At 71.5% G+C, this 57,012-nt stretch carries 51 protein-coding genes, 1 pseudogene and 2 riboswitches (2 of these 54 cut by a window edge); of the genes and pseudogenes, 24 read left to right on the plus strand and 28 right to left on the minus strand.

Features of this window, described 5'->3' with window-relative positions; all coding sequences use genetic code 11:
* Positions 1-1,365: the 3' portion of an AMP-dependent synthetase/ligase gene (locus ABZS71_RS08570; RefSeq protein WP_356208435.1), read on the plus strand. The gene continues 432 nt to the left of window position 1, outside the view; the window shows 1,365 of its 1,797 coding nt (coding positions 433-1,797); its start codon lies beyond the left edge, outside the window; the stop codon is at positions 1,363-1,365.
* A gap of 345 nt (positions 1,366-1,710) precedes the next feature.
* Here ABZS71_RS08570 and ABZS71_RS08575 read toward each other — a convergent pair whose 3' ends face one another.
* The 6 genes from ABZS71_RS08575 to ABZS71_RS08600 form a co-directional block, all read right to left on the minus strand.
* Complete coding sequence (locus ABZS71_RS08575; protein WP_355853731.1) at positions 1,711-2,853, minus strand: glycosyltransferase family 4 protein; 1,143 nt, start codon at positions 2,851-2,853, stop codon at positions 1,711-1,713.
* Between the two features lie 270 nt (positions 2,854-3,123).
* A complete protein-coding gene (locus tag ABZS71_RS08580) occupies positions 3,124-4,401 on the minus strand; it encodes a hypothetical protein (protein ID WP_356208436.1) in 1,278 nt (425 codons plus the stop codon).
* 31 nt (positions 4,402-4,432) lie between these two features.
* Positions 4,433-5,581, minus strand: a complete 1,149-nt coding sequence (locus ABZS71_RS08585; RefSeq protein WP_356208437.1) for a C40 family peptidase — start codon at positions 5,579-5,581, stop codon at positions 4,433-4,435.
* Positions 5,582-5,787: 206 nt separating this feature from the next.
* Complete coding sequence (locus ABZS71_RS08590) at positions 5,788-6,813, minus strand: NlpC/P60 family protein (protein WP_356208438.1); 1,026 nt, start codon at positions 6,811-6,813, stop codon at positions 5,788-5,790.
* A gap of 265 nt (positions 6,814-7,078) precedes the next feature.
* On the minus strand, positions 7,079-8,440 hold the full coding sequence (locus tag ABZS71_RS08595) for an NYN domain-containing protein (protein ID WP_356208439.1): 1,362 nt from the start codon (positions 8,438-8,440) through the stop codon (positions 7,079-7,081).
* A gap of 17 nt (positions 8,441-8,457) precedes the next feature.
* Complete coding sequence (locus tag ABZS71_RS08600) at positions 8,458-8,703, minus strand: hypothetical protein (protein WP_356208440.1); 246 nt, start codon at positions 8,701-8,703, stop codon at positions 8,458-8,460.
* Between the two features lie 129 nt (positions 8,704-8,832).
* Between ABZS71_RS08600 and ABZS71_RS08605 the strand changes: the two genes are divergently transcribed.
* Together ABZS71_RS08605 and ABZS71_RS08610 are read left to right on the plus strand one after the other, a co-directional pair.
* Positions 8,833-9,543, plus strand: coding sequence for a rhomboid family intramembrane serine protease (locus ABZS71_RS08605; protein ID WP_356208442.1), 711 nt, complete (start codon positions 8,833-8,835; stop codon positions 9,541-9,543).
* Positions 9,540-9,821, plus strand: a complete 282-nt coding sequence (locus ABZS71_RS08610) for an Lrp/AsnC ligand binding domain-containing protein (RefSeq protein WP_355853752.1) — start codon at positions 9,540-9,542, stop codon at positions 9,819-9,821. Before ABZS71_RS08605 ends, ABZS71_RS08610 begins: the two co-directional genes overlap by 4 nt.
* Positions 9,822-9,900: 79 nt before the next feature.
* On the opposite strand, the gene ABZS71_RS08615 is transcribed toward ABZS71_RS08610, so the two are convergent.
* The gene (locus tag ABZS71_RS08615; protein ID WP_356208444.1) at positions 9,901-11,271 is read right to left on the minus strand and encodes an aminotransferase class V-fold PLP-dependent enzyme; all 1,371 of its coding nucleotides are present in this window, start codon (positions 11,269-11,271) and stop codon (positions 9,901-9,903) included.
* A 157-nt stretch (positions 11,272-11,428) separates the two neighbouring features.
* A riboswitch (SAM riboswitch) is annotated at positions 11,429-11,546 on the minus strand.
* A 76-nt stretch (positions 11,547-11,622) separates the two neighbouring features.
* A riboswitch (TPP riboswitch) is annotated at positions 11,623-11,716 on the plus strand.
* Between ABZS71_RS08615 and ABZS71_RS08620 the strand changes: the two genes are divergently transcribed.
* Positions 11,708-13,090, plus strand: coding sequence for a cytosine permease (locus ABZS71_RS08620; protein WP_356208445.1), 1,383 nt, complete (start codon positions 11,708-11,710; stop codon positions 13,088-13,090). Its footprint overlaps the riboswitch before it by 9 nt.
* 83 nt (positions 13,091-13,173) lie before the next feature.
* Here ABZS71_RS08620 and trpD read toward each other — a convergent pair whose 3' ends face one another.
* From trpD to ABZS71_RS08645, 5 genes are all read right to left on the minus strand, one after another.
* Positions 13,174-14,247, minus strand: coding sequence for an anthranilate phosphoribosyltransferase (gene trpD, locus ABZS71_RS08625; RefSeq protein WP_356208446.1), 1,074 nt, complete (start codon positions 14,245-14,247; stop codon positions 13,174-13,176).
* Positions 14,248-14,433: 186 nt separating this feature from the next.
* Positions 14,434-16,071: a ubiquinol-cytochrome c reductase cytochrome b subunit gene (locus ABZS71_RS08630; protein ID WP_355853763.1), complete on the minus strand. Its 1,638-nt coding sequence runs from the start codon at positions 16,069-16,071 to the stop codon at positions 14,434-14,436.
* Positions 16,068-17,126 (minus strand): Rieske 2Fe-2S domain-containing protein, encoded by a 1,059-nt coding sequence (locus tag ABZS71_RS08635; protein ID WP_355853765.1) that lies wholly within the window; start codon positions 17,124-17,126, stop codon positions 16,068-16,070. Before ABZS71_RS08635 ends, ABZS71_RS08630 begins: the two co-directional genes overlap by 4 nt.
* Entirely contained in the window at positions 17,123-17,932 is an 810-nt protein-coding gene (locus ABZS71_RS08640; protein ID WP_355853767.1) for a c-type cytochrome, read from the minus strand. Before ABZS71_RS08640 ends, ABZS71_RS08635 begins: the two co-directional genes overlap by 4 nt.
* Before the next feature lie 69 nt (positions 17,933-18,001).
* Entirely contained in the window at positions 18,002-18,622 is a 621-nt protein-coding gene (locus ABZS71_RS08645; protein ID WP_355853769.1) for a heme-copper oxidase subunit III, read from the minus strand.
* 199 nt (positions 18,623-18,821) lie between these two features.
* Here ABZS71_RS08645 and ABZS71_RS08650 point away from each other — a divergent pair, with 199 nt between their 5' ends.
* Entirely contained in the window at positions 18,822-19,223 is a 402-nt protein-coding gene (locus ABZS71_RS08650) for a hypothetical protein (protein ID WP_355853772.1), read from the plus strand.
* A gap of 20 nt (positions 19,224-19,243) precedes the next feature.
* Here ABZS71_RS08650 and ABZS71_RS08655 read toward each other — a convergent pair whose 3' ends face one another.
* From ABZS71_RS08655 to coxB, 4 genes are all read right to left on the minus strand, one after another.
* The gene (locus ABZS71_RS08655; protein ID WP_355853775.1) at positions 19,244-20,494 is read right to left on the minus strand and encodes an Ig-like domain-containing protein; all 1,251 of its coding nucleotides are present in this window, start codon (positions 20,492-20,494) and stop codon (positions 19,244-19,246) included.
* Positions 20,495-20,631: 137 nt separating this feature from the next.
* Entirely contained in the window at positions 20,632-21,030 is a 399-nt protein-coding gene (locus ABZS71_RS08660) for a cytochrome c oxidase subunit 4 (protein WP_355853777.1), read from the minus strand.
* The gene (gene ctaD / locus ABZS71_RS08665) at positions 21,027-22,766 is read right to left on the minus strand and encodes a cytochrome c oxidase subunit I (RefSeq protein WP_356208449.1); all 1,740 of its coding nucleotides are present in this window, start codon (positions 22,764-22,766) and stop codon (positions 21,027-21,029) included. Before ctaD ends, ABZS71_RS08660 begins: the two co-directional genes overlap by 4 nt.
* Entirely contained in the window at positions 22,763-23,725 is a 963-nt protein-coding gene (gene coxB / locus ABZS71_RS08670) for a cytochrome c oxidase subunit II (protein WP_356208451.1), read from the minus strand. Before coxB ends, ctaD begins: the two co-directional genes overlap by 4 nt.
* 326 nt (positions 23,726-24,051) lie before the next feature.
* On the opposite strand from coxB, the gene ABZS71_RS08675 reads away from it, so the two are divergent.
* Positions 24,052-25,443, plus strand: a complete 1,392-nt coding sequence (locus ABZS71_RS08675; protein ID WP_356208452.1) for an aminotransferase class V-fold PLP-dependent enzyme — start codon at positions 24,052-24,054, stop codon at positions 25,441-25,443.
* 75 nt (positions 25,444-25,518) lie between these two features.
* On the opposite strand, the gene ABZS71_RS08680 is transcribed toward ABZS71_RS08675, so the two are convergent.
* Positions 25,519-26,493 (minus strand): carbohydrate kinase family protein, encoded by a 975-nt coding sequence (locus ABZS71_RS08680; protein ID WP_355853789.1) that lies wholly within the window; start codon positions 26,491-26,493, stop codon positions 25,519-25,521.
* 175 nt (positions 26,494-26,668) lie between these two features.
* On the opposite strand from ABZS71_RS08680, the gene ABZS71_RS08685 reads away from it, so the two are divergent.
* Complete coding sequence (locus ABZS71_RS08685; RefSeq protein ID WP_355853792.1) at positions 26,669-26,881, plus strand: hypothetical protein; 213 nt, start codon at positions 26,669-26,671, stop codon at positions 26,879-26,881.
* A 107-nt stretch (positions 26,882-26,988) separates the two neighbouring features.
* Positions 26,989-28,461, plus strand: a complete 1,473-nt coding sequence (locus ABZS71_RS08690; protein WP_356208454.1) for a hypothetical protein — start codon at positions 26,989-26,991, stop codon at positions 28,459-28,461.
* A gap of 62 nt (positions 28,462-28,523) precedes the next feature.
* Here the strand turns inward: ABZS71_RS08690 and ABZS71_RS08695 are convergent, their stop codons facing one another.
* Positions 28,524-28,877 (minus strand): iron-sulfur cluster assembly accessory protein, encoded by a 354-nt coding sequence (locus ABZS71_RS08695; RefSeq protein WP_355853798.1) that lies wholly within the window; start codon positions 28,875-28,877, stop codon positions 28,524-28,526.
* A gap of 235 nt (positions 28,878-29,112) precedes the next feature.
* Here ABZS71_RS08695 and nadA point away from each other — a divergent pair, with 235 nt between their 5' ends.
* Positions 29,113-30,291 carry a quinolinate synthase NadA gene (nadA, locus tag ABZS71_RS08700; RefSeq protein ID WP_355853801.1) on the plus strand — a complete coding sequence of 393 codons (1,179 nt, stop codon included), beginning with the start codon at positions 29,113-29,115 and terminating at the stop codon, positions 30,289-30,291.
* Positions 30,292-30,346: 55 nt separating this feature from the next.
* Here nadA and ABZS71_RS08705 read toward each other — a convergent pair whose 3' ends face one another.
* The 4 genes from ABZS71_RS08705 to ABZS71_RS08720 form a co-directional block, all read right to left on the minus strand.
* Complete coding sequence (locus ABZS71_RS08705) at positions 30,347-31,021, minus strand: response regulator transcription factor (RefSeq protein ID WP_356208456.1); 675 nt, start codon at positions 31,019-31,021, stop codon at positions 30,347-30,349.
* Positions 31,018-32,253 (minus strand): sensor histidine kinase, encoded by a 1,236-nt coding sequence (locus ABZS71_RS08710; protein ID WP_355853807.1) that lies wholly within the window; start codon positions 32,251-32,253, stop codon positions 31,018-31,020. Before ABZS71_RS08710 ends, ABZS71_RS08705 begins: the two co-directional genes overlap by 4 nt.
* 102 nt (positions 32,254-32,355) lie before the next feature.
* Positions 32,356-32,634 (minus strand): hypothetical protein, encoded by a 279-nt coding sequence (locus tag ABZS71_RS08715; protein ID WP_355853810.1) that lies wholly within the window; start codon positions 32,632-32,634, stop codon positions 32,356-32,358.
* Between the two features lie 42 nt (positions 32,635-32,676).
* Positions 32,677-33,450, minus strand: coding sequence for a PspA/IM30 family protein (locus ABZS71_RS08720; RefSeq protein ID WP_355853813.1), 774 nt, complete (start codon positions 33,448-33,450; stop codon positions 32,677-32,679).
* Positions 33,451-33,713: 263 nt separating this feature from the next.
* On the opposite strand from ABZS71_RS08720, the gene ABZS71_RS08725 reads away from it, so the two are divergent.
* The gene (locus tag ABZS71_RS08725; protein WP_355853816.1) at positions 33,714-34,310 is read left to right on the plus strand and encodes a DUF3043 domain-containing protein; all 597 of its coding nucleotides are present in this window, start codon (positions 33,714-33,716) and stop codon (positions 34,308-34,310) included.
* 59 nt (positions 34,311-34,369) lie between these two features.
* Here the strand turns inward: ABZS71_RS08725 and ABZS71_RS08730 are convergent, their stop codons facing one another.
* A complete protein-coding gene (locus tag ABZS71_RS08730) occupies positions 34,370-34,516 on the minus strand; it encodes a hypothetical protein (protein ID WP_355853845.1) in 147 nt (48 codons plus the stop codon).
* Between ABZS71_RS08730 and ABZS71_RS08735 the strand changes: the two are divergent.
* Positions 34,451-35,099: pseudogene (locus ABZS71_RS08735) on the plus strand (methyltransferase domain-containing protein). The gene ABZS71_RS08730 and the pseudogene ABZS71_RS08735 sit on opposite strands and share 66 nt — an antisense overlap.
* A gap of 37 nt (positions 35,100-35,136) precedes the next feature.
* Here ABZS71_RS08735 and ABZS71_RS08740 read toward each other — a convergent pair.
* On the minus strand, positions 35,137-35,340 hold the full coding sequence (locus ABZS71_RS08740) for a hypothetical protein (protein WP_355853819.1): 204 nt from the start codon (positions 35,338-35,340) through the stop codon (positions 35,137-35,139).
* Positions 35,341-35,459: 119 nt separating this feature from the next.
* Between ABZS71_RS08740 and ABZS71_RS08745 the strand changes: the two genes are divergently transcribed.
* The 3 genes from ABZS71_RS08745 to ABZS71_RS08755 all read left to right on the plus strand — a co-directional run bounded on the left by ABZS71_RS08745 (position 35,460) and on the right by ABZS71_RS08755 (position 39,715).
* The gene (locus tag ABZS71_RS08745; protein WP_355853822.1) at positions 35,460-36,659 is read left to right on the plus strand and encodes a bifunctional adenosylcobinamide kinase/adenosylcobinamide-phosphate guanylyltransferase; all 1,200 of its coding nucleotides are present in this window, start codon (positions 35,460-35,462) and stop codon (positions 36,657-36,659) included.
* A 131-nt stretch (positions 36,660-36,790) separates the two neighbouring features.
* Complete coding sequence (gene cobT / locus ABZS71_RS08750; RefSeq protein WP_355853825.1) at positions 36,791-37,840, plus strand: nicotinate-nucleotide--dimethylbenzimidazole phosphoribosyltransferase; 1,050 nt, start codon at positions 36,791-36,793, stop codon at positions 37,838-37,840.
* 72 nt (positions 37,841-37,912) lie between these two features.
* Positions 37,913-39,715, plus strand: a complete 1,803-nt coding sequence (locus tag ABZS71_RS08755) for a phosphatidylglycerol lysyltransferase domain-containing protein (protein ID WP_355853828.1) — start codon at positions 37,913-37,915, stop codon at positions 39,713-39,715.
* Between the two features lie 7 nt (positions 39,716-39,722).
* Here ABZS71_RS08755 and ABZS71_RS08760 read toward each other — a convergent pair whose 3' ends face one another.
* Complete coding sequence (locus ABZS71_RS08760; RefSeq protein WP_356208458.1) at positions 39,723-40,460, minus strand: hypothetical protein; 738 nt, start codon at positions 40,458-40,460, stop codon at positions 39,723-39,725.
* A gap of 33 nt (positions 40,461-40,493) precedes the next feature.
* Between ABZS71_RS08760 and ABZS71_RS08765 the strand changes: the two genes are divergently transcribed.
* From ABZS71_RS08765 to ABZS71_RS08795, 7 genes are all read left to right on the plus strand, one after another.
* Positions 40,494-41,348 (plus strand): adenosylcobinamide-GDP ribazoletransferase, encoded by an 855-nt coding sequence (locus ABZS71_RS08765; protein WP_356208460.1) that lies wholly within the window; start codon positions 40,494-40,496, stop codon positions 41,346-41,348.
* Between the two features lie 462 nt (positions 41,349-41,810).
* On the plus strand, positions 41,811-43,337 hold the full coding sequence (locus ABZS71_RS08770) for a leucyl aminopeptidase (RefSeq protein WP_356208461.1): 1,527 nt from the start codon (positions 41,811-41,813) through the stop codon (positions 43,335-43,337).
* A gap of 264 nt (positions 43,338-43,601) precedes the next feature.
* A complete protein-coding gene (lpdA, locus tag ABZS71_RS08775) occupies positions 43,602-44,990 on the plus strand; it encodes a dihydrolipoyl dehydrogenase (RefSeq protein ID WP_355850135.1) in 1,389 nt (462 codons plus the stop codon).
* 52 nt (positions 44,991-45,042) lie between these two features.
* Complete coding sequence (gene sucB, locus ABZS71_RS08780) at positions 45,043-46,830, plus strand: 2-oxoglutarate dehydrogenase, E2 component, dihydrolipoamide succinyltransferase (RefSeq protein ID WP_356208463.1); 1,788 nt, start codon at positions 45,043-45,045, stop codon at positions 46,828-46,830.
* Between the two features lie 108 nt (positions 46,831-46,938).
* Positions 46,939-47,562 (plus strand): GntR family transcriptional regulator, encoded by a 624-nt coding sequence (locus ABZS71_RS08785; protein WP_356208465.1) that lies wholly within the window; start codon positions 46,939-46,941, stop codon positions 47,560-47,562.
* A gap of 91 nt (positions 47,563-47,653) precedes the next feature.
* A complete protein-coding gene (gene aceE, locus ABZS71_RS08790) occupies positions 47,654-50,365 on the plus strand; it encodes a pyruvate dehydrogenase (acetyl-transferring), homodimeric type (protein ID WP_356208466.1) in 2,712 nt (903 codons plus the stop codon).
* A 278-nt stretch (positions 50,366-50,643) separates the two neighbouring features.
* On the plus strand, positions 50,644-51,609 hold the full coding sequence (locus ABZS71_RS08795) for a WYL domain-containing protein (protein WP_356208468.1): 966 nt from the start codon (positions 50,644-50,646) through the stop codon (positions 51,607-51,609).
* A 5-nt stretch (positions 51,610-51,614) separates the two neighbouring features.
* Here the strand turns inward: ABZS71_RS08795 and ABZS71_RS08800 are convergent, their stop codons facing one another.
* Positions 51,615-52,544, minus strand: coding sequence for an SDR family oxidoreductase (locus ABZS71_RS08800; protein WP_355850150.1), 930 nt, complete (start codon positions 52,542-52,544; stop codon positions 51,615-51,617).
* Positions 52,545-52,691: 147 nt separating this feature from the next.
* Between ABZS71_RS08800 and ABZS71_RS08805 the strand changes: the two genes are divergently transcribed.
* A complete protein-coding gene (locus ABZS71_RS08805; RefSeq protein ID WP_356208535.1) occupies positions 52,692-53,210 on the plus strand; it encodes a DUF4240 domain-containing protein in 519 nt (172 codons plus the stop codon).
* A gap of 6 nt (positions 53,211-53,216) precedes the next feature.
* Here ABZS71_RS08805 and ABZS71_RS08810 read toward each other — a convergent pair whose 3' ends face one another.
* Positions 53,217-53,738, minus strand: coding sequence for a GNAT family N-acetyltransferase (locus ABZS71_RS08810; protein ID WP_356208469.1), 522 nt, complete (start codon positions 53,736-53,738; stop codon positions 53,217-53,219).
* Positions 53,739-53,806: 68 nt separating this feature from the next.
* Between ABZS71_RS08810 and ABZS71_RS08815 the strand changes: the two genes are divergently transcribed.
* Together ABZS71_RS08815 and ABZS71_RS08820 are read left to right on the plus strand one after the other, a co-directional pair.
* Positions 53,807-54,703, plus strand: coding sequence for a TIGR01777 family oxidoreductase (locus tag ABZS71_RS08815; protein ID WP_356208471.1), 897 nt, complete (start codon positions 53,807-53,809; stop codon positions 54,701-54,703).
* Positions 54,704-55,453: 750 nt separating this feature from the next.
* Positions 55,454-56,773, plus strand: coding sequence for an NAD(P)/FAD-dependent oxidoreductase (locus tag ABZS71_RS08820; protein WP_356208472.1), 1,320 nt, complete (start codon positions 55,454-55,456; stop codon positions 56,771-56,773).
* Positions 56,774-56,860: 87 nt separating this feature from the next.
* Here the strand turns inward: ABZS71_RS08820 and ABZS71_RS08825 are convergent, their stop codons facing one another.
* Positions 56,861-57,012, minus strand: the final stretch of a protein-coding gene (locus tag ABZS71_RS08825; protein WP_356208474.1) for a regulator. The gene runs 1,384 nt beyond the window's last position; the window shows 152 of its 1,536 coding nt (coding positions 1,385-1,536); its start codon lies off the right edge, out of view; it ends in the stop codon at positions 56,861-56,863.

Below are 57,012 nucleotides of genomic sequence, written 5' to 3' on the forward strand. Positions count from 1 at the left end.
GTCTGGCGGATCGAGGGCGACGCGATCGAGACGCTGCGGAAGCTGGGCGCGGACGTTCCGGACGAGGTGGTGGACGAGCGCTCCTCGTTCGCCAACGCCGACTCCGCCGCCACCATCGTCTACACCTCCGGCACCACCGGCCGCCCCAAGGGGTGTGTGCTCTCGCACCGCAGCTTCTTCGCCGAGTGCGGCAACGCGGTCGCCCGGCTCAAGCCGATCTTCAACACCGGTGAGTCGTCCGTGCTGCTCTTCCTCCCGGAGGCGCATGTCTTCGGGCGGCTGGTGGAGATCGCGGCCGTGCTCGCGCCGATCAAGCTCGGGCATGTCCCCGATGTGAAGTCGCTGACCGACGAACTCGCCGCCTTCCGGCCCACCTTGGTGCTGGGCGTGCCGCGCGTTTTCGAGAAGGTCTTCAACTCGGCACGGGCGAAGGCCCAGGCCGACGGCAAGGGCAAGATCTTCGACAAGGCGGCCGACATCGCCATCGAGTACAGCAAGGCGCTGGACACCCCGGGCGGCCCGTCCCTCGGCCTCAAGTTCAAGTACAAGGTCTTCGACCGGCTCGTCTACAGCAAGCTGCGGGCCGTGCTCGGCGGCCGCGCCACCCACGCCATCTCCGGCGGCGCACCCCTGGGCGCCCGGCTCGGCCACTTCTACCGGGGCATCGGCTTCACCGTGCTGGAGGGCTACGGCCTCACGGAGTCCTGCGCGGCCACCACCTTCAACCCCTGGGACCGGCAGAAGATCGGCTCCGTCGGCCAGCCCATGCCCGGCTCGGTGGTCCGCATCGCCGATGACGGCGAGGTGCTGCTGCACGGCGAACACCTCTTCACGCAGTACTGGAACAACGAGGCGGCGACGGCCGACGCGCTCTCCGACGGCTGGTTCCACACCGGGGACGTCGGCACCCTCGACGAGGACGGCTACCTCACCATCACCGGCCGCAAGAAGGAGATCATCATCACCGCGGGCGGCAAGAACGTCGCCCCGGCGGTGATCGAGGACCGCATCCGGGCCCATGCCCTGGTCGCCGAGTGCATGGTCGTCGGCGACGGCCGGCCGTTCGTGGGCGCGCTGGTCACCGTGGACGAGGAGTTCCTGCCCCGCTGGGCGGCCGAACACGGCAAGCCGGAGGGTGTGACCGTGGCCGAGCTGCGGGAGGACCCGGATCTGCTGGCCGAGATCCAGACGGCGGTGGACTACGGGAACGCGGCGGTGTCGAAGGCGGAGTCGGTGCGGAAGTTCCGGATCCTGCCGACGCAGTTCACGGAGGACTCGGGGCATGTGACGCCGTCGCTGAAGCTGAAGCGGAATGTGGTGGCGAAGGACTTCTCGTCGGAGATCGAGGCGATCTACCAGAGCTGACGCCGGTGGGTGGAGGGTCTGGGCTCCGCCCAGACCCGGACCCCCGGAGCCGCCTTGGGATTTCACCCCAGGCCCGGCACCGGGCGGGGCCTTGGGATTTCACCCCAGGCCCGGCACCGGGCGGGGCCTTGGGATTTCACCCCAGGCCCCGCCCGGTGCCGCGTGCCGCGTCGCTCGCCGGGCGGGCTGGGTTTTCGGCGGGGCACGGAAAACACCGGGGCGTCCGGGCGGGAGGGCTCAGAGCACCGTCTGCGACCGCTCGAAAACCGGGGCGTCCGGGCGGGAAGGCTCAGAGCACCGTCTGCAACCGCCCGAAAAACCGGGGCGTCCGCCGGGCGGGAAGGCTCAGAGCAGCGTCTGCAACCGCTCCGCCAGCAGGTCCCAGCGCCAGCGCTCCTCCACCCAGGCGCGGCCCCGCTCGCCCATCCGCCGCCGTAGCCCCGGGTCCTCCAGCAGCGCCACGATCCGCTCGGCGCTCTGCTCGGCGGAGCCACCCGGCACGACCCACCCCGTCTCCCCTTCCAACACCGCGTCCGGCGCGCCGCCCGAGTCGCCCGCGACGACCGGCAGCCCGGTCGCGGACGCCTCCAGATAGACGATGCCGAGCCCCTCGACATCCAGTCCGCCGCGACGGGTGCGGCACGGCATGGCGAACACATCGCCCGCGCCGTAGTGCGCGGGCAGCTCCTCCCACGGGACGGGCCCGGTGAACCGTACGGAATCGGCCACCCCCGTCGTCTCCGCCAGCCTGTGCAGATCCTTGGCGTACGGCCCACCGCCGACGATCAGCAACACGGCGTCCGGCACCCGCCGCAGGATCGCCGGCATCGCCTCGATCAGCGTGTCCTGCCCCTTGCGCGGCACCAGCCGCGATACGCACACCACGACAGGCCGGTCCGCCAGCCCCAGCCGGGCCCGGACCTCCTCGCCGCCCGAGCCGGGGTGGAACGTCTTCTCGTCCACCCCCGGCGGCAGTTCAACCATCCGGGCGGCGGCACGCGGGTCCAGGGCCGCGGCGATCCGGGAGCGGGTGTACTCGCCGAGATAGGTGATCGTGTCCGTGCCCTCACCGATCCGCCGCAGCAGCTGCCGCGAGGCGGGGAGCTGCGCCCAGGCCGCCTCATGCCCATGCGTGGTCGCCACCAGCCGCCTCGCCCCCGCCTTCCGCAGCGCCGGGGCCATCAGCCCCAGCGGGGCCGCGGCCCCGAACCACACCGAGGAGCAGCCGTGTTCGCGCAGCAACGCGGCCGCGCGGCGGGTGACGCGCGGCGTGGGCAGCAGCATCGTCGTACGGTCCCGCACGACGGGATACGGCTGCTCGGCATCGAAGCGCGCGGTGGCCTCGGCGCCCTCCTGGCCGCGCTTCCAGGTGGACGCGTAGACGACGATCCGCCCCGGGTCGAGGCGTAGCGCGATGTTGTGCAGGAACGCCTGGATGCCGCCGGGGCGTGGCGGGAAGTCGTTGGTCACGAGCAGGGTCTTGTCCATCGGGGCCGACAGTACCGGGTGGGGGTGCGAGCGGTGGCTTCTCCCCCACCCCGCCCCTTCCCGAAACCGGGGCTCCTCCCCGGACCCCGTCCGGGGGCTCCGCCCCCACACCCCCACCCGGGGCTTCGCCCCTGGACCCCAGGACGCCCTCCGGGCGTGTCCTCAATCGCCGGACGGGCTGAATTTCGCCCCTCGGCACTTCACGAGCCGGCCCGGGGCCTTGGCCACAGCCGGGGCCCGGCCCCCCGGGGCATGGTCTGGGGCGGAGGGTCAGCCGAGCTCCCCCGCCACGTACTTGCGCCACAGCGCCGTGAACTTCCCGAGGCTCACCCCCAGCACCCCCCGCAGCGCCGACTCCACGGCCCCCGACCGCTCCGGCGCCTTCCCCACCGCCCGGTAGAACTCCACCAGCCGCTTCCCGCCCCACCGGTCCGCGATGAGGCGGCAGGCGAGCCAGCCCTGTTCGTAGGAGCGGGAGAGGCGGTCGGAGTCGCTGCCGAAGCGGAAGTCGTCGTCGCGCGGGAGGGACCGGGGCAGGTGGCCGGCGGCGAGGGAGGCGGTGAGTTCGGGGGCGATCTGGCGGGGGGTGCGGCCGGGGGCGCGGTAGCCGACCCAGTCGGCGAAGCCTTCGGAGAGCCAGAGCGGGGTGGCGGCGGTGGTGGCGGCGCGGGTGGCGACATGGGCGGTCTCGTGGGTGATCACGACGCGGCGGCCGAAGTGGCCGAGGACCTGGTACGCCTCGGGGTTGACGATCACGCGGTCGGCGGGCGTGGCGTAGTCGCCGGACCCGCCGACCTCGCCCGTGGTGACGGCGGCGATACCCCGGTAGCCGCTGGCGGAGGCGCCCAGGAGGGAGGCCATCCGGTTGAGCGAGGCGGGGACCTCGACCACGACGCGCCCGGCCCACGCGTGGGGCCAGACATGGCCGAGGGCGGGCACCGCGTGGTCCGCGGTGTCGGCGACCGCGTGCAGCAGCCGCCGGTCCTGGCCGACGCCGAGGACGAGGCTGTGGTGGCCGCGTACGACGTCGACCGTGCCCTGCTCCCAGAGCTGCTCGGTGGCGCGCTTGCCGTCGACCACGCCGTCGTCGGAGGCGACGTACCACCGCCCGCCGCGCTGGGCGAGGGTGAGGTACTGGGAGGAGACGACCGGCGCGGTGTCGTATCCGGCGAGCCGGTAGCGGAGTTCGACCTGCGCGGCGATGCGGTGGCCGGTGCCCAGGGCGGGCTGGAAGCCGCCGGTGCGGACGAGCCGGTAGGTCCACGAGCGCAGGGGTACGGCGGACATCTGGGTGAACACCCGGCGCTGCTCGGTCCGGTAGCGGGCGGAGCCGCGGTCGACGGTGGCGAGGAAGGCGCCGGCGTCACGGTCGCGGATCGCCGCGGCCCGCCGGTCGAGCAGGCGCTGCACGGCCCGGCCGTCCCGGCCCTCGGGGTCGTCGGGCGCGGCGACGGGGCCGCATCCGGTCACCGCGACGAGGGCGAGCGCACACACCAGCGGCAGGCGCAGCAGCGCCCGCCATCCGCCCGACCTCCACCGTCCCGACACGCCTTAGATCGTACGAGCCCGTGCGCCGGCTTCAGACGCGTGTGATGGAAGAGATCGGCATCATGCCGACGGGGTCGTAGCGGACCCGCGCCCCGGGGTGCGGCGCGTGGATCACCTGCCCGTTGCCCGCGTACATCGCGACATGGCTGGCGTCGGAGCGGTAGACGACCAGATCTCCGGGGCGGGCCTGGGACAGCGGCACCGGCTGCCCGGCTTGCGCCTGGGCCTGGGAGGTGCGCGGAATGGCCACTCCGGCGCGGGCGTACGCCCACTGGGTGAGCCCGGAGCAGTCGAAGGCGGCGGGCCCGGCCTGCCCCCATGCGTACGGCAGTCCGACCGCCGCCCGCGCCGCGCCGAACGCGGCGGCCGCCCACCCGGACGATGGCGGAAGGCCCGGAGCGCCGGGGAGGGCGCCAGGGACGGCGCCGGGGAGACTGCCGGGGAGTGCGCCGCGGACACCGCCGTGGGGGGCACCGTGGAGCGCGCCGGCGAGGGCGCCCGGCACACCGTACGGACCGCGCCCGTCGCGCGAGGCGCGCGCGTAGGTCTCCCACTCACCCGGCGGCAGCGCGCCGACCAGCCGCCGCGCGGTCGCCAGCTTGCGCTGTACGGCCCACTTGTGGCGGGCCACGGCCTTGCGGCTGTGCTCCAGCTTGACCAGCTTGGCCGCGGCCTCCGCCCGCTCCTGGCGCAGGGTGCGCTGGGCGCTCTTGAGGACCCGTAACCGGTCGGCCTGCCGGCTGGTGATCCGCTCCAGCATGGCGGCCTTGTCGAGGTAGTGGGCGGGGTCCTCGGAGAGGATCAGGGCGATACCGGGGTCGAACCCGCCGGTGCGGTACTGCCCGCCCGCGAGGGCGCCGAGCGCCATCCGCATCCGGTTGACCCGCTCCTGGCCGCGGGCGACGCGGTCCTGGATCCGGTCCGCCTGGCAGCGCAGCCCGTGGGCGCGTGTCCGCGCGGCGTTGTACCGCTCGGTCGCCCGCTCGGCCTGTGCGTAGAGCGTGTCGATCCGGCTGCTGACGGGCCGGGCGGCCGGGTGGCCGCCGGCGGGATCATGCGGCTCGGCGCCGGCCGGCCCGGCGGACAGCGCGGCGGCGGAGACCACGGCGGCCGCCGAGGCGGTGGTCCAGACGGTGGCCCGGCGGAATCCGGGCTTCGAGGCGCGGCGAGCGGACGTCATGGGAAGCCGCACTCCCTTCCGCAGTGTCGGGGAGACCTGCGCGGCAGACAGTAGCCGTGCGGCTGTGCCCCGAGCCAAGGGAATGGGCGGGCTGACAAACTGACACCCCGCCGGAGACGCAGGTCACGACGGGGTGGGGGTCAGCGCGGGGGTGCGGGGATTCGCCCGAAAGGACGGGGCCCGCACCCTTTCGACGAAGCCTGGGATCAGATCCGCACGCCGAACTGGAACGGCATGTTGTCCATCGACTCGTAGCGCACGTTGGCACCGGGCTTGGGGGCGTGCAGCACCTGCCCGTTGCCCGCGTACAGGCCTATGTGGTGCATATCGCCGTAGAAGAGCACCAGATCGCCGGGCTTGAGCTCGCCCCGGCCTATGTGGGTGCCGGCGTTCGCCTGGTCCTGCGAGATACGCGGGAGCTGGACGCCGGCCTGCTGGTACGCCCAGCCGGTGAGGCCGGAGCAGTCGAAGGAGGACGGGCCGGTCGCGCCCCAGACGTACGGGGAGCCGATCTTCGTCTTGGCGGCGGCGAGCGCGGCGGCGGCCCGCTGCGAGTCGGGCACGTCATTGCCGAGGTTCGCGCGCTGGCTGGAGCGGTTGGCGCGCTCCTGCTCCTTGGCCGCGAGCGCGGCGCGCTCCTTGGCGGTGAGGGTGTTCAGGAGCTGCCGGGCCTTGGCGAGCTTGCCCTGGATCTCGTCCTTCTTCTTGCCCAGCGCCTTACGGGTGTCCGCCAGGTCCTGCAGCTGGGTGGACGCCTCTTCGCGCTGCTGCTTGAGCGTGCGCTGCTTGTCGGCGATCTTCTGCAGCGACTGGGCCTGCTTGCCGCTCAGCTGGCTGAGGGTGGACGCCTTCTCGAGGTAGGTGTCCGGGTCGGAGGAGAGCAGCAGCTGCACGGAGGGGTCGATGCCGCCGGTGCGGTACTGGGCGGTGGCCATCGAGCCCAGGCCGTCGCGCAGCTTGTTCAGGTCCTCCTGACCGCGCGCCACCTTGTCCTGGAGGTCGCCGACCTGCTTCTCCAGCTTCTGCTGCTTCTCCTTGGCGCCGTCGTACTTCTCGGTCGCCTGCTCCGCCTCGTCGTAGAGCTTGTCGACCTGCTCCTTGACGTCCTTCTTGTCCTGCTTCGGAGCGGCCTGGGCGGCCTGGGAAGTGAGGGCGACGGCGGCAGCCGCGGTGACGGTGAAAACGGTTACCCGAGTACGGCTCGGCTGCTTGGGTCGACGGTGGGACGCCACGGGGGCGAGCTCCTTCTTCCTCCAGCCGCCTACCGGGTTTGGGGGGTTGAATCCCCGGCTCCGCGTCAGGGCACGGACTCGGCGGTACCCCCGCTGCCATCCCCGATGGATGATCAACCGCGCGAAGGTTCGAGCCGACCTTAGTGACCCCGCCGTGATCCGTTCAAATCCCAACGGCAAAAAAGTCGCCCTTCGAGGGCATCTTTTACAAACATCACACGGGCAGTGACGGTCAATTGACGCTGTGCTGATAATCAGACTTCACTTAGGTGCGCGCAAGTCGCTTCAGCAACAGGGCCGATGCCACGGGGCGCGCCCCGGCGCGCGCCACCCCGTCGGCCACCTCGCGATCGGTCGACACCACGACCACCGGCCGGCCCGGCGGCTCGGCCCGCACCAGCTGCCGGATCAGCTCGTCCGCGGTCACCCCCGACTTGCTGAACAGCACCCGCACCCCGCGCGGGGGTGCCAGCAGCACCGGAGCGGCCAGATCCGCCCCGTCGAAGACACAGGTCATCTCCGCGCCCGTCTGGGCCGCGAGCACCGCGAGACCGCCCAGCAGCCGCAGCCGCTGCTTTTCCAACGGCATTGTCGGATAACCGGTCTTCGTGACGTTATAGCCGTCCACCACCAGATGCGCCTGCGGCAGCGCGAGCAATTGGTCCAGCAGCGCCGGGTCCGTCTCCGACAGCGCCCTGGTCGCTATGTCCTTCGGCGTCATCTTCCCCGGCTCGACCGCTTCCACCGCGTCCGCCGGACGCATCGACGCGGGCGGCAGCGCCAGTTCGCGCCGTAGCCCCTGGGCCGCGTCCAGCACCGTGTCCAGCAGCAGCCGCAGCCGCATGTCCTCCACGCTGCGCCCCTCGCGCACCGCCCGCCGGCTCGCCTCCAGCGCCGACTCCGCCTCCGCGAGCCTGGCCCGCAGCCGACGCGCCTCGCCGTCGGCGGTCGCCTGCCGGGCGGCCGCCTCGGACCGTACGGAGTCCAGCTCGGCCTCGGCCTTGCGCAGCGCCGCCGCGCCCCGCTTCACATCGCTCAGCGCGCTCCGCAACTTGCGCTGGAGCGCGTCGCTCTCCTTGCGCGCCGCATCCAGCTCGGCGCGCGCCCGCTCCGCGTCACCGCGCGCCGCCGCCTTGGCCTCCGCGAGCTCGTCGCGCAGCCGCTGCAGCTCACGCGCCGCCTCCTCGCCGGCCCGCTCGGCCGACGCCCGCTGGGCCTCCTCACCGGCGGCCTCGACCAGCTTGACCCAGCCCACCGGGCGCAGCACATACGCCACCGCCGCGACATCCACCGGATCGGCGGCGGCGGGCGGCGAACCGCCCTCGATCGCCTCGGCCAGCTCCGGCTGCGTCTCCCGCAGCCGCCCCGCGATCCGCTGCCGGAAGACGGGGTCGCTCTCCACCGCGGCGGCCATCGCGTTCCCCGCGAACTTCGCCCGGCGGGTCGGGGTGAAACGGGCGTACTGCCGCAGCTGAGGTGGCAGTTCGGTGACCGTCAGACCACCGAACGCATCCGCGACGAGCGCCACGACACGCCGCCGCACCCCTTCCGGCAGGGGGCCGTCGAGCGCCTCGGTGACGCCCTCGGCGTCACCGGCCGCTCCGGGGCCGCCCGTCCGCTCCACCACCTGTCATCGCTCCGTTCTCAGGCGCTCGGGCTCGCACTCGGGCGGTCCACCAGCTCAATCTGGTCGACCGCGTTGCACCAGCGACAGCGCACTGACTCAATGGTCTCACTGACCACCTCACGCTCCTCGACTCTCGACTCCCCCGCCAGGTCGAGGTGGACATACTCCACGGCCTTGGTCGAGCGGGTCACATCGAACCGGGTGAGATTGCCGCACAGCGTGCAGCGCCAGCGGGTGTCGGCGGTCGGCAGGGGAACGGCCATCGTCTCGCGTCCTCGCTTCTGGGCTGATCGGCGTCCTGTCACCCTACGGCCTGAGCCCTGGCCTGCGCCGTGCCCGTCTCGCGGCGAGGCACTCTGTGCAGGTTGCACCTGGTACGCGATGATCTGACCATGATCGAGACGTCGGCGGGGCCCGGCCGCCCCCTGATGACTTACACCCTCATGGCCCTGTGCTGCCTGGTCTTCGTCCTGGGACCGGCCTCCGGGCTCAACCCCGGCTATGGCACGGGAAGCGAGCTGGTGGAGGCGCAGTCCGCGTACTTCGAGCGCTGGGGGGTGGTCCCGAGCGCCCTGTGGAGCGGCACCCCCGGCGAGCCGCTGACCCCGCTCACCGCGCTCTTCGTCCACGGCAACTGGCTGCATCTCCTCGGCAACATGCTGTTTCTCTACGTCTTCGGCGCTATGACGGAGGAGCGGATGGGGCGAGTCCAGTTCGCCCTCTTCTACCTCGCCACCGGCTATCTCGCGCTTCTCGGCTACGCCGCCGCGCACGCCGACTCCTCCCAGACCCTGGTCGGCGCCTCCGGAGCCATTTCGGGCGTCCTCGGCGCCTTTCTGTGGCTCTTTCCTCAGGCCCGGGTGACCAGCCTCTTCCCGTTTCTCTTCTTTCTGCCGCTGCGCTTCCCCGCCTGGGTCGTCCTGATCTTCTGGGTCGCCCTCCAATGGCTCGCCGCCCGCGAGGCCGACGACGGCCCCGGCGTCGCCTATCTCGCCCATCTCGTGGGCTTCACGCTCGGTTTTCTCTACGCATGGGCCCGGTTCGGGCGGACGGCTAGAGTGGGCGGCGCAGCCAGGTCCAGCGAGGGAGAAAGCCAGCCGTGATCACTTCGATCGTGCTCATCAAGACCAGCGTGGACCGGATTCCGGAGATCGCCGAGAAGATCGCCGCGATCGAGGGTGTGAGCGAGGTCTATTCGGTCACCGGGGCGCACGATCTGATCGCGATGGTGCGGGTGTCGAAGCACGACGATCTCGCGGACATCATCCCGGGCCGGATCAGCAAGGTGCCGGGGGTCGCCTCCACGGAGACGCACATCGCCTTCCGCACGTACTCGCAGCACGACCTCGAGGCGGCCTTCGCGATCGGGCTCGACAGCTAGGCCCTCGACAGCCAGGCCCCTCGGCAAGGCCCTCGACAGCCGGGCCCAGGGGGCCGCGCCCCCCTGGGCCCGGCTCAGCTCAGCCCCGGGCCGGGACGCAGCGGCCGTCCTCGGTGCGGTAGGTCCACCGGGCGCCGTCCCGGACGAGCTCCCGCACGGCGCGTACGAAGCGCTCCACATGCTCATCCGGGGTGCCCGCCCCGAAGCTGACCCGGATCGCGTTCAGCGAACGCTCCCCGGGCGCCGCCTCGGGCGCACCGCACTCGCCCGGCTCCTCGGGCTCGCTGTCCAGCAGGGTCCGTACCAGCGGATGCGCGCAGAAGAGGCCGTCGCGCACGCCGATGCCGTACTCCGCGGAGAGCGCCGCCGCGAAGTGCGAGCTGTTCCAGCCCTCCACCACGAACGAGAGCACACCCACCCGCGGGGCGTCGTCGCCGAACAGCGACAGCACCCGCACCTCGGGCACCTCGGCCAGCCCCTCCCGCACCTTCGCGATCAAGTGCCGCTCGCGTGCCACCAGGCCCTCGAAACCGGCCTCGGACAGCGCCTTGCACGCCGAGGCGATCGCGTACACCCCGATCACATTCGGCGAACCGGCCTCGTGCCGGGCGGCCGTGGTGTGCCACTCGACGTCCACCCCGCCGGCCCCGTCCTCGACGCGCACCGCGACCTTGCGGCTCGCGCCGCCGCCCGCCAGATACGGCCGCGCCTCCCGCAGCCAGTCGGCCCGCCCGGCCAGGACGCCCGCCCCGAAGGGCGCGTACAGCTTGTGCCCGGAGAACGCCACCCAGTCCACGTCCGCCTCCGCGATGTCCACGGGGTGGTGCGGGGCGAGCTGGGCGGCGTCCAGCACGATACGGGCGCCGTGCGCATGCGCCACCGCGGCCAGTTCCCGCACCGGCCACAGCTCACCGGTCACATTCGACGCACCCGTCACACACACCAGCGCCGGGCCGCCGTCCCGGCCCGCCAGCGCCTGCTCCAGCGTCTCCACCGCCTGCCGCGGCGAGCGCGGCGCGCTCAGATAGCACACCCGCACACCATCCCGCCGCTCCCACGGCAGCAGCGAGGCATGGTGCTCGGTCTCGAACACGAAGACCTCCGTGCCCTGCGGCACCACGGCGGCCAGGAGGTTGAGGGAGTCCGTGGTCGAGCGGGTGAAGACGACCTGGTCGTCCTCGCGGCAGCCGAGGAAGGCGGCGACGTCCTTACGGCTGTTCTCGAACAGATCGGTCGACAGCTGCGAGAGATAGCCCGCCCCGCGGTGCACGCTTCCGTAGTACGGGGCGTACGCGGCGACGTCGTCCCACACCCGCCGCAGGGCGGGCGCGCTGGCGGCGTAGTCGAGCGCGGCGTACGTCACCTCGCCGCCGGTGACCAGGGGTACGCGGACATCGCTGCCCAGCACGGTAAGCGGCTCACAGGTGGCGACAGACGGGTACACGGACATGGCGAATCCTCCCGGGAGGGGTCGTGAATGCGGACGCGCGCGGGCGGAGGCTCGCCGCCGGGGCGCGGAAAAATGAGGTGGAACGGGCCGTCCGGCCCTAGCGCATTCGCTGCATCACGGAAGAACTCCCTCGACCACCAGGACCCCTAGTGCGAGGGGTCCGCGCTTGCCGCAGACCTCGCTGCCTGCGGCCTGGTCATCACCCGGGGCACCCCGCCACGGACGGAGGGTTGCCGGACAGCGGGCCGGGGCCGTAGTCGCTGTCACTCGTGACCTGGGCAGGAGTATGCCATGAGGGGATCGCCGCCCACAGTCCCCGGTCCGCATCCCGGACAGCTAGGGTGGGCCGCTGTACCGGACACGGGGTGCCCCGCGCGGGGCTGAGATCACACCCGTCGAACCTGAACCAGTTCGTACTGGCGGAGGGATGTCATCCATGTCAGCGCCGCATGCCCGCGTCTTCGACGGGCGGATGCCCGCCGCACCCGGTGATCTGCGAATGGAGGCGCGCGGTATCGCGCCGGTGCCCGAGGCCCACCGCTACGGCGGACCGGGACGGCTGTTCACCGTGTGGTTCGCCCCGAACCTCACCATGACCGGCGTGTTCACCGGCACCGTCGGCGTCACCCTCGGCCTGGACTTCACCACCGCGCTGGCCGCCGTCGTCCTCGGCACCCTCCTCGGCGCGGTGCCCACCGCGTACCTGGGCACCTGGGGCAGCCTCACCGGGACCGGCCAGCTGCCGCTGGCCCGGCTGGCCTTCGGCCGGGCTGTCGCGGTGCCCGGCGTACTGCAGTGGCTGTCCTCGGTCGCCTGGGACGCGCTCATCGGCCTGTTCGGCGGCGACGCGCTGGCCCGGCTGTGCGGCTGGCCGTTCTGGCTGGGGGTGCTGGTGATGATGGCCGTCCAAGGGGCGCTCGGCGTACTGGGCTACGAGGCCATCCACCGCACACAGAAGGTGATGACCTTCGTCCTCGCCGCGGCCTTCCTCGCCCTGGCCGTCAAGCTGCCGCACGGCGGCCACCCCGCCGCGACCGCCCACGGCGCCGACCGCGCCGGCGCGTTCGTCCTGACCAGCACGATCGCGCTGAGCCTGGCGCTGTCGTGGGCGCCCTACGCCAGCGACTTCAGCCGCTATCTGCCCCGCGCCACCTCCCGTCCCCGCATGTTCTGGTGCACCCTCCTGGGCGTCACCGTCTCCTTCGTGGCCGTCCAGGCACTCGGGCTGTGGGGAGCCGCCGCCTTCACCGACCAGACGGCCCGGGGCGTCGATGAGGTGCTGGGCGGCGGCACGGTCGGCGCGTTCGGCCTGCTGGCCGTGGCGCTCGCCGCTCTGTGCAGCAACGCCATGAACGACTACAGCGGCTCACTGGCCCTGCAGACCGTCGGCGTACGCGTCCCCCGCCCGCTCGCGGCGGGCCTCGCCGCCGTACTCGGCTTCCCGCTGGTGCTGTGGATGCACGCCGCCGACACCACCGCCCGCTTCCAGAACGTGCTGCTGTTCGTCGGCTACTGGATTCCCGGCTTCGTCGCGGTCGTGGCCGTCGACTGGCTCGCCCGCCGCCGGGGCGGCGCGCCTCTCGACCCGGCCACCGAGACCGCACAGCCCTGGTGGCCGGCGCTCCTGGCCTTCGCCGCCGCCTTCCTGGCGGCGGTGCCCTTCATGGACACCAGCCTGTACACGGGCCCGGTGGCCAAGGCCCTGCACGGGGCCGACCTCGCCTACTACACGGCGTTCCTCGCGGCGCTGGTCGTCTACGCGCCCCTCAGACTGCGACTGGTCGCCCTGCCGGAGGGGCTGAGTGCCCGGAAGGGCTGAGTGCCGGGGCTCGGCCCCGATCCCCGACCCGCCCTCCGGGCGTGTCCTCAATCGCCGGACGGGCTGGTTTTCCGGCCGCAGACCTACGCGTTGCTCGCCAGCACCCACCGCTCCAGCGCGCTCCGCGCCGCCCCCGAGTCGATCGACTCGGCCGCCCGCGCCACGCCCGCCGCGATCCGCTCCGCGAGCGGCTTGTCGCCGGCCCCCGGCTCCAGCGCCGTCAGCGCCGCCGCCGAGTTCAGAAGCACCGCGTCCCGTACCGGACCCGTCTCCCCCGCCAGCAGCCGCCGCGCCACATCGGCGTTGTACGACGCGTCCGCACCGCGCAGCGCCTCCACCGGGGCCAGGTCCATCCCGACATCCCGCGGGTCGAACGTCTCCTGGCGTACGACGCCGTCCCGGACCACCCACACCTGCGAGGTCGCCGTCACCGTCAGCTCGTCCAGACCGTCATCGCCGCGGAACACCAGCGCCGACGAGCCGCGCTCCGCCAGCACACCGGCCACGATCGGCGCCATCCGGGCGTCGGCGACGCCCGTCGCCTGAGCCCGCACCCGCGCCGGGTTGGTCAGCGGGCCGAGGAAGTTGAACGTGGTGGCGATGCCCAGCTCGCGCCGCGCCGGCGCGACATGCCGCAGCGACGGGTGGAACTTCACCGCGAAGCAGAAGGTGATCCCCGCCTCCTCGGCGATCTCGGCGACCCGCCGCGGGCTGATCTCCAGATTGACGCCGAGCTTCTCCAGCACATCGGAGGCGCCGCTGGCGGAGGACGAGGCGCGGTTGCCGTGCTTGACGACCCGCGCGCCGGTGCCGGCGACGACCAGCGCGGACATGGTCGAGATGTTGACGGTCTTGGCGCAATCGCCGCCCGTACCGACGATGTCGACGGTCGGCCCGGGGACCTCGATCACCTTCGCGTGGTCGTACATGGTCCGCACGAGACCGGACACCTCGTCGACGGTCTCGCCCTTGGCCCGCAGCGCGACCGCGAATCCGGCGATCTGGGCGTCGGTGGCCTCGCCGCGCATGATCCGGTCCATGGCCCAGGCGGTGTCGTCGGCGCTGAGGTCCTGGCCGCTGAGCAGCGAGGTCAGTACCTCCGGCCAGGTGCGGGCCGTCGCGGTGCTGTCGCCTCCGGCCGGGGTCACAACGTCCATGGTCCGCTCCTGGATCCGTGGGTGGGCAGGGAAGGGGTCCGCTCTTCGGCGGCCCGTGGCAAGCCTATCGGCGTGAGAACGCCATCGGCCCCACGCCCGTATGGCGGACAACGACCAGGGCCCCGGTGCGGACCCTGAGGTCCGGACCGAGGCCCTGGCGGTGGCGTCAGCTAACCGTGCGAGAGATCAGTGGTGGCCGTGGCCGCTGGTGATCTCGTCGTGCTCCGCGCGCGTCGGCTTCGGGATGACGTTGTCCCCGCCGTAGTAGCTCTTGGAGAGCTTCGAGCGGAGCTTCTGCGACCGCTTTATCTTGCGGGTGACGCCGTTCTCGTCGACCGCCGGTCCGACCTCGTAGGGCTCCGGCTGCTCATGCTGGGTGAGCACGTGCAGCTGCTCCTGCGAGAGCGGCTGGTGGACCTCGACGAACTCACCGTGCGGCAGCCGCTTGATGATGCCGGTCTCGCGACCGTGCAGCACCTTGTCGCGGTCGCGGCGCTGGAGGCCGAGGCAGATGCGCTTGGTGGCGATGAAGGCCAGGACCGGGCCGGCGAAGAAGCCGATCCGCACAAACCACGTGATCGAGTTGATCGAGAGGTGGAAGTGGGTGGCCCACAGGTCGTTACCGCCACCGATCAGCATGACGAAGTACGCGGTCAGCCAGGCGACACCGAAGGCGGTGCGGGTCGGGGCGTTGCGCGGGCGGTCCAGGATGTGGTGCTCGCGCTTGTCCCCGGTGATCCAGGACTCGATGAAGGGGTAGACCCCGATCGCCATGAGAACCAGCGGGAAGGCCACGATCGGGATGAACACGCCCAGGACGAGCGTGTGACCCCAGGCGTTGATCTCCCAGCCGGGCATCACACGGACCAGACCCTCGGCGAAGCCCATGTACCAGTCGGGCTGGGCGCCCGTGGACACCTGGTCGGGCCGGTAGGGGCCGATCATCCAGATGGGGTTGATGGTGGCGATCGCCGAGAGGGCCGCGATCACACCGAAGACCAGGAAGAAGAAGCCGCCCGCCTTGGCCATGTAGACCGGGAGCAGGGGCATGCCGACCACGTTCTTGTTGGTCTTTCCGGCCCCGGGGAACTGCGTGTGCTTGTGGTAGAAGACCAGGATCAGGTGCGCCACCAGCAGACCGAGCATGATGCCCGGCAGCAGCAGGACGTGGACCGGGTAGAGCCTCGGGATGAGGTCCATACCGGGGAACTCGCCGCCGAACACGAACATCGAGATGTACGTGCCCACGACCGGGATCGACAGGAACACGCCCTCGATGAACCGCAGACCGGTGCCGGAGAGCAGGTCGTCGGGGAGCGAGTAGCCGGTGAAGCCGGTCAGCATGCCGAGGAAGAACAGCAGGAAGCCGAAGAGCCAGTTGATCTCGCGCGGCTTGCGGAACGCACCGGTGAAGAACACCCGCATCATGTGCACGAGCATCGCGGAGAGGAAGACCAGCGCCGCCCAGTGGTGGATCTGCCGGATCAGCAGACCGCCGCGCACCTCGAAGCTGATGTCGAGCGTCGAGGCGAACGCCTCGGACATCTTGACACCCTGCATCGGCACGTACGGGCCGTGGTACGTGACCTCTTCCATGCTGGGGTGGAAGAACAGCGTCAGATACACACCCGTGAGGATGATGATGATGAAGCTGTAGAGCGCGACCTCACCCAGCATGAAGGACCAGTGGTCCGGGAAGATCTTGCGCATATTGGCCTTGGCGAGGCTGTAGATGCCCAGCCGGCCGTCTGCCCAGTCGGCGACGCGCTCGCCCGCGGGCGCTTTGCCGCGCCGCTGCGTATCGGTGTCCGTTGCAGTACTCATCCGCGCTCCCAGAAAGCAGGACCGACGGGCTCCGAGAAGTCGCCCACGGCTTCGAGGTACCCCTCGTCATTGGCCTTGATCCGCAGCTGCGGCAGAGCGTGACCCGCCGGACCGAAGATCACTCGGCCACCGTCGGAGAGGTCGAACGTCGACTGGTGGCAGGGGCACAGGACGTGGTGCGTCTGCTGCTCGTACAGGTTGATCGGGCAGCCGACGTGGGTGCAGATCTTCGAGAACGCGACGATGCCCTCGTGCGACCAGTCCAGCTCGCGCTTGTCCTTGATGTTCTCCGGCTGCAGCCGGACCAGCATCAGGGCCGCCTTTGCGATCTCCGTCTGGAAGTCGTGCTGGTCCTCGTTCATGCCCTCGGGCATGGCGAAGGTCAGCGAGCCGACGAGGATGTCCTCGGGACGCAGCGGCTGCATGGTGTTGTAGTTCATCAGCCGCTTGCCCTTGGCCCACTTGGTGTGCCGGAGCTTGGTGCCCGGCAGCGGGCCGAGGTCGCGGAGCAGCACGAGACCGGAGAGCGGCACCAGCGCGAGCGCACCGAAGAGCGTGTTGCGCGCCAGCTTGCGCCGACCGAAGCCGGACTCCTCGGCGCCGGTCCGGAAGTCCTCCAGGACCTTGGCCTTGACCTCGGGGGGTGCCTCGATGGGGTGGCGCTCGTCGGCGATCTCCACATCGGACATCAGGGTGCGGGCCCAGTGGACCGCGCCCGCGCCGATGGCGAACAGCGCGATGCCGAGGGTCAGTCCCAGCGCGAAGTTGAGCGCGCTGACGTGGCCGATCGGGAAGACATAGATGTACTGGTCGACCGGGAAGGCCACAAACGAGGCGATGAAGGCGATCGTGGCGAGCATCGAGACCGTGAAGAGCAGGGCGACGGTGCGCTCGGACCGTTTCGCGGCCCGCTCGTCGATGTCCTGCACGCGGTGCTCGTGCGGGGGCAGCCCCGGGTCCGCGAACGGGTCCTCGGAGACCGCTACCGCGCCCTCCCCGGCCGCCCGCTCCTCCGGCAGCTTGTCTTCTGCGTCTGGCATCTCGTGGCTACTCATGACTTCTTGGCCTTTGCGGTCCGGGCGGCGACCCAGATGGTGAGGACGATCAGCGCGCCCATGCCGAAGACCCAGCCGAACAGGCCCTCGCTGACCGGGCCGAGCCCGCCGAGCTCAAGGCCGCCGGGGGTCTTGGACTTGTCGCTGTTGACCGTGTCGAGGTACGCGATGATGTCCTTCTTGTTCTTCTCCGGCATCGTGGTGTCGGGGAAGGAGGGCATGTTCTGCGGGCCGGTCTGCATGGCCTCGTAGAGGTGCTTGGGGCTGACGCCATCGAGGGCCGGCGCGTACTTGCCGTTCGTCAGGGCACCGCCCTTGCCGGCGAAGTTGTGGCACTGCGCGCAGTTCGTACGGAAGAGCTCCCCGCCCTTCGCGATGTCCGCGCCCTCAGGGTTGTACTCGCCCTTGGCGGGGGTCACCGGACCCGCGCCGAGCGAAGCGATGTACCCGGCCAGCTGCTCGATCTCGGCGTCCGAGTAGATCTTCTTCTTCTTCGGCACCTGAGCGCCCGGCTGCTGGGCGGGCATACGGCCGGTGCCGACCTGGAAGTCCACGGCGGCGGAGCCCACTCCGACCAGGCTCGGGCCGTCGGAGGTCCCCTGACCGCCCGTGCCGTGGCAGCTGGCGCAGCCGACGGCATAGAGCTTCTTGCCCTCCTCGATGGCGAGGGACTGGGCGGAGCTGTCATCGGCCTTCGCCTCGCTCGGCGAGAACGCGGCGTACAGCCCCCCAGTGACCGCCAGCGCGAAGAGTAGGACGACGAGCGCAGCCAGCGGATGGCGCCGTCGTGCGGAGAGCTTTTTCACGGATTACCCCGGTGTCAGGATCTTCTGCGTCGATGCTTTAAGGACGTGGTTCCGGTCGCGGTGACCGGCTTACTTGATCATGTAGATCGTGGCGAAGAGGCCGATCCAGACGACATCGACGAAGTGCCAGTAGTAGGACACGACGATCGCCGCCGTCGCCTGCTGGTGGGTGAACCTCTTGGCCGCGTACGTCCTGCCCAGGACCAGCAGGAAGGCGATGAGACCGCCCGTCACATGCAGTCCGTGGAAGCCGGTGGTCAGGTAGAACACCGAACCGTACGGGTCGGACGAGAGCGAGAGCCCTTCGTGCTTGACCAGTTCGGTGTATTCGAAGATCTGACCGCCGATGAAGATCGCGCCCATCATGAAGGTGATCACGAACCAGGTGCGCAGCTTCTTCACGTCGCCGCGCTCGGCAGCGAAGACACCGAGCTGGCAGGTGAGGGAGGAGAGCACCAGGATCGTGGTGTTCGTCGCCGAGAACGGGAAGTTCAGCGCGGACGCCATTTCCTTCCAGTGGTCGGCTCCGGTCACCGATCGCAGGGTGAAGTACATCGCGAAGAGGGCCGCGAAGAACATCAGCTCGGAACTCAACCAGATGATGGTTCCGACGCTGCTGAGGTTCGGTCGGTTGACCGACGGGTGCGCGTGCCCGGTATCTACTGCTGTTGCTGTCGCCACGACCGACATTATGTCGGTCGCTTATCCAGCCCTCACTCCCGGGGGTCCTGTTCGGAGTGTCAAGGGCATCGATGCTGCTCGTCGGGGCCCTTCCGGCCAGTCCCTCGAAGGAGGGAGAGATCTGTACGCCCCCTCCTCCGGGCGGCTGTACCGGAGTAGCATCCGCGACAGGAGCCCAGGGGATCACTTACTTCGCCCGGAGGAAGCCATGCGGCCGACCGCAACGGTGCTGGTCTACAGCGACGACGCGAGCACCCGCGAGCAGGTGCGGCTCGCGGCCGGGCGGCGGCCCGCCGCCGATGTGCCGCCGGTCGAGTTCGTCGAGTGCGCGACCCTCCCCGCCGTCCTCTCGGCGCTGGAGGACGGCGGTATCGACGCGTGTGTGCTGGACGGCGAGACGGCGCCCGCGGGCGGTATGGGCGTCTGCCGGCAGATCAAGGACGAGATCTTCCGGTGTCCGCCGGTGCTGCTCCTCATCGGCCGCCCGCAGGACGCCTGGCTGGCCGCCTGGAGCCGCGCGGAGGCAGCGATCACCCATCCGGTGGACCCGGTGGCCCTGGCGGACGCGCTGGCCGGGCTGCTGCGCACGCGGCTCTCCCTGGACGCCTGACGTCGCGGGGGCCATGGGGGTCACACCTGGGGCCGGAGTCGGGCCGAGTCGGCCGGATCGGCGCCGTCCCGCTGACTGGCGAGGGCGCTGCCCTGACGCCAGTTGCCCCAGGCCATGTTCCAGTCGCCGTAGCCGTTGTCGAACGTCGGCATATCGTCTCCATTGCTGTTCACGACCCTGACGATGTCTCCGAGGCGCACGGTGTCGAAGAACCACTCGGCGTTCGCCGTGCTCATACCGGTGCAGCCATGACTGACGTTGGCGACGCCCTGGGCGCCGGTGGACCAAGGCGCGGCGTGCACATATTCACCGCTCCACGTCACCCGGGCGGCCCAGTAGACCATCAGGTCGTAGGAGTTCCCGAGACCGATGCTGGCGCCGGTCATCCGTACGGAGGATTCCTTGGCGAGAATCACCTTGATGCCGTTACGGGTGTCGAAGCCGGGCATACCGGTGGTGATCGGGATGGTCCGGATCGGCACCCCGTTCCGCCTCACCGTCATCTGGTGGGTGCCGGAGTCGGTGAGGGCCTCAAGACGGTCACCGGTGGTCAACCGCAGCGACTTGGCGGCGCCGCCGTAGAGCCCGCCGCCGATCCTGATGCCGTTGAGGTTGGAGTGCACCTTGATCGTGGCGTGGGCGGGCCAGTAGTCCTGCGGACGGTAGTGCAGGTTCCGGTTGTCCACCCAGTGCCAGACACCCTCCACCGCGGGCTGTGAGTCGACCTTCAGGGCGCGCTCGATCACGGCCCGCGCCGACGGGTCCTTGACCGGTGCGCTCAGCTTGGCGGTGATGGGCTGCCCCACCCCGTACTCGCCCGCCTTGGGGCCGAAGGTGACCTTCAGCCGCTTGTGGGCGGAGCCGGTGGTGGTGAAGTCGATCGTGCGGCGGCCCGGGGCGCCGCCGGAGTCCTCCGTGGACACCTTCAGCGTGTAGTGCGCGCCCGCGGCCAGCGGCACGGTGCTGCGCCACCGGCTGCCGTCGGGGGTCAGCTCACCCCGGACGTAACGGCCCGCGGCGTCGGTGGCCGTGACATCCGTGATCCGGCTGTCGTCGCCCTTGGCCGTCACTTCGAGCGGCTTGTCCGGATCGGCCTTGTGGCCGTCGTCGTCGCCGCTGAAGGAGATCTGGTCGGCGGCGTCGTACGGCTTGGCTGACAGCGGGTCCGAGGAGGAGCCCCCGCATCCACTCAGCCCCACTATCAGCGGCGCCACCAGAAGGGCGCAGGTGAACACCGCCCGGGTTCGAGATGATCGAGGTGTGTGGCTCATGGACCCACGCTAAGAACCGCCGCCGCGTTCGGCGCGCGGAGTGAAGCAGCGGGGTGACACCCGGACGGAGTACACGAGCGGGGCCCGGACACCTGGGGAGGTGTCCGGGCCCCGCTCGCTCGCCGATCGGGAACCGGCTACTGGTTCGCGTTCTCGCCGCGGTAGTACTCGAAGACCCAGCCGAAGAGGCCGACCATCACGATCGGGGCCGAGAAGAAGAGCAGCCACCAGCCGAAGGCGATGGCCATGAAGGCCAGGGCGCCACCGACGGCCAGGGAGAGCGGCTGCCAGCTGTGCGGGGAGAAGAAGCCCAGCTCACCGGCGTCGTCCGCGACATCCGCGTCCTTGTTGTCCTGCGCCCCGGCGTCCACCCGGCGAGCCGTGAAGGCCAGGTAGTAGCCGATCATGATGCTCAGTCCGAAGGCGAGGAAGAGCGCGGTGGTGCCGGCGGGCTCCTTCGACCACACGCCGTACACGATCGCCATCACCAGCATGAAGACGGCGAGCCAGATGAACATCCGTCCCTGGATCTTCACTTGCCGGCCTCCTTGCCACCCACGAGGGCCTTGTCACCAGCGGGCGCGCCGTGGTTCTCGAGCTGGTCGAGCGCCGCGATCTCCGGGTGGTGCAGATCGAACGCCGGGGATTCGGAACGAATCCTGGGCAGGCTGACGAAGTTGTGCCGCGGCGGCGGGCAGGAGGTCGCCCACTCCAGCGAACGGCCGTAGCCCCACGGGTCGTCGACCTCGACCTTCTTGCCGTACTTGGCCGTCTTCCAGACGTTGTAGAAGAACGGCAGGACCGACAGACCGAGAAGGAAGGAGCTGATGGTCGAAATCGTGTTCAGCGTGGTGATGCCGTCGGCCGCCAGGTAGTCGGCGTACCGGCGCGGCATGCCCTCGGCGCCCAGCCAGTGCTGCACCAGGAACGTGCCGTGGAAGCCCACGAACAGCGTCCAGAAGGTGATCTTGCCGAGCCGCTCGTCCAGCATCTTGCCGGTGAACTTCGGCCACCAGAAGTGGAAGCCGGCGAACATCGCGAAGACGACGGTGCCGAACACCACGTAGTGGAAGTGGGCCACCACGAAGTACGAGTCGGAGACGTGGAAGTCCATCGGCGGCGACGCCAGGATCACACCGGTCAGACCACCGAAGACAAAGGTGATCAGGAAGCCGGTCGCCCAGAGCATCGGGGTCTCGAAACTCAGCGACCCCTTCCACATCGTGCCGATCCAGTTGAAGAACTTCACCCCGGTCGGCACCGCGATGAGGAACGTCATGAAGGAGAAGAACGGCAGCAGCACACCGCCGGTGACATACATGTGGTGCGCCCACACCGTCACCGAAAGGCCGGCGATGGAGATCGTCGCGGCGATCAGGCCGATGTAACCGAACATCGGCTTCCGGGAGAAGACCGGAATGACCTCCGAAATGATGCCGAAGAACGGCAGCGCGATGATGTACACCTCTGGATGGCCGAAGAACCAGAAGAGGTGTTGCCAGAGCAAGGCGCCGCCATTGGCCGCGTCGAAGACATGTGCCCCGAATTTCCGATCCGCCTCCAGCGCGAAGAGCGCGGCGGCGAGGACCGGGAAGGCGAGCAGCACCAGCACGGCGGTGAGCAGCACGTTCCAGGTGAAGATCGGCATACGGAACATCGTCATGCCCGGAGCGCGCATGCAGATGATGGTGGTGATGAAGTTGACCGCACCGAGGATCGTGCCGAAGCCGGAGAGGGCCAGACCCATGATCCACATGTCCGCGCCGACACCCGGCGAACGGACCGCGTCCGACAGCGGGGAGTAGGCGAACCAGCCGAAGTCGGCCGCGCCCTGCGGGGTCAGGAACCCGCCCACCGCGATCAGTGAGCCGAAGAGGTACAGCCAGTAGGCGAACATGTTCAGCCGCGGGAACGCCACATCGGGCGCGCCGATCTGCAGCGGCATGATCCAGTTCGTGAAGCCGGCGAACAGCGGGGTGGCGAACATCAGCAGCATGATCGTGCCATGCATGGTGAACGCCTGGTTGAACTGCTCGTTGTTCATGATCTGCGTGCCGGGGCGGGCGAGCTCGGCGCGCATGAAGAGCGCCATCAACCCGCCGATACAGAAGAACGCGAACGACGTGACGAGGTAGAGCGTGCCGATCGTCTTGTGGTCGGTGGTGGTCAGCCACTTGACGACGACATTGCCGGGCTGCTTACGGCGCACCGGCAACTCGCCCTCGTGAGAGGCGGTCGCGTCGGCACCCTGAGGTTCGTTGAGGATGCTCACTTGTTCTTGGTCTCCGCGTTCTTGGCGGCGTCCGTCTGCTCAATGCCCGCCGGGATGTAGCCGGTCTGGCCCTTCTTCACCAGGTCCTTCAGGTGCTGCCGGTAGCGCTCCGGCGACACGACCTTGACGTTGAAGAGCATCCGGGAGTGGTCGACGCCGCACAGCTCGGCGCACTTGCCCCTGAAGGTCCCCTCGCGGTTGGGGGTCACCTCGAACCGGTTGGTGCGGCCCGGAATGACGTCCATCTTCATCAGGAAGGGGACTACCCAGAACGAGTGGATGACATCGCGGGAGGTCAGGATGAACTGAACCGACTCGCCCTTCGGCAGCCACAGGGTGGGACCCGGGTTGCCGGTCTGCGGGTTCCGTTCACCGGGGGTACCGGCGTCGTACACGCCCTCGGCGCCCTTGGGCACCGCCGTGAGCACGCGGTTGGGGATGGCCGAGATCTCCTTGGCGTTCTGCTTCGGAGTGGCGGTGTCCCCGTCCACGTTCTCCATGTAGTTGAAGCCCCAGCTCCACTGGTAGCCCACCACGTTGACCACGTGGTCGGGCTTCTTGGAGGTCTTGAGGAGGGCGTTCTCATCGCGTGCGGTGAAGTAGAAGAGCACCGAGACGATGATGATCGGGACCACGGTGTACAGCGCCTCGATCGGCATGTTGTACCGGGTCTGCGCGGGAATCTCGATCTTGGTCCTGCTGCGGCGGTGGAAGATGACCGCCCAGATGATCAGGCCCCAGACCAGTATGCCCGTGGCGAGCGCTGCCGCCCACGAGCCCTGCCACAGGGAGAGGATCCGCGGCGCCTCCTCCGTGACGGGAGTGGGCATTCCGAGGCGGGGGAAGTCCTTGGATGTGCAACCGGTGGCGGTCGCCAGGACCACGCCCGCGGCCAGCGCCTGCAGCAGCTTCCGCCGCACCGGGCGCCGCGACGAGCGGTCGGAGCCGTTGGGACTCACGTAGCGCCTTCCCGAGAGTCTCGCCCGCGCCGTCGGCCGCGGCCGTCTGTCTGGTCGGTCGCCGGCCCGGTGCGGGCAGGGGTTTGGATGTTTATGCGGACCAAACCCTACTGGACGCCATTTGGGGCTGCGCGGGGAGGGTGCTCAACGCGCCGGACCGCTCCCCGAAGGGGGGAATCCCCTGCTCCGCCAGCGGTTTTCGGCCCCGGTACGGCCGGTGCCCGGCCCCGGATCCGCACGCCGCCCAGGACCCCCGTTCCGCCGACCCCGCTTTCGGGGACATGCTTTCGGGGAGTCCTCCGGGCGGAGCGACTAGCGTTTCGTATGTGCCCTACTTCGACGCGGCCTCATCCGCTCCCCTGCACCCCGTCGCCCAGCAGGCGCTGCTCGCCGCCCTCGACGAGGGGTGGGCCGACCCGGCGCGACTCTACCGGGAGGGGCGGCGCGCCCGGCTGCTGCTGGACGCCGCGCGGGAGGCGGCGGCCGAGGCCGTCGGCTGCCGCCCGGACGAGCTCGTCTTCACCCCCTCGGGGACCCGCGCGCTGCACGACGGGATCGCCGGGGCGCTCGCGGGCCGCCGCCGGGCCGGGCGCCATCTGATCGTCTCCGCCGTCGAGCACTCCGCGGTGCTGCACGCCGCGGCCACACACCAGGCGGGCGGCGGCACGGTGGCCGAGGTCCTGGTGGACCGCGCCGGCCGGGTCGCGCCCGGTGCCTATGCGGCAGCTCTGCGGGAGGCCCCCGGCGCCACCGCCCTGGCCTGCCTCCAGTCCGCCAACCACGAGGTCGGCACGGTGCAGCCGGTGGCCGAGGTGGCGGAGGAGTGCGCGGCGGCGGACGTACCGCTGCTGGTGGACGCGGCGCAGTCGCTGGGCTGGGGCCCCGTGGAGGGCCATTGGTCGCTCCTCACCGCGAGCGCCCATAAGTGGGGTGGCCCCTCGGGGGTCGGGCTGCTCGCCGTTCGCAAGGGTGTGCGCTTCGCGCCCCAGGGCCCCGCCGACGAACGGGAGTCGGGCCGCGCCCCCGGGTTCGAGAACCTCCCCGCCATCGTCGCCGCGGCCGCCTCCCTGCGGGCCGTGCGCGCGGAGGCCGCGGCCGAGGCGGAGCGGCTGCGGGGGCTGGTGGACCGGATCCGGGCGCGGGTGCCTGAACTGGTGGGGGATGTGGAGGTGGTGGGCGATCCGGAGCGGCGGCTGCCGCATCTGGTGACCTTCTCGTGTCTCTATGTCGACGGCGAGGCACTCCTCCATGAGCTGGACCGCGCGGAGTTCTCCGTCTCGTCCGGCTCGTCCTGCACGTCGAGCACGCTGACGCCGAGCCATGTGCTGCGGGCGATGGGCGTGCTGTCCGAGGGCAACATCCGGGTCTCGCTCCCGCGCGGGACCGCACCAGAGGATGTGGAGCGGTTCCTGGACGTGCTGCCGGTGGTGGTGCGGGGCGTACGGGAACGGCTGGGCGCGCCGCGGGAGCCGGCGGGAGCCGCGGAGCCCGCCGCCGACCTGGTGGTCGACTCCCTCGGCAAGCGCTGCCCGATCCCCGTGATCGAACTGGCCAAGGTCATCGGCGAGGTGCCGGTGGGCGGGCTGGTGACGGTCCTGGCCGACGACGAGGCGGCCCGGCTGGACATCCCGGCGTGGTGCGAGATGCGGGGCCAGCACTACGAGGGCGAACTCCCCGCCGAGCGGGGCGTGGCCTACCGGGTGCGCCGCCGGGTCTGATCCGGTCCGGCGGTCCCGCCCGGTCCCATGGTCCGGCCCGGTCCGGTGGGGAGCGCCCACCGGACCGGTCCCGGCTCAGACCAGGTGGTCGTTGATCTCGGCCGCCGCCTCATGGCCGTAGGCCTTGGCGAAGCGCTCCATGAAGTGGCCGCGGCGCAGCTCGTACTCCTGGGTGCCCACCGTCTCGATGACGAGCGTCGCGAGCATGCAGCCCACCTGGGCGGCGCGCTCCAGCGAGAGGTTCCAGGACAGTCCGGAGAGGAAGCCCCCGCGGAAGGCGTCGCCGACGCCGGTCGGGTCGGCCTTCACGTCCTCCTCCGGGCAGCCGACGGCGATCGGCTCCTCGCCGTCGCGCTCGATCCGTACGCCCTGCGCGCCCAGCGTGGTGACGCGGGTGCCGACCTTGGCGAGGATCTGGTCCGCGGTCCAGCCGGTCTTCGTCTGGATCAGCGCGGCCTCGTACTCATTGGTGAAGAGGTACTCCGCCCCTTCGACCAGCAGCCGGATGTCCTCGCCGTCCATGCGGGCGAGCTGCTGGGAGGGGTCGGCGGCGAAGGGGATGCCGCGCGAGCGGCACTCCTCGGTGTGGCGGACCATCGCCTCCGGGTCGTCCGCGCCGATCACCACGAGGTCGAGCCCGCCGACCCGCTCGGCGATCGGCTGGAGCTCGATCTGGCGGGCCTCGCTCATCGCGCCGGTGTAGAAGGACGCGATCTGGTTGTGGTCGGTGTCCGTGGTGCACACGAAGCGCGCGGTGTGCAGGACCTCGGAGATCCGGACGGACGAGGTGTCCACCCCGTGGCGGTCCAGCCAGGCGCGGTATTCGGCGAAGTCCTCACCGGCCGCGCCGACCAGGATCGGGCGCAGCCCGAGCAGGCCCATGCCGAAGCAGATGTTGGGCCCCACGCCGCCTCGGCGGACGTCGAGGGTGTCGACCAGGAAGGAGAGGGAGACCGTATGGAGCTGATCGGCGACCAGCTGATCGGCGAAGCGGCCGGGGAAGGTCATCAGATGGTCGGTGGCGATGGAGCCGGTAACGGCGATACGCACGGGAGTCGCTCCTGCGGGGCGGCGGCGAAGTCGGACGCTTCACGCTACCGGCTCCATCACGCCCATACGAACGGAAGAAACTACCCGATAGTAGGGCTTTTTTCACTCGGGCCCGCTGCATACGGTGCGTATCTACGGGGTACACGTTTGCGACCCCTCGGAGCAGGGAGACCGTATGCCGAAGCACCTCACCCCCGCACTTCCCGCCGGCGCCATCGAGCCCGAATATCTGGAGGAACTGCGCGGCGACTGTGCGCGGATGGCACCGCACTGGGCGGTCACCGTATCGCCTCCCGCCACGCCCGTACCCCCGTCCCGTATCCGCGGGATCACCGTGCCGCCCGCGTCGGCCGATCTGCTGGCCGGTATGTCGGACTACGGCGACTGACTTCCGCGGCGACGGAAGGAACCAGCCGCCCCTTCGCTCCGTCTCATCGGCATCTCCTCGCGAGGGATGGGACCGTAGACCGTGAGCGGAGCCGAAGGAGCGAAACGGTGAGCACCGAGGACACCGACACCCCGCAGACCCCCGACGACGACACCCCACGGACGCGGCGCCGTTCGCCACTGGCCGTCGTGTCGGTGGCGGCCGCGGTTCTGGTCGCCGGTGGCGGCGGGGCCTACTGGGCCTCCACCGCGGTGGACCGCGGCACAACCCCGGGCGCGGCACACAAAGACGGATCGCCGAAGCCCCTCGCCCTCGACGCGTACGCCTCCCCCGCCGGACAGGAGGGGAACGGGGGCGACGAGGGCATCGCGCCCGGCGAGCCCGACCCCCACGGCGGACGCTATGTGGTCACCGGCAAGCTGCCGGACGGGCCCGACTCGGCACCGGTCTATCTGACCGATCCGAAGGTCACCAAGGCCGAGGTGGCCCGGCTGGCGAAGGCCGTGGACGTACCCGGCAGCCCCCGCGCCGACCACGGCTTCTGGAAGGTCGGCGGCGCGCCGGACGCCAACGGCCCGGTGCTGCGGGTGAGCCGGAACGGGCCCGGCACCTGGTCGTACTCGCGGTTCGGGGCGCCGGGCGGCACCTCCTGCGTCCACCTGGACACGAGGACGGACGCCACCACGAGCGACAACGGAGCGAGCGACAAGAGCTGCCCGTCCTACCGCGACGGGGACGGCGCCAAGCGCGGCGACAACGGCGCCGGCGAGGGCAGCGACAAGGCCGTGTCCCAGGAGAAGGCCAAGCGTGCCGCCGAGCCGGTGCTCAAGGCGCTCGGACTGTCGGACGCCAAGCTCGACGCGCGTAATTTCTACGGCGCCGTGCGGATGGTGAACGCGGATCCGAGGTTGGGCGATCTGCCCACCCAGGGCTGGATGACCAGCCTGCAGGTCGGCGCCGACGGCCAGTTGGCCGGCGGCAGCGGCACGCTGTCGACGCCCAAGGAGGACGACAGCTATCCGCTGATCGGCGCGGACGAGGCGCTGAAGAAGCTCAACGCGACCGCGGCCAAGGGCCGTCACACCTCCGACAAGGTGACGGTGCGCAAGACCACCTTCGGACTCGCCGCCCATATGGTGGACGGACGGCAGGCACTCGTGCCGTCGTGGATCTTCGAGACCCGGCCGACCGGGACCAACGGTGTCGCGCTGACCCTCCCCTACCCCGCCGTGAAGCCCGAGTTCATCAAGAAGGCCGACACCCCGGGCCATGGCCAGTCGAGCAGCCGGCCGGGCAAGCCCGGCAAGAGCGCCAGGACCGACGACGTCACCTCGTACAGCGTGGACGGCAAGACCCTGACGCTGCACTTCTGGGGCGGGGTGTGCAACACCTACTCGGTCTCCGCGAAGGAGACGTCGAAGCAGGTGACGGTGGACATCAAGAGCAAGCCGACCCATCCGGGGCGGGCCTGCATCCTCATCGCCAAGCAGCTGGAGAAGAAGGTCACGCTGGACAAGCCGCTGGACGGGCGGAAGGTCGTGGACCGGTTGACCGGTGAGACGGTGCCGCCGCGGAAGTAACGCGTACGTCAAAGGGGGCGGGCCCGTGGGCCCGCCCCCTTTGACGTCGATATGACCCGGACTCAGCTGAAGGAGTCGCCGCAGGCGCACGAGCCCGTGGCGTTCGGGTTGTCGATGGTGAAGCCCTGCTTCTCGATGGTGTCGACGAAGTCGATCGAGGCACCGCCCAGGTACGGGGCGCTCATCCGGTCGGTGACGACCTTGACGCCGCCGAAGTCCTTGACGACGTCGCCGTCGAGCGCGCGCTCGTCGAAGAAGAGCTGGTAGCGCAGGCCGGAGCAGCCGCCGGGCTGGACGGCGACGCGCAGCGCGAGGTCGTCACGGCCCTCCTGCTCCAGCAGGCTCTTGACCTTCGACGCGGCGGCGTCGGACAGGATGATGCCCTCGCTCGCGGTGGTCTCGTCCTGAACGGTCATCTGCTTCTCTCCCGGGTCGTACGGACTGCTTGCCGTCGGCACCAACCAACGGCGCCCCGGATTCATTCCGGGCCCAGCGCTGTTCTCCTGCGCTCTTCATGCTCGCACACGGGTCGGCCGACCGGAATGCGTCACATCGACACGATGCCCATCGTCAAAGTGACGTGAACCGGATATGATAGATAACGTCATTTTGACGATTAGGGTTCCCAGCGAAGAAAGAAGGGTGCATGACGTGACCACCGCCCAGCCCCTCGACGTGCAGCCGACCCCGCTCGCTCTGCTGCTCCTCGGCCGTGAGGCCGACCCACGGAGCGAGCGCGGTGTGGAGTGCCCCGGAGACCTTCCGGCACCCTCCGACCCGGATCTGGTGGCCCGGGCCCGCGCGGCCAAGGAGAAGCTCGGGGACAAGGTCTTCGTGCTCGGCCACCACTACCAGCGCGACGAGGTCATCGAGTTCGCCGATGTCACCGGAGACTCCTTCAAGCTCGCCCGTGACGCGGCCGCCCGGCCGGACGCCGAGTTCATCGTCTTCTGCGGTGTGCACTTCATGGCCGAGTCCGCCGACATCCTGACCAGCGACGCCCAGCAGGTCGTCCTCCCCGACCTCGCGGCCGGCTGTTCGATGGCCGACATGGCCACCGCCGAGCAGGTGGCCGAGTGCTGGGACGTGCTGGCCGAGGCGGGCGTCGCCGATGTGACGGTGCCCGTCTCGTACATGAACTCCTCCGCCGACATCAAGGCGTTCACCGGCAAGCACGGTGGCACGATCTGCACCTCCTCCAACGCCCGCCGGGCCCTGGAGTGGGCCTTCGGGGAAGGCGAGAAGGTGCTCTTCCTCCCCGACCAGCACCTCGGGCGCAATACGGCGGTCCGCGACATGGGCATGTCGCTGGACGACTGCGTGGTCTACAACCCGCACAAGCCGAACGGCGGGCTGACCGGGGACGAGCTGCGCGCCGCGAAGATGATCCTGTGGCGGGGTCACTGCTCGGTGCACGGCCGCTTCTCGCTGGACTCGGTGCGCGATGTGCGCGAGCGGATACCGGGCGTCAATGTCCTGGTGCACCCCGAGTGCAAGCACGAGGTGGTGGCGGCCGCGGATCACGTCGGCTCGACCGAGTACATCATCAAGGCCCTGGAGGCGGCGCCCGCCGGGTCGAAGTGGGCGATCGGCACCGAGCTGAACCTGGTACGGCGGATCGCGAATCGTTTCGCCGGGGAGGGCAAGGAGATCGTCTTCCTCGACAAGACGGTGTGCTTCTGCTCGACCATGAACCGGATCGATCTGCCACATCTGGTGTGGGCGCTGGAGTCGCTGGTGGCGGGCAAGGTCGTCAACCGCATCCAGGTCGACCAGGAGACCGAAAGCTTCGCCAAGCTCGCGCTGGAGCGCATGCTGGCGCTGCCGTAGAGGTACGCGGATGCGGGGCGCGGGGGCCAGGCCCCGGCGCCCCGCATCCGCGTGGTCAGACCCCCGGCCGTACGAGGCCCGTCTCGTACGAGATCACGACCAGCTGGGCCCGGTCCCGTGCCCTGAGCTTCGCCATCGCGCGGTTCACATGGGTCTTCACCGTCAGCGGGCTGACCTCCAGCCGGCCCGCGATCTCGTCGTTGGAGAGGCCGCCGGCGACCTGGACCAGGACCTCGCGTTCGCGGACGGTGAGGGCGTCCAGGCGGGAGGAGTCGTAGGCGCTGTCGTCCTGGGCGCCGCCCTGGGCGAGGAAGCGGGCGATGAGGCCCTTGGTCGCGGTCGGGGAGAGCAGCGCCTCGCCCGCCGCCGCGATACGGATGGCCGCGAGCAGTTCCTCGGGCTCGGCGCCCTTGCCGAGGAAGCCGCTCGCCCCGGCGCGCAGCGAATCGACCACGTACTCGTCGACCTCGAAGGTCGTCAGCATGACGACCCGGACGTCCGCCAGCGAGGGGTCCTCGCTGATCAGGCGGGTCGCGGTCAGCCCGTCCGTACCGGGCATGCGGATGTCCATGAGGACGATGTCGGCGCCCTTGGCGCGGGCGATCTCGACCGCCTCCGCGCCGTCGGAGGCCTCGCCCACCACCTCCATGTCGGGTTCGGAGTCCACCAGGACGCGGAACGCGCTGCGCAGCAGCGCCTGGTCATCGGCGAGCAGCACCTTGATCGTCATGAGTCCCCTCCCATACGGGTCTGCAAGGGAAGTCTCGCCCGGACCTGGAATCCGCCCTCGGGGAGGGGTCCGGCCTCGCAGCTGCCACGCAGCGCGGCGACCCGTTCCCGCATGCCGAGCAGCCCGTGGCCGCCGCCCTCGGTCCCGTCCGGTTTCGCTCCCGCCCCGTCGTCCACCACGGTGACCTCCAGGGCGCCATGGGTGCGGACGATCCGGACCTCCACCCTGGCCTCGGGCCCGGCGTGCTTGTGCACATTGGTCAGGGCCTCCTGGACGACCCGGTAGGCGGTGAGGTCCACCGAGCCCGCCAGGGAGCCGAGCAGGTCCCGTAGGTCCGCCTCGACCTCGACGCGCATCCCGGCCCGTACGAAGCCGTCCACGAGCTGGTCCAGGACGGCGAGGCCGGGCGCCGGTTCGGTGGGGGCGGCGGGGTCGCCGTACTGCCGCAGCAGACCGACCGTGGCGCGCAGCTCGTCCAGGGCGGAGCGGCTCGCCTCCCGTACGTGCGCGAGCGCCTGCTTGGCCTGGTCGGGCCGGTTGTCCATGACATGGGAGGCGACCCCGGCCTGGACGTTGACCAGCGCGATGTGGTGCGCGACGACGTCATGCAGCTCGCGGGCGATGCGCAGCCGCTCCTCGGCGACCCGGCGGCGGGCCTCCTCCTCCCGGGTCCGCTCGGCCCGTACCGCCCGCTCCTCGATCGCGGCGATATAGGCGCGGCGGCTGCGTACGGCGTCGCCGGCGGCCGCGGCGAGGCCCGTCCAGGCGAAGATCCCCAGGTTCTCCTGGGAGTACCAGGGGCTGAGCCCGAAGAGCATTCCGGCCCCGGTGAGCAGCGCGGCGGTGGCGGCGCCGACCCGCCAGGTGGTGGGGCGGTCGGTGCGTGCCGCGACGGTGTAGAGCGCCACCACGACCGCGAGCACGATCGAGGTGCGCGGCGGTCCCACGTCATTGGTGGTGATCTCCACCAGGGTCAGGGCGCAGGTGAACGCGAGCACGCTGCACGGCAGGTCCCGGCGGAGGATCAGCGAGGCGGAGGAGAGGACCGCCAGCAGCACGAAGAACGGGCCCACCGGCTGGTGGCGCAGATGCGGGCCGGCCACCGCGCCGATCAGGATCAGCGCGAGGACGCTGAGGGCCAGCACGGTGTCCAGGGCCCGGGGGTGGGCGCACAGCCAGCGGTGCGGACGGGCCAGGCCCGGCCCGGCGGCGAGGGGAGTCACGGCATCCAACGGTAAGCGCCGCGGCGGACAGCCGCGGTCGCGGGCGGCCCGTGCCCGGCGGACGAGGGGCAGCGGGAAGGGGGTACGACCTGTGCCGGAGTGGGGTTCGCCCTAGCCCGGGATCAGCCCGTCGTCCTTGAGCAGCGACTTGACGTCCTCGAGCGTCGCGTCGGCGGCGGGCAGGATCAGCTCGGATGGTTCGAGCGAGTCGACGGGCAGCGGCTCCCCCGCCGAGCGCACCGCGTCGAGCAGCGTGCTGAACGTCCGCCGGAAGGCGTCCTGGTCGCCACCCTCGATCGCGGCGAGGAGTTCGTCGTCCAGCTCGTTCAGTCCGGGCAGCCGGTCGTCGGCCACCCGCACCTGCCCTTCCCCTATGATCCGTACGATCATGACGACCTCCTCAGGAGACCTCGCCCAGGCAGGGGACGCGGGCTACTGCTTGTCGAACTTGTGGCTGTTGGGGGACTGCTGGGCCTGGTCCTGCTTGCCGCTCTCGATGGCCTGCTGCGGGCTGCCGCCGGCCAGCTCGGCCTTCATCCGCTGAAGCTCAAGCTCCACATCCGTACCGCCGGAGATCCGGTCCAGCTCGGCGGCGATGTCGTCCTTGGCCATCCCGGACTGGTCGTCGAGCGCACCGGAGGCCAGCAGCTCGTCGATCGCGCCCGCGCGCGCCTGGAGCTGCGCGGTCTTGTCCTCGGCGCGCTGGATCGCCATGCCGACGTCGCCCATCTCCTCGGAGATGCCGGAGAACGCCTCGCCGATGCGGGTCTGCGCCTGGGCCGCGGTGTAGGTGGCCTTGATGGTCTCCTTCCGCGTACGGAACGCGTCGACCTTGGCCTGCAGCCGCTGGGAGGCGAGGGTGAGCTTCTCCTCCTCGCCCTGCAGCGTCTGGTGCTGCGTCTCCAGGTCGGTGACCTGCTGCTGCAGTGCGGCGCGGCGGGAGAGCGCCTCGCGGGCCAGGTCCTCACGGCCGAGCGCGAGCGCCTTGCGGCCCTGGTCCTCCAGCTTGGTGGACTGGCCCTGCAACTGGTTCAGCTGCAGTTCCAGGCGCTTTCGGGAGGTCGCCACGTCGGCGACGCCGCGACGCACCTTCTGCAACAGCTCAAGCTGCTTCTGGTACGAGTAGTCAAGGGTCTCGCGCGGGTCCTCGGCCCGGTCCAGGGCCTTGTTTGCCTTCGCGCGGAAGAGCATCCCCATACGCTTCATGACACCGCTCATGGGCCTCGCGCGCCCCCTTCTGACTGACGGACTTGAGACTCCGGCACTTCAACAGACCCAGCCTACGGGGCCTGCTTCCATTACCGCACTGTTCGGCCGCCCTCGTGCTCCTCCTGCAGGACGATCAGATGGCCGGCGCCTCCAGCGCAAGGAGGAGTGTGACCGCTGTGTCCCGATACGCCGGGACGCCGTTGCCGGATCGTTCCCCCGGAGGCTGGGGCGCTACCCCGTCACCCCGTACCCTTGGGTTTGTGTTCCGAAGCCGTTCCAAGGATGAGCAGGCCGCCACCGTCAAGGTGTCCGCGGACCAGCCGCAGCAGCCCCGTAACCCGCAGGCGCCCAAGGGCCGCCCCACGCCCAAGCGCAGCGAGGCCCAGTCCCAGCGCCGCAGCCTGGCGAAGACGCCGGCCAACCGCAAGGACGCCACCAAACGTCAGCGGGAGGCCCGCCGCGCCGATCTCGCCCGGCAGCGCGAGGCGCTGGCCAGCGGCGACGAGCGCTATCTGCCGGCCCGTGACAAGGGTCCGGTGCGGCGCTTCGCCCGTGACTTCGTGGACTCGCGGTTCGTGATCGCGGAGTTCTTCCTGCCGCTCGCGGTGGTCATCCTCGTCCTCAGCATGATCCGGGCCGGCGCCATGCAGAGCTATGTGCTGCTGCTGTGGATGGTCGTCATCCTCCTGATCGTGCTCAACTCCATCGTCATCGGCTTCCAGCTGAAGCGGCAGCTGCGCAAGCGGTTCCCCGACGAGAATCTGCGCGGCGCGGTGGCGTACGCCCTGATGCGTACCCTCCAGATGCGCCGCCTGCGGCTCCCCAAGCCGCAGGTCAAGCGCGGAGAGCGGCCCTGAGCGGCCAACCTTCCGGCTTTGCCGGCGGGGCGGCCGGCTGGCTCAGCCGCCTCGGGGGCTTACGGAACACGCTCCGGCAGGCGCTGGTCGCCCGCCAGCTCGATGAGCAGATCACCACGCGCTATCCGGTCGGACAGCGGCTGCGGGTCCTCGACGTCGGCCTCGGCCAGGGCACCCAGGCCCTGCGGCTGGCCCGCGCGGGCCATGAGGTGACCGGTCTGGAGTCCGACCCCACGATGCTGGAGGCGGTCCGCGCCGCGCTCGCCGACGAGCCCGAGGGCATCCGCAAGCGGGTCCGGCTGATCGAGGGCGACGGCCGGGACGCCGGTGCGCACTTCCTGCCGGGCGCCTTCGATGTGGTGCTCTGCCACGGCGTGCTGATGTACGTATCCGAACCGGATCCGCTGCTCGCCGGTCTCGCCCGGGTGCTCGCGCCCGGCGGTCTGCTCTCGCTGCTCGTACGGAACGCCGACGCGCTCGCCATGCGGCCCGGCCTCGCCGGGGACTGGGACACGGCGCTCAGCGCCTTCGACTCCCCCGCGTACACCAACCGGATCGGGCTGCGGGTACGCGCCGACCGGCGCGAAGAGCTGACCACGACCCTGACCGCGATCGGCGCCCCGCTGCTGGTACGGCGTGCGGGTCTTCACCGACCAGGCCCCGAGCACCGAGCCGCCCCCGCCGTCCCCCGAGTGGGACCGGCTGCTGGCGGCCGAGGAGCGGGCCGGGCGTACCGATCCGTATCGCGCGGTGGCGGCCCTGCTGCATCTGTGCGGGGTGCGCGGCTGACGGGGTGGCGGCGGCCTGCCGCCACCCCGCCGTGGGTCTACTCCGCCCGCAGACTCATCGGGCCGTAGATCTTCGAACCGTCCTCGAACAGGATCACCTGCTCCGCCCCTCCGTCGAGGAGCGCCCTCCACTCCTCACCGATCCACGACTCCGCGTCCCCCTGGGTCGGGAACTCCTCCGGCTGTACCGCGGGCTTCGTCTCCGTCCCGTCGGACTTCTCGAATCGCCATGTCCACGCCATGTTCGCCTCCTCCATCCCGCCGGTCCACACGTGATATCTGCCCGCAGCCTAGGCGACTGATCACTCCGTACGGGGTGGCCCCGCGCGACCGGCCCGGGCGGACGCGAGACGATCGGGACGTGGAACTCACTCTTCTGGGCACCGGGGCCCCCGACGGGCTGCCGCGCCACGGCTGTCCCTGCGCGGCCTGCGCCACCGCCGTCGGCGACGAGGCGCGCGCCGCGACGGCACTCCTGATCGACGGCGCGCTGCTGCTCGACCTCACCCCCGGGGCCGCCTTCGCCGCCGCGCGGGCCGGGTACTCGCTGGTCGGCGTGCGGCAGGTCCTCCTGTCGCATCCGCACGCGGGCCCGGCCGTCGAGTTCCCCGCCGGCCTGCCCGCGCCGGGGCGGGTACCGGACGGCCGTGAGCTGTCCCTGATCAGCGGCCACCGGGTGCGGGCCGTCGCGCTGGACTCCCCCGGCACGGGCTATGCGGTCACCGGGCCCGACGGCACCCGCCTCCTGTACCTCCCGCCGGGCGCCGCCCCCGCGGGCCTCCCCGACCTCGCCGAGCCGTACGACATGGTCCTGCTCGACGTCCTCGGCCGCCCCGACGCCCTGGCCCGCCTCCGCGCGTCCGGCGCCGTGGGCGCCACCACCGACGTTCTGGCCGTCCACCTCGACCACACCGTCCCGCCCGGCCGCGAACTCCACCGCCGCCTCGCCACAGCGGGCGCCCGGGCCGTCCCGGACGGACAGACGGTGATCGTGGGCGAGTACCACGCGGTGCCGGATCTGCCACGGCGCACCCTCGTGCTGGGCGGTGCGCGCTCCGGAAAATCCCTCGAGGCGGAACGGCGGCTCGCCGCCTTCCCCGACGTCCTGTACGTCGCCACCGGCGGCACCCGCGACGGCGACCCCGAATGGGCCGCCCGCATCGCCGCCCACCGCGACCGCCGCCCCGGTTCCTGGCGCACCACCGAAACCTGCGACCTGGCGCCCCTCCTGGCGGACGACGGCCCGCCCCTGCTCATCGACTGCCTGGCCCTGTGGCTCACCGACGCGATGGACTCCGTCGGTGCCTGGGACGACGACAAATGGACCCACGGCGGCGAACGCGCCCTCCACGAGCGCGTCGCCGCCCTCGTCACCGCCCTCCGCGCCACGCCCCGCACGGTGGTGGCGGTCAGCAACGAGGTCGGCGCGGGCGTCGTTCCCGCCACCGCCGCCGGCCGCCGGTTCCGCGACGAACTGGGCCGCCTGAATGCGGCGTTCGCCGCCGAGTGCGAACAGGTTCTCCTCGTCGTGGCCGGCCAGCCGTTGCCGCTTCGCGGCTAGGTTCGTGGCGGGCCGGGTGCCGGGAAGGCTGAGTGCCGGCCTCGGCCCGGCCCCCCGCACGCCCTCCGGGCGCGTCCTCAATCGCCGGACGGCTGGATTTTCCCCGCACCCCGCCCGGTAGGGTTCGGCGCGTGAGTGGTCTGAATCTCGATGACTTCGTCGACCTGATCGAGCGCCCCGACGGCGGCATCCGGCGCGACGCCGAGGAGCGCCGGGAGCGGCTCGTGGCGCCGCCCGGTGCGCTCGGAAGGCTGGACGAGCTGGGCGAGTGGCTGGCCGCCGCTCAGCAGCGGGTACCGGTCAAGCCCATCGAGCAGCCCCGCGTCCTCCTCTTCGCGGGCGACCACGGCGTCGCCGACCTCGGCGTCTCCGCCCGCCCCGCCAAGAGCGCCCACCGCCTCGTACGCGCCGCGCTCGACGGCGAGAGCCCCGCCGCGATCCTCGCCCGCCGCCTCGATGCCCCCGTCCGCGTCATCGACATGGCGCTCGACTGCGACCCGGCCGAGCTCCCCGACGAGGTCACCCGCCACCGGGTGCGCCGTGGCTCGGGCCGGCTCGACATCGAGGACGCGCTCACCCCCGAAGAGGCCGAACAAGCCTTCCGCACCGGTATGGCCATCGCCGACGAGGAGGCCGACGCGGGCACCGATCTCCTCGTCCTCGGCGATCTCAGCGTCGGCGGCACGACCGCCGCGGCGACGCTGATCGCCGCGCTGTGCGGTACGGACGCGTCCGTGGTGACGGGCCGCGGCGGGGCCGGTATCGACGACCTGGCGTGGATGCGCAAGTGCGCGGCGATCCGCGACGGGCTGCGCCGGGCGCGCCCGGTGCTCGGCGATCAGCTCCAGCTGCTGGGCACCGTCGGCGGGGCCGACCTCGCCGCGATCACGGGCTTCCTGCTCCAGAGCGCCGTCCGCCGTACCCCGGTGATCCTCGACGGAGTCGTCTCGGCGGCGTGCGCGCTGGTCGGGCAGCGGGTGGCGTTCCGCGCGCCGGACTGGTGGCTGGCCGGTCAGGCCAGCGGTGAGCCGGGGCAGGAGAAGGCGCTGGACCGGATCGCACTCACCCCGCTGCTCGACCACGGCGTCACTGTGGGCGAGGGGACCGGGGCGCTGCTCGCCCTGCCCCTGGTGCAGGCGGCCGCGGCCCTGGCGGCGGAGCTGCCCGAACGTGACGACTGACCATTCCGGACATAAGGCGTACATCCGCCCGGACTGCCGGTTACCGCCTCATCCCTCATATGCTCAACCCTGATGGGAGAGGAAGAGGTCCACGTGCTCCGGCAACCCGCACATCTCAAGGACACCTGGTCACCGCGCGCCGCCGCGTTCACCGTCTGGTACCTCCGCACCGTCGCCTTCATCAATCTCCTCGGCGCGGTGTGGGTGTCGTTCGGCAATGACATCAAGCGGCACAACGTCGACGAGTACTTCACCCCGTACCTCCTCACCGCGGGCTTCTTCTCCGGCGCCCTCTCGATATTCCTGGCGATCACCATGCGCCGGCACAAGCGCGCGGCCTGGATCCTCAACCTCGTGCTCGGCACGTTGACCCTGGCCCTGCTCGCCGTCGCGATGACCTGGCCCCCGGCCCGGCGCCATCCACAGAACTGGATCTCGCTGGTGCTCACCGCGGCGTTCGTCGGCGCGCTGCTCATCGGGCGCCGGGAGTTCTACGCCAAGGGCGACCGTTCGAACCCCCGGCTGGCGGCGGCCGTGGCCGTCGGCGGGCTGTTGATCGGCTCCCTGCTCGCCGCCGGACTGGTCACGGTCACCAACACCGCGCCCGACGACTACCGCTCCAGCTTCCTGGACCGCTGGCACTACGGGGTGCTGCGGCTGATCTCACTGGCGACGGTGGAGGGCCACTTCCAGGGGATCTCGACGCCCGGCTGGGCCAACGTGATCATCAACATCATGAGCACGGCCCTGCTGCTGCTCGTCCTGTACGCGGCCTTCCGCTCCCGCCGCGCCGTCGACCCGATCTCCCCGGACGACGAGAGCCGGCTGCGCGCGCTGCTGGACCGGCACGGGGAACGCGACTCGCTCGGCTACTTCGCGCTGCGCCACGACAAGAGCGCCGTATGGTCGCCGTCCGGCAAGTCGGCCGTGACGTACCGGGTGGTGGGCGGGGTGTCACTGGCCTCCGGGGACCCGCTCGGCGACCTCGAGGCATGGCCGGGCGCGATCGACCAATGGCTGGCCGAGGCGCGTGAACACGGCTGGATCCCGGCGGTCATGGGCGCGAGCGAGGAGGGCGGCACGGTCTACGCCCGGCATGGCCTGGACGCGCTCGAACTCGGCGACGAGGCGCTCGTCGACACCGAGGAGTTCACCCTGGAGGGGCGCGCGATGCGCACCGTCCGCCAGGCGTACAACCGGGTCAAACGGGCCGGTTACACGGTCTCCATCCGCCGCCACGAGGACATCCCCGAGGCGGAGATGGCCGAGCTGCTGCGGCTCGCCGACGACTGGCGCGACGGCGAGACCGAGCGCGGCTTCTCCATGGCGCTCGGCCGGCTCGGCGATCCATGCGACGGCCGCTGCGTCATGCTCGTGAGCACGGACGGGGAGGGCCGGCCGCGGGCGCTGCTCAGCTTTGTTCCCTGGGGCCCGCACGGGCTGTCGCTCGATCTGATGCGGCGGGACCGGGACTCCGAGAACGGGCTGGTGGAGTTCATGGTGCTGGAGCTGATCCAGCGCGCGAAGGAGGTCGGCGTCGACCAGATCTCGCTGAACTTCGCGATGTTCCGGTCCGTCTTCGAGCGCGGGTCGCGGCTCGGCGCCGGCCCCGTACTACGGCTGTGGCGCTCACTGCTCAGCTTCTTCTCCCGCTGGTGGCAGATCGAGTCGCTCTACCGCGCCAACGCCAAGTACCGGCCCATCTGGGAGCCCCGCTATCTGCTCTTCGAGAAGAGCACCGATCTGCCGCGGATCGGCATCGCCAGCGCCCGCGCGGAGGGGTTCCTGGAGGCGCCCGGACTGCCGAAGTGGCTGAACCGCAAGCACCTGGAGAGCACGGCGCCCCGGGCGGACCGCGAACGCGTCGACAGCTGAGGCCTTGTCAGGACTCGGTGAACCCGCCGATCCAGTCCTGAAGCCGCCGTCGCACCCGGTTCCAGCGCGCATCATGGCGCTCGGCGCGGGTCCGCGCCTTCGCCCTGGCCCGGGCCCGCCGACGGTAGAAGCGCCGGGCCCACGGCGATCCGGGGCGCGCCAGCCGTACGGCGCCGACGATCGCCACGACGGGCACCAGCACCCCGAGCACCGCGATCCGCAGCTTGCCATTGACCAGCGCGAACAGGGCGAACGCGAAGTTGATGACGATCTCCGCGGCCACGACCCCGCGGTTGCCGCGCTCGGCGGCGGACACCTCGTTCACCCCGAATGGCAGAAAGCCGCTGAGCAGCAGGGCGACCAGCGACGCGGTGATCACGACGACCTCGACGCTCTGGCGCCCCTGCTCGGACCAGTACACATCGTGCAGATGGAGAATCAGCGCGAACTCATCGAGCACCAGCCCCGCGCCCACCCCGAAGAGCACCGCCGAGATCCCCGCCCCGATGCCCTGCCGTCCGCTGGCGACCGCGCCGAACCCGCCGATGACGGTCAGGACGACGCCCGGGACGACATGGTGGATGTGCACGCCACCGGGGGTGATGTTGCGGAACGGGCCCTTACCCGCCTTGATCATCCGGGTGATGGTCCGCGTGATCACGAACGAGAGGATGAACGAGGCCAGAGCCAGGAGCAGCGGCAGCTTGCCGGGCTCGATGATGTTCCGCTCCAACCAGTGGCCCATGGCCTCTCAGGGTGCGCGATACCCTGCGGCGCGATGGACACCACGCCGGAGCAGTCCCCCGAACTCCAACCGCCGCAACCCGACCATCCGCCACGCCCCCCGCACGCCCCGCGCGCGTCCTGGGGCGACGGGATCCGCTTCGCCTTCGGCACGCTGACGGTTCTCCCCGTACGGGTGGCGCGCTGGGACCGGGAGGCGGCGCGCGCCGGAATGCTGTGCGCCCCGCTTGCCGGGCTCGTCGTCGGGCTGTGCGCGGGCGCGGTGGGCGGGGCGCTGCTGTTCCTCGGCGCCGGCGCGCTGCTCGCGGCGGTCGCCACGGTCGGCGTACCCGCCGTACTGACCCGCGGCCTCCACCTCGACGGACTCGCCGACACCGCCGACGGGCTCGGCAGCGGTAAACCGGCCGAGGACGCGCTGCGCATCATGAAGCGGTCGGACATCGGGCCGTTCGGTGTCATCACGCTGCTGCTCGTCCTGCTCGCCCAGGTGGCGGCGCTGGCCCAGCTGTACGGGTCGGGCTGGGCGCACGGCGCGATAGCGGCGGCCGTATCCGCCCTCGCCGCACGCTGCGCCCTGACCCTCGCGGCCCGCGAGGGGGTCCCGGCGGCGCGTCCGGAGGGGCTCGGCGCCGCCGTGGCGGGGGCCGTGCCGGTGCGGTCCGCGGGTGTCGTGGCGGCGGCGGCCGTGGCGGTGTGCGCGGCGCCGGCCCTGCCGCTGGGCCCGTACGCCGCCCTCCACCACGCCCTCGCCGCCGTCGCCGCCCTGACCGCCGCCGAACTCCTCCTCCGCCACTGCCGCCACCGCCTCGCCGGGGTGACGGGCGATGTCTTCGGCGCCCTCGCCGAAACGGCCACTACGGCGGCCCTGGTGGCTCTGACCCTCGGCTGAAGCCGCAGGCTGTCGAGCCCCGGGTGGCGCCGGTGGCCCCGGTGGCCCGGCGAGTGAGCCGAAGGGGCGCGATGCGGTCAAGCTCGCGTGGGACCTCCGGCTGGGGGCACCTCCCAGCGGTAGCTGGGGGCGAGCCGAAGGGGCGCGCCGCTGTCGAAAGGGAGAGCGCGCGCAGGCCGCGAGGAACGAGTGGCCGAGCACGGTCGACCGTCGACAGGGGGCACCCCCGGCCGAAGGCTGGGGGAGGCTGAAGCGCCCCGGAGGCGAACCGAGCCCCGAAAAAAGGGGGGCCGAGCACGGTCGACCGTCGACAGGGGCTTCAGCGCCCCGGAGGCGAACCGAGCCCTGAAAAGGGAAGAGGCATACGATGCCGACGGGCGCGGCCGACCCGGCCCGCGCCTCGCGGGCACGACACACACCCAACGTCGGCCGACGAACTACCGGAAGAGGGACCCGACCACTGTGACTGTACTGACTCTCAGCACCTCCTCCGCCGCGACGCTGCGCGCGGACGCCGTCGTCGTCGGCGTGGCGAAGGGGGCCAAGGGCCCCGTCGTCGCCGTCGGCGCCGAGGCCGTGGACAAGGCGTTCGGCGGGAAGCTGGCCGCCACCCTGGAGACGCTCGGCGCGACCGGCGCCGAGGATGAGGTGACCAAGCTGCCCGCCGCGTCCGGCCTCAAGGCCCCGGTCGTGCTGGCGGTCGGGCTGGGCGAGGTCCCGGCCAAGGGCGACGGTTACGACGCGGAGACGCTGCGCCGGGCGGCGGGCGCGGCGGCCCGTGCGCTGGCCGGTTCGAAGAAGGGCGCGTTCGCGCTGCCGGTCGAGGACGCGGCGGGCGCCGCCGCGGTCGCGGAGGGCGCGCTGCTCGGCGCGTACACGTACGACAAGGGCAACGGCAACGGCGCCAAGGACGACAAGAAGAAGAACAACGGCCCCCTCGCCGAGGTGGTCCTGCTCGGCGGCAAGCCGCGCGACAAGGCGTACAAGGCGGCGGCGGAGCGCGCCACGGCCCTGGTCGCCGAGGTGAACCGCGCCCGCGACCTGATCAACACCCCCGCCAACCTCCTCAACCCGGCCTCCTTCGCGGCCGCCGCGGTGAAGGCCGCGAAGGAGCACGGCCTGAAGACCGAGGTGCTGGACGAGACGGCGCTGAAGAAGGGCGGGTACGGCGGCATTGTCGGCGTGGGCCAGGGCTCGGAGGCCCCGCCGCGGCTGGTGCGGATCACGTACACCCACCCGAAGGCCGAGAAGACGCTCGCTCTGATCGGCAAGGGCATCACCTATGACTCGGGTGGTATCTCCCTCAAGCCGGCGGGCCACAACGAGACGATGAAGTGCGACATGAGCGGCGCCGCCGCCGTGTTCGCGGCGATCGTGACCGCTGCCAAGCTGGGGCTGCGGGTCAATCTGACCGGCTGGCTGGCGCTGGCGGAGAACATGCCGTCGGGCTCGGCCATCCGCCCCGGCGATGTGCTGTCGATGTACGGCGGCAAGACCGTCGAGGTGCTGAACACCGACGCCGAGGGGCGGCTGGTGCTGGCCGACGCGATCACCCGCGCCTGCGAGGAGAAGCCGGACGCGATCGTGGACGTGGCGACGCTGACCGGCGCGATGGTCCTCGCGCTGGGCACCCGCACGTTCGGGATCATGTCGAACGACGAGGCGTTCCGCACCGCGCTCCACGAGACCGCGGAGGAGGCCGGCGAGCCGTCGTGGCCGATGCCGCTGCCGACGCATCTGCGGAAGAGCATGGACTCGCCGGTCGCCGATCTGGCGAACATGGGCGAGCGGATGGGTGGCGGTCTGGTCGCCGGTCTCTTCCTGAAGGAGTTCGTCGAGGACGGCACCACCTGGGGCCACCTGGACATCGCGGGTCCGGCGTTCAATGACTGCGGTCCGTTCGGCTACACCCCCAAGGGCGGCACGGGCAGCGCGGTCCGCACCCTGGTGCGGCTCGCCGAGCGCACCGCTGCGGGCGATCTCGGCTGAGCCGTGGGCCGGAAGTCCCGCCGATTTCACCGTCAACGAAATCGGCGGGGCCCCGCTTACCGGCTACGCAGGAGTAACCCCTGAACCGGGGTCTGGAGATATCTCACACAGCGGCCCCGCGTCCCGCCCACTGTCAACAAGTGCGAAGATGTTGTCCCGGCAGGGCCCCCGACACCAGGGCCGAAGCAAGAAGCGGCCGAACACCAGCCGCCGCCCGGTCAACCGAACGGCCGGCCCCGGCGCACCATGCATGGAGGACGTGACGTGGCGAACGACGCCAGCACCGTTTTCGACCTAGTGATCCTCGGAGGCGGTAGCGGCGGTTACGCCGCTGCCCTGCGCGCGGCGCAGCTGGGTCTGGACGTCGCCCTGATCGAGAAGGACAAGCTGGGCGGCACCTGCCTGCACCGCGGCTGCATCCCCACCAAGGCCCTGCTGCACGCCGGTGAACTCGCCGACCAGGCCCGCGAGGGCTCGGAATTCGGTGTGAAGACCACCTTCGAGGGCATCGACATCGAGGGTGTGCACAAGTACAAGGACGGCGTGGTCTCGGGCCTGTACAAGGGTCTGCAGGGTCTGATCGCGTCCCGCAAGGTCACCTATGTGACGGGTGAGGGCCGGCTGTCCTCCCCGACCTCGGTCGATGTGAACGGTCAGCGCTACACCGGCCGCCACATCCTGCTGGCCACCGGCTCGGTGCCGAAGTCCCTGCCGGGCCTGGAGATCGACGGCAACCGGGTCATCTCCTCCGACCACGCGCTGGTGCTCGACCGCGTGCCGAAGTCCGCGGTCGTGCTGGGCGGCGGCGTCATCGGCGTCGAGTTCGCCTCCGCGTGGAAGTCCTTCGGGGCCGACATCACCATCGTCGAGGCGCTTCCCCATCTCGTCCCGGTCGAGGACGAGAACAGCTCCAAGCTGCTGGAGCGCGCCTTCCGCAAGCGCGGCATCAACTTCTCCCTCGGCTCCCGCTTCTCGGGCGTCGAGTACACCGCCGACGGCGTCAAGGTCTCGCTGGAGAACGGCAAGACCTTCGAGGCCGAGCTGCTGCTCGTGGCCGTCGGCCGTGGCCCCGTCTCGCAGGGCCTGGGCTACGAGGAGGCCGGGGTCGCCATGGACCGCGGCTATGTTCTCGTCGACGAATACATGCAGACCAACGTCCCGACCGTCTCCGCCGTCGGCGACCTGGTCCCCACCCTCCAGCTGGCCCACGTCGGCTTCGCCGAGGGCATGCTGGTGGCCGAGCGGCTGGCGGGCCAGAACCCGGTTCCGATCGACTACGACGGCGTGCCGCGGGTGACGTACTGCCACCCCGAGGTCGCCTCCGTCGGCATCACCGAGGCCAAGGCCAAGGAGCTGTACGGCGCCGACAAGGTCGTCGCCCTGAAGTACAACCTCGCGGGCAACGGCAAGAGCAAGATCCTGAAGACCGCGGGCGAGATCAAGCTCGTCCAGGTCCGGGACGGTGCCGTCGTCGGCGTCCACATGGTCGGTGACCGTATGGGCGAGCAGGTCGGCGAGGCTCAGCTGATTTACAACTGGGAGGCGCTGCCGGCCGAGGTCGCGCAGCTCGTCCACGCCCACCCCACGCAGAACGAGGCGCTCGGCGAGGCCCACCTCGCGCTGGCCGGCAAGCCGCTGCACTCCCACGACTAATCACCCCGAGCGCGAACATTCCGCACAGATCGTTAAGGAGCAACCGAAAACCATGGCGGTTTCCGTAACCCTGCCGGCGCTCGGCGAGAGCGTGACCGAGGGCACCGTCACCCGCTGGCTCAAGGCCGAAGGTGAGCGCGTCGAGGCCGACGAGCCGCTGCTCGAAGTCTCGACCGACAAGGTCGACACCGAGATCCCGGCCCCCTCCGCCGGTGTGCTGACGTCCATCAAGGTGGCCGAGGACGAGACGGTGGAGGTCGGCGCCGAGCTGGCCGTCATCGACGACGGCGAGGGCGCCCCCGCGGCCGCCCCCGCCCCGGCTGCCGAGCCCGCTCCGGCGGCCCGGCCCGAGCCCACCCCGGCCCCCGCCGCCGAGGCCCCGGCCCCGGCCCCGGCCCCGGCTCCCGAGCCGGCCGCGGCCGCTCCGGCCGGTGGCGCCGAGGGCACCGATGTCGTCCTGCCCGCGCTGGGCGAGTCGGTGACCGAGGGCACCGTCACCCGGTGGCTCAAGGAGGTCGGTGACTCGGTCGAGGCCGACGAGCCGCTGCTCGAAGTCTCCACCGACAAGGTCGACACCGAGATCCCGGCCCCGGCCGCGGGCACCCTGCTCGAGATCCTGGTCGGCGAGGACGAGACCGCCGAGGTCGGCGCCAAGCTCGCCGTGATCGGCACAGCCGCTCAGGGAGCCGCCGCGCCCGCCCCGGCCGCTCCGGCTCCGGCCCAGGAGGCTCCGGCCCCCGAGCCGGTCCAGGAGGCCCCGGCCCCGCAGGCCCCGAGCGCCCCGGCGCCGCAGGCCGCCACCCCGGAGCCGGTCGCCCCCGAGCCGGCCCCGGCCGCTCCGGCGCCCGCCCCGGCTCCGGCCGCCCCGGCCCCGTCCGCGGTCATCCCGGCTCCGACGGCCCCCGAGGCCGAAGGCGCGTACGTGACCCCGCTGGTGCGCAAGCTCGCCGCCGAGAACGGCGTGGACCTGTCCACTGTCAAGGGCACCGGCGTCGGTGGCCGGATCCGCAAGCAGGACGTCATCGCCGCCGCCGAGGCCGCCAAGGCCGCGGCCCAGGCGCAGGCGCAGGCCCCGGCCGCCGCTGCCGCGCCGAAGGCCGCCCCGCAGGCGGTGTCCCCGCTGCGCGGCCAGACGGTGAAGATGCCGCGGATGCGCAAGGTCATCGGCGACAACATGATGAAGGCGCTGCACAGCCAGGCGCAGCTGACCAGCGTGGTCGAGGTGGATGTCACCAAGGTCATGCGGCTGCGCGCCCAGGCCAAGGAGGCGTTCGCGCAGCGTGAGGGCGTCAAGCTCTCGCCGATGCCGTTCTTCGTGAAGGCCGCCGTCCAGGCGCTGAAGGCCCACCCGGCCGTCAACGCCCGGATCAACGACGACGACACCATCACGTACTTCGACGTCGAGAACGTCGGTATCGCGGTGGACACGGAGAAGGGCCTGATGACCCCGGTCATCAAGAACGCGGGTGACCTCAACATCGCCGGCCTCGCCAGGAAGACGGCGGAGCTGGCGGGCAAGGTCCGCTCCAGCAAGATCACCCCGGACGAGGTGTCCGGCGCCACCTTCACGATCAGCAACACCGGCTCGCGCGGTGCGCTGTTCGACACGATCATCGTGCCGCCGAACCAGGTCGCCATCCTGGGCATCGGCGCGACCGTCAAGCGCCCGGTGGTCATCGACCACCCGGAGCTCGGCGAGACCATCGCGGTGCGCGACATGACGTACGTGGCGCTCTCCTACGACCACCGCCTGGTGGACGGCGCCGACGCGGCCCGCTACCTGACGGCCGTCAAGGAGATCCTGGAGGCCGGCGAGTTCGAGGTCGACCTCGGTCTCTGAGACCTTTGAGGCACCACTGCCGCGCCCCGCACGGGCAACCGTGCGGGGCGCGGTTTTCGCTGCCGCGATAATGGCTGCTGTCCACCGCCGGTCCCGAAGGAGCGCCCCATGGCCCCGCCCGTCGTCCACTCGCTGCGCGAGCAGATCCGCGAGCACATCGTGGAGGGGATCGTCAGCGGGCGGTGGAAGCCGGGCGAGCGGATCGTGGAGCGGCGGATCGCGACGGAGCTGGAGGTCAGCCAGACGCCCGTCCGGGAGGCGCTGCGTGAGCTGGAGTCGCTGCGGCTGATCGAGTCGGCCCCCAACAAGGGCGTGAGGGTGCGCAATCTGACCGCCGCCGACCTTGAGGAGATCTATCCGGTACGGGCCGGTCTTGAGCAGATAGCCGCGGAGCTGGCGGCGCCCCGGCTGGCCGAGGACACCTCCGCACTGGAGCCCGAGGTGCGGGCGCTGTACGCGGCGGACCGCGCGGCGGACGGGGAGGCCCAGGTCCGGCACACCGTGGCCTTCCACCGGGAGTTGGTGCGGGCGTCGGGCAACAGCGTGCTGCTGCATACCTGGGAGTCGCTGGGCATCGAGATCTGGACGACCCTGTCCATCCGCTGGCTGGGCACGGTGCAGCAGTCGTACGCCGAGGAGCACCAGGCGGTCGTGGACGCGTTCCGGCAGCGGGATCCGCAGGTGGGTGAACTGGTCAAGGAGCACGTTCTCGGCTGTGCACCGCGTGCCTAGTTTCGCGGCACGGAATGCCAATTTCGGCTACCGGAGGAGTTTTTTCTTCCCGGGCTTTGATCGATCATCGATCAGAACTTACAGTCGCTCCATGACCGATCTCGCAAGCACGCGGCCGAGCGCGCTCGACCAGCTCCCGGACCGTGACCCCGAGGAGACCGCCGAATGGGCCGCCTCCCTGGATGCCGTCGCCCAGGCGGCCGGATCGCATCGCGCCTCGTATCTCATGCGCCGCACCCTGGAGCGCGCCGAGAGCGCCGGGCTCGCCCTGCCGCCCCTGCTGGAGACGGACTACGTCAACACCATTCCGACCGCCGCGGAGCCCGTCTTCCCCGGTGACGAGGAGATGGAGCGCCGCATCACCGCCTGGAACCGGTGGAACGCGGCGGCGATGGTCACCCGCGGCAGCCGGGACGGCCTCGGCGGCCACATCGCCACCTTCGCCTCCGCCGCCTGGCTCTACGAGACGGGCTTCCAGCACTTCTTCCGCGGCAAGGAGACGGGGGGCACCTCCCGGTCGAAGACTGGGGGAGGCAGCGGCGACCAGCTCTACATCCAGGGCCACGCCTCCCCCGGCATCTACGCCCGCGCCTTCCTCGACGGCCGGCTGACCGAGCGCCACCTGGACAACTTCCGCCGCGAGGCGGGCGACAGCAATGTTTACGGGCTGCCCTCCTACCCGCACCCGCGCCGCATGCCGTGGCTGTGGGAGTTCCCCACCGTCTCGATGGGCCTCGGCCCGATCTCCGCGGTCTACCAGGCCCGGTTCAACCGCTACCTGGCCGGACGCGGCATCAAGGACACCGCGGGCTCCCACGTCTGGGCCTTCCTCGGCGACGGCGAGATGGACGAGCCCGAATCGACCGCCGCGCTCGCCCTGGCGGGGCGCGAGGGCCTGGACAATCTGACCTTCGTCATCAACTGCAATCTGCAGCGCCTCGACGGCCCGGTGCGCGCCAACTTCAAGATCGTGCAGGAGCTTGAGGCGCAGTTCCGCGCGGCGGGCTGGAATGTCGTCAAGTCGCTGTGGGGCTCGGCCTGGGACGAGCTGTTCGCGATGGACACCTCGGGCGCGCTGGTGCGCCGGCTGCGCGAGGTCCCGGACGGCCAGTTCCAGACGTACGCGACCCGCGACGCCGCCTACATCCGCGAGCACTTCTTCGGCGCCGACCCGGCCCTCGCCCGGCTGGCCCAGGGCCTGACGGACGCCAAGCTCACCGAGTGTTTCCACACCTCCCGGGCCGGCCATGAGCCGCGCAAGGTGTACGCGGCGTACCGCGCGGCCGTCGAGCACAAGGGCGCGCCGACCGTCGTCCTCGCCCAGACCGTCAAGGGCTGGACGCTCGGCCCCGGCTTCGAGTCGCGCAACGCCAACCACCAGATGAAGAAGCTGACGGGCAAGGAGTTCCGCGCCATGCGCGACCTCCTGGAGCTCCCCATCCCGGACAGCCAGCTGGACGACGCCCTCGTCCCGTACGTCCACCCCGGCCCCGACTCCCCCGAGGTGCGCTACCTCCAGGAGCGCCGCGCGGCCCTCGGCGGCCCCGCCCCGGCCCGTAAGGTCCACCCGGTGGCCCTGCCGGAGCCGTCCGCGAAGCCCTTCGAGGCGCTCGCCAAGGGCTCCGGCAGCCAGGAGATCGCCACCACCATGGCCTTCGTCCGGCTGGTCAAGGATCTGATGCGGGACAAGGAGACCGGGCGGCGCTGGGTGCCGATCGTGCCCGACGAGGCGCGGACCTTCGGCATGGAGTCGCTGTTCCCGACCGCCGGGATCTACTCCCCGCTCGGCCAGACCTATGACCCGGTCGACCGCGATCAGCTCCTGCACTACAAGGAGGCGGCGAACGGCCAGATCCTCAACGAGGGCATCACCGAGGCCGGTTCGATGGCCGACTTCACGGCCGCCGCGACGTCGTACGCGACGCACGGCGAGCCGATGATCCCCTTCTACATCTTCTATTCGATGTTCGGCTGGCAGCGCACCGCCGACCAGATGTGGGCGCTCGCCGACCAGCTCGGCCGCGGCTTCCTGATCGGCGCCACGGCCGGCCGTACGACGATGACCGGCGAGGGCCTGCAGCACGCCGACGGCCACTCCCATCTGATCGCCTCCACCAACCCGGCGGCGGTCGCCTACGACCCGGCGTTCGCCTACGAGGTCGGTGTGATCGTGCGGGACGGGCTGCGGCGGATGTACGGCCCGCGGGCCGAGGACGTCTTCTACTACCTGACGGTCTACAACGAGACCAAGGTGCAGCCGCCGATGCCGCAGCGCGAGGGCGTCGAGGAAGGCATCCTCAAGGGCCTGTACCGCTACCAGGAGGCGACCGCCCCGGCCGCCGGCTCCCCCCGTATCCAGCTGCTCGCCTCCGGCACCGCCATCCACTGGGTGCTGGAGGCCCAGAAACTCCTCGCCGATGACTGGGGCGTGGCCGCCGACGTGTGGTCCGCCACCTCCTGGAGCGAGCTGCGCCGCGATGCCCTGTCCTGTGACGCGGCGCAGCTCAACGGCGAAGACCGGGTCCCGTACGTCACCCGTGCCCTGGCCGGCGCACCGGGCCCGGTCCTCGCCGTCAGCGACTGGATGCGCGCGGTCCCCGACCAGATCAGCCAGTGGGTCGAGCAGGGCTGGTCCTCGCTGGGCACCGACGGCTTCGGCCTCTCCGACACCCGTGAGGCCGCCCGCCGCCACTTCGGCGTGGACGCTCCGGCCATTGTGGTGGCCGCGCTGACCCGTCTCGCCCAGCGGGGCGGGGTCAAGCGGACGGCGCCGCAGGAAGCCGCGAAGCGGTACGGAATCTGAGAGGCCGCGTTCTCCCTCGGCGGAGGGGCTGGCCGGTCCAGCCCCTCCGCCGAGTTCTGTGACACCGCCCGGGGAGCCGTGCGCACCCCCGCCGGGGCGAACCCCAGGCCCTGGATCCGCGAGATTTCCGGCCCGTCCCCGGCGCTCGCAGGACCCGGGACGCAGCCCCGGCGGCCCCCAACCAGGCCCGGGGGCGGAGCCCCACGGGGGCCGGGGCTCCGCCCCCGGGCAGCCGCAGCCGGCCGCGCCCCCGGGACGGGCACGGCATCATGGGGCGAGTGCGTGCTGCTCGGCTTATCAAGATGGTGCTGCTGCTCCAGGGTCGGCCCTCGATGACGGGGGCCGAGCTCGCGCGGGAGCTGGAGGTGTCGGAGCGCACCGTCACCCGGGACGCCGCCGCGCTCTCCGAGGCGGGGGTGCCGGTCTACGCGGACCGGGGCCGGGCCGGCGGCTATCGGCTCATCGGCGGCTACCGCACCCGGCTCACCGGTCTTGGCCGGGCGGAGGCCGAGGCGCTGTTCCTGTCGGGCGTGCCGTCCGCGCTGCGCGAGATGGGGCTCGCGGACGCGGCCTCCGCCGCCCGGCTGAAGGTCTCCGCCGCGCTCCTCCCCGAACTGCGCGACGCCTCCCACAGCGTGGCCCAGCGCTTCCATCTCGACGCCCCCGGCTGGTGGCAGGAGCCGCAGACGCCCGAGCTGCTGCCGCTCATCGCCGACGCCGTCTGGGACGATCTGCGGATCACGGTCCGCTACCGCCGCCGGGACACGGAGGTGGAGCGGGAGCTGGAGCCGTACGGGCTCGTGCTCAAGGCGGGCGTCTGGTATCTCGCGGCCCGCGCGGAGGGCGACTTCCGGGTCTACCGGGTGGACCGTTTCGCCGCCGTCGACCCGGCCGGCACCCGCTTCGCCCGGATCGAGGACTTCGATCTGCCCGCCTTCTGGGAGGAGCGCGCGGCTCAGTTCGCCCGCTCGATCCTGCGCGAGAAGGCCGTCGTACGACTGACCCCGGACGGCGCCCGGCGGCTGCCCTACGTGACGGACCGTACGGCGGCCAAGGAGGCCGTCCGCGACGCCGGGGAGCCCGACGGGCAGGGGCGGATCACCGTCACCCTGCCCGTCGAGTCGTACGAGGTCGCGTACGGCCAGCTGCTGGCGCTCGGCCCGGAGGCGGAGGTGCTGGGGCCGCCGGAGCTGCGCGCGCGGTTCGCCGAGGCCGCGCGCCGCGCGGCGCGGCTCTACCGGTAGCGGCGCTACCGGTAGTCGTCGGCCGTGCCCCGCTTGCCGCCGAAGACGACGTCCCGGAAGTAGCCGAAGGCGTCCGGCCGGGAGCCGTCGAGATCGGTGAACCCGTAGACCTTGGCCAGCTCTCCGCTGGAGACGGACGCGCCGCTCCACCGCGCCCGGTCCGGGTCGGCGGCGAGCGCCGCGACCGCCCGCCCGACGAAGCGCGGCGACTCGGCGACGGCGAAGTGCGGCTCCTTCTCCGTCGCGTCCCGCCAGTTCTCCTCGGTCACCCCGAAGTGGTCGAGCATCTGCTCGGAGCGCAGGAAGCCGGGGGTGATGGCCACCGCTGTGGCGCCGGAGTCCTTCAGCTCCTCCGCCAGTCCGAACGCCATCCGGATCGGGGCGTTCTTGGTGAGGTCGTAGAAGAGGTTCTCGCGGTAGGTCTTGTTGAACTCGGCGGTGCCGTCCGTCACCTCCACCACCAGTCCGCCCGGCTGCCGCACCAGCAGCGGCAGTGCGTAATAGCTGGTGATGAGGTGGGTCTCGACGCCGAGCCGGAGCATCCGCAGCCCGTTCGTCAGGTTCGTCTCCCATGACGGGGTGCCGAACTCGATCAGGGACTCACCGCCCCAGACGTCGTTGACCAGGACATCCAGCCGACCCTGCTCACGATCGATCCGCTCCACCAGCGCCGCCACCTGCTCGGGCACCAGATGGTCGGTCGGGACGGCGATGCCGACCCCGCCCGCCGCCGTGATCAGCTCCGCCGTCTCCTCGATGGTCTCCGTCGTCCGCCCGACCTCGCTGACCTGTTCCCGCGTGGTGCGCCCCGTCGCGTAGACGGTGGCGCCGGCCGCCCCCAGCTCGACGGCCATCGCCCGGCCCGCGCCCCGCGTCGCCCCCGCGACGAGCGCGACCTTGCCCGCCAGTGCGCCGCCCTGTGTGCTCACGTCCATACGTCCTCTCGGTGTGGATGAGGTGTGGCTGCGCATGCGACCCTCGCAAGGAAACCCGACATCTGCTGTCGCATATAACGAGAGGGCCGCATCTGGGCCGCTCCGCGTGCGGGGGCGCAGGTGAGGGCCGATCCTGATCCCGTGATGATGGACGAGACGGAGTTCTGGGGGCTGGTCGACAGCGCTCGGGAGGCCGCTGAGGGCGACCCCGAGGACCAGTCCGACCTGCTCGTCGAGCAGCTGTCACAGCTCGACCCCGACGCCGTGCTGGACTTCGCCCGGCACTTCGAGGCACGCTCCAACCGGGCGTACCGCTGGGATGTGTGGGGCGCCGCCTGGGTGCTGCTGGGCGGCGTCAGCGATGACGCCTTCGAGGCGTTCCGCTACTGGCTGATCGGCCAGGGCCGCGAGGTCTTCGAGGGCGCGCTGCACGATCCGGACGCGCTGGCCGAACTGCTTGAGGACTTCGACGAGCAGGTGGACGGGGACTGCGAGGACCTGGGGTTCGCGGCCGACGAGGCGTATGAGCGGCTGACCGGTGCGCCCCTGCCGGAGCTGGGGCTTCCGGCGCAGCCGGACGAACCGGTCGGGACGGCCATCGACTTCGAGAACGAGGCGGTCCTGGCGGAGCGGTTTCCGCTGCTGTGGGAGCGGTTCAGGGGCTGACGCCCCTCAGCGGTCGAGCCGGCGCCCCATCAGCACATCGTCCACATACGCCCCCTCCAGCACGTACTCCCCCGGCAGCACGCCCTCCACCGCGAACCTCTCGGACTCGTACAGCCGCCGCGCCGGGGCGTTGTGCCCCAGCACCCGCAGCGTGATGCGGATCGCGCCCTGCCGTCGCGCCTCCGCGTACGCCGCGCCGAGCAGCGCCCGCGCGACGCCCCTGCCCCGCGCCTCCTGGTCCACCGCGAGCCCCTGTATCTGGCGGACATGCGCGTTGCAGGCCAGCGGGCTCGCCGGAACGAGACGTATATAGCCGACGGTGTACCCGTCGAGCTCGGCCACGAGGATGTTCTCGGGGCGGTTGCGGTGGGTGAAGAAACGGTCGAACGGTGGCTCCGGCCGAGGCTGTACGGCGTGCAGCGGCGACCAGGTGCGTCGGTCCAGATCGGCCAGCGCCGTCTCGTCGTCGATCACGGCGGGGCGGATGATCAGCTCGGACGGCTCGGGCGGTACGGACGGCTCGGCCATGCGAGCCACTGTGCCACGCGCCCCCCGTCGTCCGACATCCCTCCCAGGATCAAGGGCAGGATGGTGCCATGCGAATCGCGGTCACCGGCTCCTCCGGGCTCATCGGCACGGCTCTCGTCCGCTCGCTGCGCGAGGACGGCCACCAGGTAGTGCGTCTGGTGCGGCGCCCGCCGCGCGGGGAGGAGGAGGTGCAGTGGGATCCGAAGCGGCAGTGGGTGGACACGGCGGGGCTGAGGGGCTGTGAGGCCGTCGTCCATCTCGCGGGCGCGGGCGTCGGCGACCACCGCTGGACCGACGCGTACAAGAAGGAGATCCGCGACAGCCGGGTGCTGGGCACCGCCGCCATCGCCGAGGCGGTGGCCTCGCTGGACGTCCCGCCACGGGTGCTGGTGAGCGGCAGCGCGGTCGGGTACTACGGGGACACCGGGGAGCGCGCGGTGGACGAGAGTGCGCCCCCCGGGCACGGTTTCCTCGCGGACCTCTGCCAGGAGTGGGAGGAGGCGGCGGCCGCGGCACAGGAGGCGGGCGTCCGCACGGTCTTCACCCGCACCGGCCTGGTGATCTCCTCCGAAGGCGGGGCGTGGGGCCGGCTCTTCCCGCTCTTCAAGCTCGGACTCGGCGGGCGGATGGGCAGCGGCCGCCAGTACTGGAGCTTTATCGCTCTGCACGACCACATCGCCGCACTGCGCCACATCCTCGACACGGCCGACCTGTCGGGCCCCGTCAACCTCACGGCGCCCACGCCGGTCACCAATCGCGAGATGACGACGGCCATGGGCCGCGTCCTCCGTCGCCCCACCCCCTTCTCGGTCCCCGCCCCGGCCCTCCGCCTCGCCCTGGGCGAGATGTCCGGTGACGTCCTCGGCAGCGTCCGGGCCCTCCCCCGCCGCCTCCTGGACTCCGCCTTCTCCTTCACCTACCCGCATGTGGACGAGGCCCTGAGGGCGGCGCTGACGTCGGGTTGACGGGGCGGGGGCCGGCTGGACTTCGCTCCGTCGTCGTCCGCGGCGCCGTCTCGCGCCTTCGGCGCCTGGAGCATCGGTCGAGGTGGGGGCGGGGCGCGCGCAGCGTCGCCGTCCGTCGACTCGGTGGCGGGCCGGGCTCCAAACCGGCGCCGCACCACCGTGGTTGCTCCAAGCCGCCGTCCCCGGGCCGGGGGTGCCTCTGCGAAACCGTTTGACGGGATAGTTGCGCCAGATCAAGCGTTTTTTCGGAGGGGGTACCGGGAGCGCGGCTCGGGTCGGCTGCCGACCGACCGTCACCCCGCGACGGCGCGGACCCGGCCCCCACCCCGCCCGCTGCTCCAAGCACAGGTCCGAACCGAATCCGGCACCCGGCCAAGCCGCGTACACCCATCCCCGCGCAGCCGCACAACCGGCACCCCCACCCCCACCCCCACCCCCACCCCCACCCCCGGCGACGCGGCGGCCCCCACCCCGCCCGCTGCTCCCACCACATCAGGCGAGACGAGACCCGCACCCAGCCAAGCCGCGGACCACAAACGGCGGCCGGCACACGACCGACATTCGATCGGCGTGCGACCGGTGTGCGCCCATGCCCGGTCAATGCGCGTCTGTCATCGACCGTTTTTGTCCCTAACGTCATGACCGTCCCGCGTAACCCCTCACGAAGCCGTCTCGCGGGACTCACGCATCCGGGCCGCCGGTCGGGGCTACACGCCCCGCAACGGACACACCCGACCTCGGGGAGGGCACGTGCTCAGCAGCGCGCACCGCACGGACGTCGTCATCGTGGGAGCCGGACTGGCGGGGCTGGCCGCGGCTCAGTCGCTGACCAGCGCCGGAGTGGCGGTCACGGTCCTGGAGGCCGCCCCACGGGTGGGCGGGCGGATGACCACCGACACGGTCGACGGCTTCCGACTGGACCGTACCGGCCAGCTCGTCAACACGTCCTTTCCCGAGCTGCGGCGCACTCCGGGGCTCGGCGCCCTCGCCCTGCGCCCCTTCGCCCAGGGCGTACTGGTCCACAGCGAGGGCCGTACGCACCGGTTCGGCACGCCCCGGAGCATGAGGGGCGCATTCACATCGGCACGCGCCCTCGCGAACGCCGCCCGTGCGCCCCTCGGCGGCGGGCTCGATCAGGCCCGACTCGGTGCCGCGCTCGGCAGGCTCGCCGCCCTGCCCGCGGACCGCCTACTCGCCCGCCCCGACCGGCCGGTCTCCGAGACCCTGGGGGGGCGGGGCCTACCTGCCCGTACCGTCGAGGGGGTGCTGCGCCCGCTGCTCGTCTCGCTGCTGAGCGACCCGGAGTTGACCACCTCCAGCCGCTGCGCCGACCTCGTGCTGCGCGGCTACGCACGCGGCCGGCTCTGCCTTCCGGCAGGTGGCGCGTCGACCGTCCCCGAGCTGCTGGCGGCGGCGCTGCCGCCGGGGACGGTCCGTACGGGCGTACGGGCCGTATCGGCCTCCACCACCACCGTGGCCACCGCCGAACACGGCGAGATCGGCTGCCGTTCGGTGCTGGTGGCCACCGGGGCGCATGCCGCGGCCGAGCTGCTCCCCGGGCTGCGGCTCCCGGCCTTCCACCCGGTCACCGTGGTGCACCACACCGCCGACCGGCCGCCGCTGCGCGAGCCCGCGCTGATCCTCGCCGCGGGCGACCAGGGGCCGGTCACCCACACCACGGTGGCCAGCGAGGTCGATCCCTCGCGCACCCCGCCCGGCCGGGTGCTGATCACCTCCACGGTGCTGGGCACCGCCGCCGCGCTGCCGACCGCCGAACTCGACCGGGCCGCCAGGGCCCAACTGGCGTCCGTATACGGGACCTCCACCGCCGACTGGGAGCTGCTGGCAGCGCACCACGACCCGTACGCGGTCCCGGCCATGCCCGCGCCGCACGATCCCCGGCGGCCGGTGCGGCTGCTGTCGGGGCTGTACGTATGCGGCGATCACCGGGACTCCAGCACGGTGCAGGGCGCGCTGGTCTCCGGCCGCCGCGCCGCCCGCGCGGTCCTCAGCGACTTCGGAGTCCGGCCGGGCGCCGGGACCGGAACCCTCCCGGCCGCGGCGGCCTGACCCCAGATCCCGCGCCGGCCCGAGGAGCGGTACGGGCGGCCCGGACAGCGGGGGCCACCGGGCAGCCGGAGGACCGGAGGCCGGGGGCTACCCCAGCGCCGCCACCCGCTCCCGATACCCCCGTACCGCCGCCGCGTCCCGATACGGCTCCAGCCGGCGCTCGAAGTCCCGTACATAGTCCAGCGCCCGCACCGACCGCATCTCCGACGCCTGCTGCGCCGCCTCCGCCCCCAGCGCAC

This window comes from Streptomyces sp. NPDC005393 (assembly GCF_040606675.1).
Taxonomy (GTDB): domain Bacteria; phylum Actinomycetota; class Actinomycetes; order Streptomycetales; family Streptomycetaceae; genus Streptomyces.

Coding starts and splice junctions, on each gene's coding strand:
- ABZS71_RS08785 (WP_356208465.1), top strand. CDS start 46,939: ATGGCCCCGCCCGTCGTCCACTCGCTGCGCGAGCAGATCCGCGAGCAC.
- ABZS71_RS08800 (WP_355850150.1), bottom strand. CDS start 52,544: ATGGACGTGAGCACACAGGGCGGCGCACTGGCGGGCAAGGTCGCGCTC.
- ABZS71_RS08635 (WP_355853765.1), bottom strand. CDS start 17,126: ATGAGTAGCCACGAGATGCCAGACGCAGAAGACAAGCTGCCGGAGGAG.
- ABZS71_RS08805 (WP_356208535.1), top strand. CDS start 52,692: ATGGACGAGACGGAGTTCTGGGGGCTGGTCGACAGCGCTCGGGAGGCC.
- ABZS71_RS08740 (WP_355853819.1), bottom strand. CDS start 35,340: ATGGCGTGGACATGGCGATTCGAGAAGTCCGACGGGACGGAGACGAAG.
- ABZS71_RS08815 (WP_356208471.1), top strand. CDS start 53,807: ATGCGAATCGCGGTCACCGGCTCCTCCGGGCTCATCGGCACGGCTCTC.
- ABZS71_RS08605 (WP_356208442.1), top strand. CDS start 8,833: ATGATCGAGACGTCGGCGGGGCCCGGCCGCCCCCTGATGACTTACACC.
- ABZS71_RS08575 (WP_355853731.1), bottom strand. CDS start 2,853: ATGGACAAGACCCTGCTCGTGACCAACGACTTCCCGCCACGCCCCGGC.
- ABZS71_RS08730 (WP_355853845.1), bottom strand. CDS start 34,516: ATGGCCCGCGCGGGCCAGCCGCAGGGCCTGGGTGCCCTGGCCGAGGCC.
- ABZS71_RS08695 (WP_355853798.1), bottom strand. CDS start 28,877: ATGACCGTTCAGGACGAGACCACCGCGAGCGAGGGCATCATCCTGTCC.
- trpD (WP_356208446.1), bottom strand. CDS start 14,247: ATGGACGTTGTGACCCCGGCCGGAGGCGACAGCACCGCGACGGCCCGC.
- ABZS71_RS08810 (WP_356208469.1), bottom strand. CDS start 53,738: ATGGCCGAGCCGTCCGTACCGCCCGAGCCGTCCGAGCTGATCATCCGC.
- ABZS71_RS08715 (WP_355853810.1), bottom strand. CDS start 32,634: ATGATCGTACGGATCATAGGGGAAGGGCAGGTGCGGGTGGCCGACGAC.
- ABZS71_RS08630 (WP_355853763.1), bottom strand. CDS start 16,071: ATGAGTACTGCAACGGACACCGATACGCAGCGGCGCGGCAAAGCGCCC.
- ABZS71_RS08655 (WP_355853775.1), bottom strand. CDS start 20,494: ATGAGCCACACACCTCGATCATCTCGAACCCGGGCGGTGTTCACCTGC.
- ABZS71_RS08705 (WP_356208456.1), bottom strand. CDS start 31,021: ATGACGATCAAGGTGCTGCTCGCCGATGACCAGGCGCTGCTGCGCAGC.
- ABZS71_RS08760 (WP_356208458.1), bottom strand. CDS start 40,460: ATGGGCCACTGGTTGGAGCGGAACATCATCGAGCCCGGCAAGCTGCCG.
- ABZS71_RS08645 (WP_355853769.1), bottom strand. CDS start 18,622: ATGTCGGTCGTGGCGACAGCAACAGCAGTAGATACCGGGCACGCGCAC.
- ABZS71_RS08720 (WP_355853813.1), bottom strand. CDS start 33,450: ATGAAGCGTATGGGGATGCTCTTCCGCGCGAAGGCAAACAAGGCCCTG.
- ABZS71_RS08620 (WP_356208445.1), top strand. CDS start 11,708: ATGTCAGCGCCGCATGCCCGCGTCTTCGACGGGCGGATGCCCGCCGCA.
- sucB (WP_356208463.1), top strand. CDS start 45,043: ATGGCGGTTTCCGTAACCCTGCCGGCGCTCGGCGAGAGCGTGACCGAG.
- ABZS71_RS08685 (WP_355853792.1), top strand. CDS start 26,669: ATGCCGAAGCACCTCACCCCCGCACTTCCCGCCGGCGCCATCGAGCCC.
- ABZS71_RS08600 (WP_356208440.1), bottom strand. CDS start 8,703: ATGGCCGTTCCCCTGCCGACCGCCGACACCCGCTGGCGCTGCACGCTG.
- ABZS71_RS08755 (WP_355853828.1), top strand. CDS start 37,913: ATGGGAGAGGAAGAGGTCCACGTGCTCCGGCAACCCGCACATCTCAAG.
- ABZS71_RS08650 (WP_355853772.1), top strand. CDS start 18,822: ATGCGGCCGACCGCAACGGTGCTGGTCTACAGCGACGACGCGAGCACC.
- ABZS71_RS08585 (WP_356208437.1), bottom strand. CDS start 5,581: ATGACGTCCGCTCGCCGCGCCTCGAAGCCCGGATTCCGCCGGGCCACC.
- aceE (WP_356208466.1), top strand. CDS start 47,654: ATGACCGATCTCGCAAGCACGCGGCCGAGCGCGCTCGACCAGCTCCCG.
- ABZS71_RS08615 (WP_356208444.1), bottom strand. CDS start 11,271: ATGTCCGTGTACCCGTCTGTCGCCACCTGTGAGCCGCTTACCGTGCTG.
- ABZS71_RS08765 (WP_356208460.1), top strand. CDS start 40,494: ATGGACACCACGCCGGAGCAGTCCCCCGAACTCCAACCGCCGCAACCC.